This is a genomic window from Kushneria indalinina DSM 14324 (assembly GCF_003385845.1).
Lineage (GTDB): Bacteria > Pseudomonadota > Gammaproteobacteria > Pseudomonadales > Halomonadaceae > Kushneria > Kushneria indalinina.
This window is the reverse complement of the sequence record NZ_QRDJ01000007.1, coordinates 779,562-837,232: the sequence shown is the minus strand read 5'-3', so window position 1 is coordinate 837,232 and position 57,671 is coordinate 779,562. Positions and strand designations below refer to the sequence as shown.

The following is a 57,671-nucleotide window of genomic DNA, read 5'->3' as shown; positions in this document are numbered from 1 at the left end:
CCGCCACCATATCGACAGCGAGCGGCGCTACGCCCTGAGCGCCGCTCTGCGCGAAGGTGACAACACGCGCTATCTGACGCTGGAACCCCTGCCGGTATTGACCGACGGTGCCCCCTCACAGCACGTGCGTGTCCCGCTGGCGCCAATCAGCCAGTAGCGCCCGGCGAAGCTTGAGCGTCTGACAGCCCGGCCAGCAGGGCAGTCAGGCTCTCGTCGATGGACGTCTCAAACTTGAGCGTGTACAGCGCATCGGCCCGGGTGTGTCCGCGGTTGATGCAGGCAATCGGGATCCCTCGGGCCGCAGCGTGTCGGGCGAAGCGAAAGCCCGAAAACACCATCAGGGACGAGCCCACCACCAGCAGCGCCTGGCTGTCGTCGAGCATCGACATGGCCCGGCCCAGCCGCCAGCGCGGCACGTTATCACCAAAAAACACCACATCAGGCTTTAAAATGCCGTGGCCGCAGCGCGGACAGTCCGGCAGGCTGAAGGTAGAGAAGTCCACATTCTCGAGATAAGCGTCGCCATCCGGGGCGATCTCGGCGTCCATACCCACCCAGTCCGGGTTGAGCTCGGCCAGATGCTCATGCAGCACGTGACGACGCACCAGCAGATTACACTGCATGCAGCGCACCAGATCGGCGCGGCCGTGCAGGTCCACCACGCGCTTACTGCCCGCCTTTTGATGCAGGCGATCGACATTTTGCGTGATGACCCCTTCGATAAAGCCCTGCGCCTCCAGTGCGGCCAGCGTGTGGTGCGATCGCCCCGGCGAGGCACCCGCCAACAGGCGAAAGCCCACCAGGCTGCGCGCCCAGTAGCGCTGGCGGCCGAGATGACTTTTCATGTAGGCCTGATGAGTCATGGGCGGTGAACGTTTCCACTCGCCCTTTTCATCCCGATAATCGGGAATGCCGCTGTCGGTGCTGACCCCGGCGCCTGTCAAAACGCACAGCCGCGGGTGGCGCCGTACAAGGTCGATCAGTGCCTGCTCGCTGGCACCCGGTACGCTACTCATGCCCACTCCTCATGACCTGCTGGCCGAACAATGGATTCGGCTGCAAAATAGCTGCCGGGCATGGATGCCGACCCGACAGAACGCTAGACTAAACCTCAACCTACCGGGATGACGTCATGCGCTGGCTGGAATATCTGCTTCCCCTGATTTTTCTGACCCCCCTGTTTGCCACGGCCGTAGTGGTGATCGGGCTGCGCCATCTGTTCCAGGACAAGCCCGGCTTCTCCCCGTCCGGCCATCGACTGCGCCAGTCCGGCAACCGCTTTCGCGAGCGACTGGCCGAAGCGCGCGTCAAACTTTTTCTGGCCGGCGCCCTGGGGCCTGTCATTGCGATCACGCCCCTGATCTATGGTATGGGCCGCATGCTGTTCTCGTCGCATCAGGACTGGCTCGAATGGAGCATCTACGGACTGATTACCACGATCGCGGCACTGATCGTGGGGGCTTTCATGATGGCACTTTCCTACCGGATTTCGAATCTGCGTCTGCGTCTGGCCGGTGCCATGAACGTGGCGCACGACCTGCAAAACCTTTTGCGCACGCAGCATCAGGGACTTTACATCTTCCATGATGTCCCGGCCGACGGCTTCACCATCGACCATGTGGTGATCACCGAACACGGCATCTTTTCCCTGCTGGTCCGCACCCGACAGGCCGGCCCGGAAATCGCTCAAAACGGCGCACACACGCTCAGACTCGAGGGCGAGCGCCTCCACTTCCCCGACCGGGAAGAGACACGCCCGGTGCGTGAAGCGCAGCGCGCCCGACGCTGGCTGCAGGAACGTCTGAGTCGCGACTGCAAACGGGAAGTGCCTGTCAAGGCCGTGCTGGTGCTGCCGGGCTGGCGCATCGAGCGGGTCAGGGACAATGACGATGTTCAAGTGCTCGGTGATAAAGAGCTGTCGGACTTCATGCAGCACAGCGAACGTCCGGCGCTGCCACAACCGTTGCATGACGATGTTCTCAGGGCGCTGGTGCGCCTGACCGATGATCAGCAGACCCACCATGGACTCTCCCCGACGCCTCGCTAGAGCGCGAGCGCCGGGGGCTGTCGAGCGTTTTGACGGCTGCTGATTCGACGTTTGATTCGATCCTGAAACCGCTGACGATGAACGGTGTGCCCTCCCTGACGGAGGCCGCGGGTGCACCGCGTTTTAGTTTTACAAGGAGCCCTTCATGAATGACCCCGCCCACGAGAGCGTTGCCGCCGCGCGCGCACCTGCCAGCCGTGCTGCCATTGCCTGGTTTTTTGCCCTCTCGGGGCTTTCCTTCTCCAACTGGGCGGTGCGCATTCCCGACATCAGTGCCCGACTTGATCTGTCCCAGTCCCAGCTCGGCGCCCTGCTGCTGTGCCCGGTCATCGGGTCGCTGGGCCTGACGCTGTTATCGAACTATCTCAATACCCGCTTTGGCAGCCGGCGCATTACGCGCGTGGCGGCCTGTGCCATCGTGGCCTCGCTGGTATTGATCGGGCTTGCCGTCTCGCCGCTGACGCTGGGCCCGGCGCTGGCGCTCTTCGGCGCCGGGATGGGGCTGCTCAATATTGCCATGAACGACCAGGCCGCCACGCTCGAGCGACGCTACCGACGCTCCATCATGTCCTCCTTTCACGGCGTGTTCAGCCTGGGCGGCATGGCCGGGTCCCTGATCGGCGGCGGGCTGGCCACGCTGGGACTGACACCGCGCTGGCACCTGCTGCTGGTCGCCGGCGTTTTGATGGCAGGCATCCTGATCAGCCATCGTCATCTGCTGGCACCGCCGCCGCGCGCCGAACGCCCGGTCGGCGCGCTGTTCGTGCGCCCGAAGGGGCGGGTCTGGTTACTGGGCATCATTGCAGCCGCGGTGGTCTTCATCGAGGGCTCGATGGCCGACTGGTCGGCGCTCTTTCTCACCGAGCTTGGCGCCTCGCGCGGACATGCAGCACTGGGGCTGGCCGTCTTCACCGGCACCATGGCCGTCGGCCGGCTGCTGGGTGATCGTTGGCTGGACCGGGTTGGCGCCGTGCGGTCGCTGGAGATCGGCAGCGCGCTGGCCCTTGCCGGGCTGGCCTTCGCCATCGGCGCGGCCGATCCCAACGCTGCCCTGCTTGGTTTTGCACTGACCGGCATTGGCATGTCGACCCTGTTTCCGTGCCTTCTGAGCCTGGCCGGGCGCAACCGATCCATGTCGCCGTCGGGCGCCATCGCCTCGGTGGCCATGCTGGGCTATCTGAGCATGCTCGGCGGCCCGCCGATGCTGGGCTTTCTGGCCGAGGCCGTCACGCTGCACTACGCCTTTATTGCGCTGGCCGTGGCCGCTCTACTGGCCATCGTGCTGGCACGTCCGGCGGCCAGGGCCTGACCGGCGGCGGCGAAACTCGAGCAGGCCGACCAGGGTCTCATCAGCACCATAAAAAAGGGCCCGACCATAACGGTCGGGCCCTTTGCATGGCGAACAGACGCACCTAGACCGGCGGCTGCTCGGGGCTGTCCGGCATGTTGATGCTGCCGGGTTCCATGCGATTGAGATGCAGAAACTGCAGGTGGCGCTCGTACTGATCGAGAATGTCGTCGATCACCTGCTGCTCGGTGTAGCCCATCAGGTCATAGCCCTGGCTGCCCTCCAGCAGATGCACCTCGAGGCGATAGTAGTTTTCCGACGCCTTTTTGGTGCGCATGGCAAAGGCCGGTGTGGCAAAGGCACGCGTCCAGACCTGATAGGTAAAGTTCTGCTCGTTACCGAAATCGACGTTGAGCGAGAGATAGTCATGCTCGTTCTGCTCGCCGCCACAGACGTACACGCCGACCTCCTGCCTGTCGAGCCTTTCCTTGATGGCCGTCATGGCCGGGTGTACCCGCTCCTGGAGAAAGCGCTGCGCCTCGCCTCGATCCGGGAAGTTCATCGCCCGGTCCAGACGCTGCTCCCAGTTGCCCTGCCCGCCACGGCTGCTGCCCATGCGACCGGACAGCGACCCGGCCAGACTCAGCCGATAGCTCTCCTCCTTGAAGGCCTCGACCTTGAGCGCCTTGTAGAGCCCGGCCATCATCAAAAAGAGCACCACCGAGAACGGCAGCCCCGTGATCACCACGGCACTTTGCAGCGTGGACAGTCCGCCGGCCAGCAGCAGCGCCAGGGTCAGAATCCCGATCACCGCCGACCAGAGAATCCGCATCCAGATCGGGGCATCACTGCTGACATCCTTGAGAATCGAGGTGAAATTCGACAGTACCAGCGCCCCGGAGTCCCCCGAGGTTACAAAGAAGATGATCGCCAGAATGCTGACGGCAATGGTGGTGACCACCGGGAAGGGGTACTGCTCTAAAAAGAGATAGATGCCCGACGGCGGATTATCCATCACCTGCTGACCGAACTCGGTGGCGCCGTTGATCGCCATGTCGATGGCGCTGTTTCCCAGCAGCGACATCCAGATCATCATGAAGGCGATCGGCAGCGTCAGGGTGCCGGCCACAAAGGTGCGGATGGTGCGCCCGCGCGAGATGCGCGCCAGAAACAGGCCGACAAACGGCCCCCAGGCGATCCACCAGGCCCAGAAGAACAGCGTCCAGGCGTTGAGCCAGTCCATCGGCCGGTCAAAGGCGTAGGTATAAAACGACATCTCCACAAACGAGGAGAGATAGTCGCCGACGTTCATCACCAGCGCATTGAGCAGAAAGATGGTATCGCCGGCGAACAGCACGAACAGCAGCAGCGCCACCGCCAGCAGGATGTTGAACTCGGAGAGCCTGCGAATACCCCGCTCAACCCCGGTCACCGCCGAGATGGTGGCAAACAACACAATCAGCAGTACCAGTGCGGTCTGGGTCCAGGCGCTCTCGGCGATGCCGAACATGAAGTTCAGCCCGTAGTTGAGCTGGATCACCCCGATCCCGAGACTGGCCGCAATGCCGAACACGGTGCCCAGCACCGCGGCGATATCCACCGCATGACCGATGGGGCCGTAGATTTTCTTGCCGATAATGGGATAGAGCGCGCTTGAGATGGTCAGCGGCAGATTGTGGCGGTAGCTGAAAAACGCCAGTGACATGCCCACCAGCGTATAGATGCCCCAGCCCGAAAGCCCCCAGTGCAGGAAGGTGACCTGCATGGCGTAACGCGCCGCGGCGACCTGATCCTCGGGAGCGTTTGGTGCGTTATAGAACTGGGTCAGCGGCTCGGCAAGGGCAAAGAAGATGACACCGATGCCGATCCCGGCAGAAAACAGCATCGCCGACCAGGAGAAGATATTGAAATCCGGTCGGGCATGCTCCGGACCCAGCCGGATTTTCCCGAAGCGTGACACGCCGAGAAACACCACGAAGGCGAGATAGATCACGACGGTGAGAAAGTAGTACCAGCCAAAGGTGTTGGAAATCCATCCCAGCACCGTGTTGATGACCCCGCTGGCCTGTTCGGTGGCGATCATCGCCCACAGCGAAAACGCCACGATACCGATAAACGACCCGTAGAAAACGGTCGGATTGAGTCTGTCCCCTGAAGAGGCGTTGTCTTTCGTTGTCTCACTCATGTGTCTTCCTGATTGATTATTGGAGATTGGAAGAGCGTCCCGGCCCTGTTGGATACGGCTTTTTAACGATGACGCAGGGTGACGTTACCTCAGTTTACCCCTCGTTCAAAAAAATACTTATCGAAAAACGAAAGTCTGAAAATATCAGCTTATTCGGATCTTTATGGGGTCGGTAGGGTCAGGAAGCAGTAGGACAGGTATCGCCGTGGATCAGCCAGACAGGGTGCAACACGTCGTGCTCCTGGCACTCGCCGGTCACCATGCGCGCCGCCGTGACGCCCTTGGCGTGACTGTCCTGATAGACCGTGGTGAGCGTGGGCCGACGGCGCTGGCCTTCGTCGATGCCGTCAAAGCCGGTCAACCGCAGCGCCCCGGGCACGGGCAGGCCGCGCTGTTCGGCCAGGCTCAGCGCCGTCAGTGCCAGACGGTCCGACATGCACAGCAACAGATCCGGGGAGGACTCGGCCAGCAGCGCCTCGATCACCGGAGCGGCCGCTTCAAAGGTATTGCCATCGACATTCCACAGCGGCACCCGGTCGGGATCATGGCCGGTCTCTTCGAGCGCCTGATCAAACCCGGCCAGCCGTTCGATGGCCACTGCATTGGGCTGAGACCAGTGCGTGCGCCGCTCAAGCCGCCCACCCGGGCTATCCAGCGTCATGCACAACGCCACAACCGCCGGCCGCTGCGCCCCGCCGGCCAGCGCATGACGCGCGATGGCCAGTGCTGCCGCACGATGGTCAATCTGGACCGAGGCCAGCCCCGGCAGTCGCATGTCCACGGTCACCAGCGGCTGATGCTGATGCCGCAGCAGCGCCACGGTAGCCTCCTCGGGAATCGAGCCGTAGATCAGATAGCCGTCGGCCAGGCCGTTGAGAGAAGGGGGCTGACGATCGGTACGGGCGGCGTCCGTCAGCAGCAGCAGGTGGTGGCCGGAGGCGTCCAGCACCTCGGCGATGCCGGCCAGAAAGCCGCTGGCGACGCTGTCGCCAAGGCTGTAGCCCAGCCCGTCCGAGAGCATCACGCCGATAATGTCGGTGCGCCCGGTACGCAGTGTGCGCCCCCGGCTGCTCGGGCCCTCATAGCCCAGCGCCCGGGCCGCCGCCAGAATCTCCTCGCGACGTGTCGAGGAGAGCTGGTCGGGCCGGTTGAAGGCGTTGGAAACCGTCGCCGTCGACACGCCCAGATGCGCCGCAATCGACTTGAGCGTCGCCGGGCGACGCCGGCGGCTCATGCCCCGCCACCTCTCGACCCCGACACGCCGGCACGCGCTACCGACCGGTACGCTGGCGTCATCACCGGCTCGTCAGCCAGACAGCCGCGTTGCCGGCCAGCTGACCCTCTTCAACGGCCTCCGGCACACTCTGGATGGCCACTTCGGCCTCGGGCAGCGCCACCGGCGTCTCGCCCAGGTTGAGCACCAGGGTGACGGCGCCGTTGGACAGGCTCAGAACATCGCTGCGCGAACCCTCCTGCCAGACCAGCTCACCATGGCCCAGCCCATGCTCGTGGCGCAGGGCCAGCAGGCGGCGATAGAGTTCCAGCGTCGAGTCTGCATTTTCCAGCTGGCGATCCGCAGCGTAGCGGGCATAGTTTTCAGGCTGCGGCAGCCAGCTCTCGCCGGTAGTGTTGAAACCGAAGGCCGGTGCATCGGCGTACCAGGGCAGCGGCACCCGGCAGCCATCACGGCCGATCTGTTCGCCATTGGTGCGATGGAAGGTCGGGTCCTGACGATAGTGATCCGGCATGGTGGTGTGATCCGGCAGCCCCAGCTCCTCACCCTGATAGAGATAGGCCGAGCCCGGCAGGGCCAGCGTCAGCATGATGAGCGCCCGTGCCCGGCGCAGTCCCAACGCCTCGTCGGGCTGTTCACTGTCGGCATCGATGCCGTTGGGCCGCGCCCCGGGACGTGACAGGCCCAGCCGCGAGGCGTGGCGCACGCTGTCATGGTTGGACATGACCCAGGTGGTGGGCGCCCCGACCGCACCGTAGCTCTCCAGCGAGGTATCGATGACATCCTTGAGCCTGTCCGCATCCCAGGGGGTGAGCAGATAGTCAAAGTTGAAGGCCTGCTGCATCTCATCAAAACGCACGTAGCGCGCCGTTTTGGAGGGCGGATGCACCCAGGCCTCGGCGACCATCATGCGATCATGCCCGAACTCGGTCAGCACCCGGTTCCAGCGGCGATAGATGTCGTGCACCTCGTCCTGATCCCACATTGGCCCGGGGTTGCCGCCCTCGATCATCGCCTGGCTGCCGTCCCAGTCCGGCAGCCCCGGCGCCTTGATCATGCCGTGGGCGACGTCGATGCGAAAACCGTCGACCCCGCGCTTGAGCCAGAAGCGCAAAACGTTGTCGAACTCCTCGAGCACCTCGGGGTTGTGCCAGTCGAGATCGGGCTGGCTGGTGTCAAACAGGTGCAGATACCACTCGCGCTCCCCGGGAACCTGCGTCCAGGCCGGACCGCCGAACACGCTCTGCCAGTTGTTGGGCGGCTGCTCGCCGTTTTCTCCACGCCCTTCGCGGAAGATGTAGCGCGCCCGCTCCTGGCTGCCGGAAGGCGACGCCAGGGCCTGCTGAAACCAGACATGTTCGCTGGAGGTATGGTTGGGCACGATATCGACGATGATCCTCATGCCCCGCTCATGGGCGCCTGACAGCATTGCATTAAAGTCTTCGAGGGTGCCGAACAGCGGATCGACATCGCGGTAGTCGGCCACGTCGTAGCCGGCGTCCGCCTGTGGGGAGCGATAAAAGGGCGACAGCCAGAGCGCATCGACGCCCAGGTTCGCGAGGTAGTCGAGCCGCTGTGTGACGCCGTTCAGGTCACCGATGCCGTCACCGCTGGCATCCATGAAGCTGCGCGGATAGATCTGATAGATCACGGCGTGATGCCACCACTGTGGCCGGGAATGCTGCTGAGTCATGTGGGCTTCCGTCGTGTGTGAGAGATTCAGGAAATCGTTGCCTGCGTGCTCATCTGCTCGACATCGGCCGGCGGCAGGGCCCGGCCATCGTGATCGAAAAGATGGGCCCTTTGCGGCGCAAAATCCAGGGTGACGCGCTCACCGCGTGCAAAGGGGCTGGGCGCTTCGCTACGACAGACCAGCGTATCGCTATTGGATGTTTCCAGGTAAAGATAGGCCTCACTGCCCAGATATTCGACGTTGACAATCCTGAAACCGGCCTCCCCGGCCGCGGTCGTCGGCGTGAGATGCTCCGGGCGCACGCCGAGTGTCAGGGGCGCGTCGTCACTGTCGCCTGCCAGCCGGCGCGGCAGCACCCGTTCGCCGATGCCGGGTACCTGAATCCGACAGCCCGCATCTCCCTCGGCGCGGGCATCAACGTCGAGAAAGTTCATCTTCGGCGAGCCGATAAAGCCGGCCACAAAGCGCGAGGCGGGCTGCTCGTAGAGCTCGCGCGGCGAGCCGGTCTGCTCAACGTACCCGTCATTGAGCACCACGATACGATCGGCCAGCGTCATCGCCTCGACCTGATCATGGGTCACGTAGATCATGGTCGAGCCAAGGCGTTCGTGCAGATGGGCGATTTCGTTGCGGGTCTGAACCCGCAGCGCAGCGTCCAGGTTGGAGAGTGGCTCGTCAAACAGCAGGATCTTCGGCTCGCGGGCCATCGCCCGACCGATCGCCACCCGCTGGCGCTGCCCGCCGGAAAGCGCCTTGGGCAGGCGGTCCAGCAGGCCGTCGAGCTGCAGAATTTTCGCCGTCCGGCGCACCCGCTCATCGACGGTCTGCTTCTCCGACTTCGCCAGTTTCAGGCCAAAGGCGATGTTGTCATACACACTCATGTGCGGATAAAGCGCGTAGGACTGAAACACCATGCCGATGCCACGCTCCGGCGGCGTCAGGTCGTTGACCCTCTGACCATCGATCATCAGATCGCCATGGGTAATCGACTCCAGCCCCGCAATCAGGCGCAACAGCGTCGACTTGCCACAGCCTGAGGGACCGACAAAGACCACGAATTCGCCATCCTTGATGTCGAGCGAGACCTCCTCGATCACCCGGGTCGCGCCAAAGCGCTTGTTGATCTTCTCAAGCGTCAGGGAAGCCATGTTGATCTCCTGCAGAGCGCACCGCGCACTGGCGCAGCGGCTGTTTCGATATCAGCCCTTGACGGCCCCGGCGGTCAGGCCCGAAACAATGCGGCGCTGAAAGATCACTACCAGCACCACCAGCGGCACGGTCACGATCACCGAAGCGGCCATGATCGGCCCCCAGGGCAGCTCGTACTGGCTGCCGCCGGAGATCAGCGCGATCGCCACCGGCACCGTGCGCTGGCTATCGGTGAGGGTAAAGGTCAGGGCAAACAGAAATTCGTTCCACGCCGCGATAAACGCCAGCAGCCCGGTGGTCGCCATCGCCGGCCACAAAAGCGGCATGAATACCTTCGTCAGCGTCACCCACGGCGAGGCGCCATCAACGATCGCGGCCTCTTCGAGCTCATCGGGCAGCTGGCGCATGAAGGTGGTCAGAATCCAGACCGTGAACGGCAGGGTGAAAATGGTATAGCTGAGAATCAGGCCGCCCGGCGAGTTGTAGAGATCCAGCGTACGGATCACCTCGAAAAGCCCGGAGAGCACCGCCACCTGTGGAAACATCGACACGCCCAGCACCAGCATCATCACCGTGGTACGACCGCGAAAGCGCACCCGGCCCAGTGCCCAGGCGGCGGTCAGACCCAGCAGCAGCGCAATCGCCACCACGCTGAGCGCCACGATCACCGAGTTGCGAATGGCGGCGACAAAGGTGGGCTGGGAGAGCACCGCGGCGTAATTGGATAAATCGACACTGTCGACCCAGTAGCTCACCTCGAACAGCTCGCTCGAGGGCTTCAGCGAGGTCACCACCGCGTAGTAAAACGGGAAGATGGCATAGACCATCAGCACCGCCACCAGCAGCCAGAAGCCGATCTTCAGAAGAACCGCTTTCAGCGTACGCAGACTCATTGCTCACCTCCCAGCTGGCGGCGGCCGAGGTAGAGATAGATCACCGTGACCAGCGCGATGATCATGAACAACAGCGTCGAGGCCGCGCTGCCGTAGCCCACGTCCTGAAACTCGACGAGCTGCTGGCGGGCGTAGATCGACATGGTCATGGTCGAGGCGGCGTTGGAAGTGAGCACGTAGATGACATCGAACACACGCAGCGCATCCAGCGCGCGGAAGATCACCGCCACCAGCAGCGCTGGGGTAATCAGCGGCAGCGTTACCCGGAAAAAAACCTTTGCTGGATGGATGCCGTCGACCTTCGCGGCCTCATAGCAGTCGTTGGGCAGCATCTGCAGCGCCGCCAGCACCAGCAGCGCCACAAAGGGCGTGGCCTTCCAGACGTCGACCATGATCACCGCCCACATCGAGAGACTGGCGTCCGCCGTCCAGGAGAGCGGCGCATCGATCAAGCCGATGGTCAGCAGCAGGTGGTTGATGATGCCGAACTGGTCATTGAGCATCCACGCCCAGATTTTGGCCGATACCACGGTGGGAATGGCCCAGGGGATCAGCATCGCCGCACGCACGAGCGTCCGGCCGCGAAAGTGGGCGTTGAGCACCAGCGCCACGATCACCCCCAGCACCGCCTCCAGCGAGACCGACACCAGGGTGAAGTAAAGGGTATTCCATACCGACTGCCACCACAGCGGGTCGGCGAGAATCCCGTACCAGCCGTCGTCAAAGACCAGGTAGTTGTCGAATCCGATGAACTGCGCCCCGTCGAGACTCGACAGGCTGGCATCGGTCAGACTGAACCAGAAGGTACGCACCAGCGGCCAGCCGGCCACCGCCGTCAGAACGATCAGCATGGGCGCAAGAAACAGCCACGCCGCCCGCACCCGCTGACGTCTTACCCGGGTGCCACGCCCGCGAGGCGGCGTGTCATCCGATGAGGCCTCGTGGCGCGCCTGTGCAATGCCCTGCTCATCGGTCGCCATGTCATGCCCCCTTGAGAGACTTACCAGCGACGCCGCTTGAGACGCGACAGCTCGCGATCAAGCTGCTCAAGCCCCTGCTCGGCACTCACGTTGCCCGAGAGCACCTCGTGCACGGTATTGAAAAAGGCATTGGAAACGCGGGGATAGTTGTCACCGGTCACGGCGGCCGGACGCGGCACTGCCGAGGTGAAGGTGTCATAAAGCGTGCCGAAAAACGGCACCGCGGCCAGCACCTCGTCATCCTGATAGAGCGCCGGCAGGGTCGGGTTATAGGACCCTTCGATGGCACGGCGCTTTTGCTCATCAAACGAGGTCAGAAACGCGACCAGATCGGCGGCCATGTCCGGGTGGTCGCTATAGCGCGATACCGCCAGGTTCCAGCCGCCCAGCACGCCGGCACTCTGCCCGTCCTCCCCGCCAGCGGGCAGCGGCGCGACCTCGACCCGGTCGCGAATGCCGCTCTGCTCGGACTGCACCAGATCCCAGGCATAGGGCCAGTTGCGCATGAACAGCGCATTACCGGACTGGAAGACGCCGCGCGCTTCCTCCTCGGTATAGTTGAGCACGCCCCGCGGTGAAATATTGTCGATCCAGCCGGCGGCCAGCGACAGCGCCTCGACCGCCTGCGCGTTGTTGACGGTGATGTCGCCGTCATCATCGACGATGGTGCCGCCATCGGGATAGCTTGCGATCCATTCCAGCGCGTTGACGGTCAGGCCCTCATAGGCGCGTCCCTGAAACACGTAGCCCCAGAAATCACTTCGCCCCGCCTCACGCTCACCGGCCTGTACCGTCTGTGCCGCCTCGGTAAGGCCCTCCCAGGTGGTGGGGACTTCAAGGTCATACTTGTCGAGCAGATCGCTTCGGTAATACAGCACGCCGGCATCGGTGAACCAGGGCATCGCCACCAGCCGACCGTCGACGGTGTTGTTGTCGACGATGGCCTCGAAGAAATCATCGGTTGCCCCGTCGGGCAGATGCTCGTTCAGATCGATCAGGTGCGGTGCCAGCATGCCGGGCCAGACCACGTCGATCTGGAACACATCGATGTCGCTGGAGCGGGCGTTGAGAATCTGCTGATAGAGCGACAACCGCTCGGTGGCCGAGTTGGGCGTAGAGACCACCTCGACACTGTGGCCCGTCTGCGCCTCCCAGCGCTTGACGCCAGCCTGACAGAGCTGAAGCTCGGCGCCCACGGCGCCACAGGAGAGCGTGAGGTCAGCCGCCGTGACCGGTGACACGGCACCGATGGCCGCCAGCAGACAGCCTGCAGGGATCAATCCGGATTTCATGACAGCGCCTCCAGGGCAGGAGATCAGACGATTTGGCTTAATCGTTTAAGTCAACCTGGAAAGGTACTTTTACCGACACGATCGCGACATTGGACCATGGATTGATAACCCTTTGTCATAGAGACCAATGTATGAGTGAAACCTGATCCAGCGGTCGGTAAGTTCCTTTTACGATCCAGCGCCCGGCGCGTGCATAACAAGACTGCCGATTTTTCGAGCAGCCGGATCGAAACACAATCATGAACAAGGGACTCTGCCATGCTTTCGCCTTCCCGCTTCCCGCGTCGTCCGCTGGCCGCTGCCATCGCCCTGACGCTGGCCCTGCCGACCGTTGCCATCGCCGCGGACAAGTCCATCGAGGAACGTCTCGCCGAGCTGGAAGCCCGGGTCGCCGCCTCCGAGCGCCGCGCCAGTCAGGCCGAGCAGCGCGCCGACCAGGCAGAGGCGGCTTTGGAAAGACAGCAGAGCTCGCCGCAGCTGGTACAGGGCGATAACACGTCGCAGACCGTCGGCGTAGAGGAAGACCTCTCGGCTCCCGGCATACCGTCACAGGTCCGCGACGAAACGGGCGATGACGAGGAACAAGGGCTGTCGATGAGCGTCTATGCCCGTTCGGGACTTTTGATCGGCAGTGACCGCAAGAGTGCGCCCGGCGGCCCAAGCCTGACGCCCGCCGGCCCCTCTGGCGGCTACGTGGGCCGACTGGGCAATGAGCCGGATACCTACGTCGAGACGGTCTTTGACTACAACCAGCGCTACGACAACGGCTCGCATGCGCTCTATCGCGTCATGCTGGCCGATGGCGTCACCACCAGCAACGACTGGACCGCCGATGAGTCGGATCTCAACATCCGTCAGGCCTTTGTCGAGTTCAGCGATCTACCGGGCTTTACCGGCGCGTTCGAGAACGCCTCGATCTGGGGGGGCAAGCGCTTTGATCGCGACAACTTCAACATCGAATGGATCGACAGCGATGTAGTCTTTCTGGCCGGTACCGGCGCAGGGATCTACGACATCAGCGTCACCGACGGCTGGGATACCAGTGTCTCTCTGTACGGCCGCAGCTTCAGCGACTATCCCGTCGTCACCCGTGAGCAGCCGGGGCTGGAAGGCAGCACCGACAACCTGATCCTGACCGCCAACAACCGTTTCGGCCCGTGGCAGTGGATGGTCAACGGCATGTCGGCCAACGACAACGACGAGCGCGACAATGATCCGCGTGCCGGTATAGCAGGAGATAATGTTGCCGAAAACGGCTTCCAGACCATGCTGGCCTATCACGGCGACAGCTTTTTCGGCCTGGGCGAAGGCACCTTCAAGGCGGCGCTGCTGTACGGTCACGGCCTGGGTGGTGAAGTCAAGAATATCGGTGCCGACGGCAACCTGACCGACGACGCCAACACGGCCCGTCTGGCGATCTTTGGTACCACCTACCTCTCGCCCAACTGGCGCATTGCGCCGGCGCTGCTGGCCCAGACCAGCCGCGACCGCTACGCCGACGGCGACCGCTACGACTGGGTGACTCTTAACGCGCGGCTGGCCAACGAGCTGAGCGAGAACTTCGAGATGCAGTACGAGGCGAGCTATCAATGGATGGATCTTGATCCTGCCGGGTACGCCTATGAAGACGGCGATGGTGATACCCAGGTGTTCGAGAGTGTCAACGGCGGCTATACGCGCCTGACCATCGCGCCCACCTTCAAGCCGCAGGTCGGCGGCTTCTGGCAGCGCCCGGAGATTCGCGTCTTCGCCACCTGGAGCGACTGGGACGAGGATCTCAACAGCTTCTCCAATGACGATGCGCTGGGCAGCGACGGCTTTACCGGCAGCGAGTGGACCTTCGGTACCCAGATGGAGGTGTGGTTCTAAAAAACGCCGGGTAGCTCAAAAAATAAAGCGGGACGTGGCCGGGCCGCGTCCCGCTTCCTTGGTTGGTGCGTGCCCTTCCTGCCTTACTCGCCCCGCAGCTTGCCGCCCATCTCCTGGGCCAGATCGACGGCGAAGTTGTCGGTCATGCCGCCGATGAAATCGAGCATGCGGCGGTAGCTGTCATACAGCGGCCACCGGGTCTGCGGGGTGTTCTCGCCGATGAGCGCCAGCACGCGCTGGTGCTTGAAGCTGGACTGGCCGGTAAAGTGCAGCTCGTGCGCCGCGCCGATGAAGGCTTCGAGCAGAATGCCCAGGGTGGTATAGGCGCCGATCTCGAGCTTGGCCTTGCGGGCGTTGCGAAAAATGCGGTCACGGGCGATCTGTTTCGCCTCGCTGACGCCCCAGCCCAGGTCCGGATGACACAGATCGAGCAGATCATCCTCCAGGCTGCCCTCGAGCAGCGCCTGTTCATGGGTGACAAAAGTTGCTGCCACCTCATTGACCGCCCGCTCCATCGCCGCCCCGCGCAGGGCCGCCACGCGCCGGCGCTGAGAGACGCTGTCGCGCGCCATGCGGGCGTACTCCTCGGGCTCGCCGCCGGCAATATGGGTCAGCACGCCGGCGACTTCCTCAAAGCGCAGAATGCCCATCTCGAGGCCATCCTCGAGATCGAGCAGGGCGTAACAGATGTCATCGGCGGCCTCGACCAGCCAGGCAAAGGGATGACGACACCAGGCGTGATCGCTGAGTCGCTTGAGCCCGAGCAGGCCGGCCACGCGCTCAAGCTGCTCGCTTTCCGACTGATAGGCGCCGAACTTGCCGGCCAGGCCCGCCCGTTCCACCGTCCAGGGGTACTTGAGCATCGCCCCCAGCGTCGGTGCGGTCAGGCGCATGCCGCCGTTGAACTGGTTGTATTCGATCTGGGTGACGACCCGAAACCCCTGGGCGTTGCCTTCATAGGTCAGCAGGTCTTCCCGCTGGGTCGGCGTCAGCGCTTCGAGAAAGCCGGTGCCGTCAGACTCCGCGCGCTTGAACCAGTCGCGGATGGCGTACTCGCCGGCATGGCCGAAGGGCGGGTTGCCGATGTCGTGGCTCAGACACGCCGCCTGCACGATCACCCCCATATCGGCCGGGGTAATCCAGTCCGGCAGACGATCGCTCAGGCGCTCGCCGACGATCATCCCCAGGCTTCGCCCCACGCAGCCGACTTCCAGCGAGTGGGTCAACCGGGTGTGGATATGATCGTTTTCGGTCAGTGGATGGACCTGCGTCTTGCGCCCCAGCCGGCGAAAGGAGCCTGAAAAGACGATGCGATCAAAGTCCTTGTGGAAAGGACTGCGGCCGATTTCGCGCTCCCGCTCGGTCGTCTTGTCATCCAGACGCACGGGGGCCAGCAACTGCTCCCACTGCATTTGACTCATCTCGCCTCGCCCCTTCGCCACGGTGCCGATGGCACCAACCGCTCGTTGATAATATTTGAAGCTCGCCGGCGCTTATTCGTTGACGTCCGCTTATTCGTTAACGTCCATATAGCGACGCGCCCACTCGCGGTTCTCTTCAAGCGTCGAGTAGCGCGTGGAGAGCTCCGAGGCGTTGAGGTTGCCATCGGCGATCTCGCGCTGTTCGCGCAGGCAGTCATAGGTGGCCTTGATGGCGGCAAAGTAGGCGCCGTGGCCGTTGACCACCACGCGCACGCCGGCGCGCGCGAGACGCTCGCGATCACGCAGCTCGGGGTTGTCGTAGGTGACCAGCATCAGCGGAATGCTCAGATGCTGGGCGATGCTTTCCAGATGATCAAAGTCGCGGACGCCGACCATGCAGATGCCGTCGGCGCCGGCGCGCTCGTAGGCCATGGCACGGGTCGTGGCGTCCTCGGTGCTGAGTACGCCGGCATTGGTGCGGGCAAAGATGGCCATGGCCGGATCGATACGCGCCTCGAGCGCGGCGCGAATCTTGCCCACGCCCTCCTCCAGCGGCACCAGATCGGTGGACTTGCGCCCGTACTTGGCAGGCAGCAGGGTGTCCTCGATGGTCAGCGCGGCCACACCGGCGCGTTCGAGCTCGACGATGGTACGCATGACGTTGAGCGCGTTGCCGTAGCCGTGGTCGGCATCGGCAATGATCGGCAGACGCGCCACGCGACCGATGCGGGTGGCCTGCTCGACGAACTCGCTCAACGTGATCAGGGCAAAGTCGGGCGCGGCCAGTACCTGCAGCGAGGCGACCGAGCCACCCAGAATGCCGACCTCAAAGCCCAGATCTTCCGCGATGCGCGCGGACATGGGATCAAACGTCGAGGCGGTGAAAAAGCACTCTTCGCGGGCGAGCAGCTCGCGAAACTGATTGCGCAGATCGTGCTGGGAAGGGGTAGCCATGACAACTCCTGGACATCAGAAAGCGGCGATGGGCCCCGGGGCCCATCCTTGATGGCGACCTACTTTATACGTTTGTCCCATAACGCACCAATACGGCGCGTCTGGAATATTCACCCGAGGCGCTCGATCTAGTCGGCGCTGTCGGCCAGCGCCGGCAGCAGCACCTTGAGCTTGCGGGTCAGGGTGTTTCGCCCCCAGCCCAGAAGCTCTGCCGCCTCGCCCTTGCGCCCGCCGGTGTGCTTGAGGGCGGTCTCGATCAGAATGCGCTCGAAATCCGGCACGGCCTCTTCCAGCAGATGGGTATGGCCGGCGGCCAGCGCCCGGTCGGCCCACTCGCGAAAGGCGCTGCGCCAGTCGCCGGTCCCCTCACCGGGACGCTCAAGGTCGCGCAGCTCCTGTGGCAGGTCATCGACGAGCACCTCGCGGCTGGAGGCCATGACCGTCAGCCAGCGACAGGTGTTTTCCAGCTGGCGCACGTTGCCCGGCCAGGGCAGGTGCGAAAGATGCTGCTCGGCAGCCTCGGTGAGCACCTTGGGCTCGGCGGAGAGCTCCTTCGCCGCCTCGGCCAGAAAGTGGCAGGCCAGCCGCGGGATATCCTCACGGCGCTCGGAGAGCCTGGGCAGATGCACGCGGATCACGTTGAGCCGGTGAAAGAGATCCTCGCGAAAGCGTCCCTCCTCGACCAGCCGCTCCAGGTGCTGGTGAGTGGCGGCGATGATGCGCACGTCCACCCGTACCGACACGTGACCGCCGACCCGGTAGAATTCGCCATCGGCCAGCACACGCAGCAGTCGCGTCTGGGTTTCGGAGGGCATGTCGCCGATCTCGTCGAGAAAGAGCGTGCCGCCGTCGGCCTGCTCGAAGCGACCGCGGCGCTGGGCGGTGGCACCAGTGAAGGCGCCCTTTTCGTGACCGAACAGCTCTGATTCCATCAGATCGCGCGGGATGGCCGCCATGTTCAGCGCAATAAAGGGCTGATGGCCGCGCGGGCTGTGCTGGTGCAGGGCGCGGGCGACCCGCTCCTTGCCGGTGCCCGACTCGCCGTTGATCATCACGGTAATGTGAGAATGCGACAGTCGCCCGATGGCGCGAAACACCTCCTGCATGGCCGGCGCCTCGCCGATGATCTCGGCCTGAATGCCCTCCGGCGCACGGGCCGGAATCTGGCGCTCACGGGCATGGGCCACGGCACGGCGTACCAGCGAGAGAGCATCGTCGACATCGAAGGGCTTGGGCAGGTACTCGAACGCCCCGCCCTGATAGGAGGCCACGGCGCTGTCGAGGTCCGAGTGCGCGGTCATGATGATCACCGGCATGTCGGCGTGGCGCTCGCGCACCCGCGCCATCAGATCCAGTCCGTCGACGCCCGGCATGCGAATGTCGGTGAGCAGGACATCCGGAGGCTGGCGGTTGATCGCCTCCTCGGCCTGGTCGGCCCGCTCAAAGCTCGAGACCTCGATATCGGGCTGGGCCAGCGTACGTTCGAGTACCCAGCGGATGGCGCGATCATCATCCACGATATAGACGCGGGCCGTATCACTCATGGGTGCCTCCGTTGGCATGTCGGTCGTGCTCGGGTTCGCTGAAGCCTTCCAGCGGAATCAAAAGACGAAATTCGGTATGGCCGGGGCGGCTGTCGCATTCGATCAGCCCCTGATGCTGATGCAGGATCGACTGGGCAATGGACAACCCCAGCCCACTGCCCTCGGCACGTCCGGAGATCATCGGGTAGAACAGTGACTCCGCCAGCGTCTCGGGCACGCCGGGGCCGTTGTCGATCACGCACACCTCGCACACCAGACGGTGGCGCTCGGCGCCGAGAGTGAACTGCCGCCGCGCCCGGGTGCGCAGCGTCACCGTCGGCTGCTCGGTAGCGTTTTCCTTCAGCGCCTGCACGGCGTTGCGGGTCACGTTCAACACTGCCTGAATGAGCTGATCGGCATCGCCCATGATGGCGGGCAGACTGGGGTCGTAGTCCCGCACCAGCGCAATGGTGTCGGTTTCAGCCTGCAAGAGCGCGCGCACCCGCTCGACCACCTCATGCACGTTGATGGGTTGCTGCTCCACCGGCCGATTGGGCCCCAGCATGCGATCGACCAGATCGCGCAGGCGGTCGGCCTCTTCGATGATGATGCGGGTAAATTCGGTCAGGCTTTCATCGGGCAGGTCACGCTCTAAAAGCTGCGCCGCCCCGCGAATGCCACCCAGGGGGTTTTTGACCTCGTGGGCCAGCCCCCGGGTGAGCACCTTGACCATCTCCTGGCGGGCGATCAGGGACTCTTCGCGCGAGATGCGCATGAGGCGGTCGCGCGGCTCGAACTCCAGCAACAGCTCGGTTTTCGACAGCGGCGTGGCGGTGTAATCCACCGTAATGCGCTCGCCGCCCGCCATGGCAAGCTGGGTTTCACGCTGGGTGTAGGGGTGCTGGCGATGCAGGGCGTCCGCCAGCATGGCGGCAATCTGGCCGCCCTCACCTTCCAGACACTCAAGAGAGGCCCCCTCTACCCGCGACAGGCTCAGCCCCATCAGGGCTTCTGCCGCCGGATTAAGCCAGCGGACACGCAACTGCTCATCGAGCAGCACCACGGCCGTGGTGAGATGTTCCAGCAGGCGTTGATGCATGAAGCACCTCGTTAACGTCATTTCCCTTTGATAGTGCAAAAAGCGCGCCACATGTGCCCGGTAGCGCACCACAAGGGCAAGGCCTGTCATCAGGTGAGCACGCAAGTGGCACGGCACCGACGTCGAGCAGAATATAATGCACCTTTATGGTGCAAAATGACCAGCGCTGCGAGCACTACTTGAGCGCCCCCGGAACGGGCTGTATCTCAAGCGTCATGACGGGGGAGCGCTGGCGAACGGTGCCACTACTGTCGAGCAGCTCTGCCACCAGCGCATGGCGACCGGGGGTCAGCCCCATGGCCACCAGCACACGACTGGCCAGCGGCGACTGATGGCGCCTGCCGTCAACGCGCAGCTGCACCCGATCGCCGGCACGCAGGCGCGGCGCGATCTCCAGGCGCAGGGGAATGCCCCGACGTGCCTGATCAAGGGTCACCGGTGCCGTTCGCGGCTTGAGGGTCAGGCGCTGATAGGGAACAAAGACAGCGGGCGCGGGCGGTATTGCGGCGGTCGCATCGGAGGCTTTTGAAGGCGACAGGACGCGCGGGGCGCGCACTTCGGCCCGGGTGCCGCCGGGGCGGTCGCTCCAGACGATGTTGCCCTGGGCATCCGTGTGACGATAGACCGCCGCGCGGGCCTGCGGCATGGCGGCCACCAGCAGCAGCCAGACCACAACAGTCCACAGCATCAGATAACAAAAGCGACCCGGCACGGCAGCAGTTCCGCAAAGGCAAGGGAGCGCATTATGACCGACACGCTGCAGGCACCAGACGATAAAAAGCCCCGCCAAAGCGGGGCTTTTCTTGTGCAGGCCCTAACACGGGCACCGCGCCTCAAACGCTAGAGGGCTGTCCCTTAGAGGCTGTAATACAGATCGTATTCGACGGGGCTTGGCACCATGCGAACGGCCGTCACGTCTTCCATCTTGAGCTCGATGTAGGCCTCGATCATCTCTTCGGTGAACACGCCACCTTCGGTCAGGAACGCGTGATCATCCTTGAGCGCCTGCAGGGCTTCTTCAAGGCTGGAAGCGACCGTGGGCACGTTGAGCGCTTCTTCGGCCGGCAGGTCGTACAGGTTCTTGTCCAGCGCTTCGCCCGGATGGATCTTGTTGCGGATACCGTCGATCCCGGCCATCAGCAGGGCGGAGAACGCCAGGTACGGGTTGGCCATCGGGTCGGGGAAACGCGTCTCGACACGCTTGCCCTTGGGGCTTGCGGTGTAGGGAATACGAATCGAGGCACTGCGGTTACGGGCGCTGTAGGCCAGCATGACCGGGGCTTCAAAGCCCGGGACCAGACGCTTGTAGGAGTTGGTCGACGGGTTGGTGAAGGCGTTCAGGGCACGCGCATGCTTGATCACGCCGCCGATGTAGTACAGCGCGGTTTCGGAGAGACCTGCGTACTCGTCGCCGGCGAACATGTTCTCGCCATCCTTCCAGAAGGACTGGTGGACGTGCATGCCGGAGCCGTTGTCACCGGCCATCGGCTTGGGCATGAAGGTCGCGGTCTTGCCATAGGCATGTGCCACGTTGTGGATCACATACTTCATGGTCTGCACTTCGTCGCACTTCTGCACCAGGGTGTTGAACTTCACACCGATTTCGTTCTGACCGGCGTTGGCGACTTCGTGGTGGTGCACTTCAACGGTCTGGCCCACGGCTTCAAGCGTCGAGCACATGGCGCTGCGAATGTCGTGGAAGGAGTCGACCGGCGGGACCGGGAAATAGCCGCCCTTCACACGCGGACGGTGGCCCATGTTACCGCCTTCGAACTTGCCATCGGTCTCCCAGGCACCCTCTTCGGACGAGATGCGGAAAAAGGAGTGATGCATGTCGTTCTTGAAGTGCACTTCATCAAAGATGAAAAACTCGGGCTCGGGACCGAAAAAGGCCGTATCACCCAGACCGGTGCTGCCCAGATAGGCCTCGGCGCGCTTGGCGATCGAGCGCGGATCGCGCTCGTAGCCCTGCATGGTGGCCGGCTCGATGATGTCGCAGCGCAAAACGATCGTGGGGTCTTCGGTGAAGGGATCGATGTAGCCGGAACCGTCCTGAGGCAGCAGGATCATGTCAGACTCGTTGATGCCCTTCCAGCCGGCGATGGAGGAGCCATCGAACATCTGACCGTTTTCAAAGAACTCGTCATCGACCATGCGGGCGGGAATGGTGACGTGCTGCTCCTTGCCCTTGGTATCGGTAAAGCGCAGATCGGCCCACTTGATGTCGTTCTCTTCGATCAGGGCAAGCGTTTTCTCTGACATGTGACTCCTCCAATAAAAAGGGATACTGCTTGAAAACCGTTAACAGGACGCCATCACTTCGCCACCGTTGTATCACGCGCAAGCACAGTGCATGCAAGTCCCGATGTGTTCCCAAATAATGCATGCAGCGTGCCAAAATGGCGCACAGCGGCTTATTGATATTTAAAAACGCTGTCGATACAGCATCTTAAGGACACAGACAGGTGTTATCCCCCTCTTTCATACGGCGGCACCGGGTCGTAAGCAGCGCTGCAGGGGCATCGTGCTGCACCATCACGGATCAATAAGCGCTCTTTTTGCACCAAAAAGGCGCACTACCAGGTAGCGATCTGTCGTCATGCTGTCACAAGGGGCTTGTTTCATTGCACTTCACAGCGCCTGCGCCACGATTCCAGCTATTCGACCGACGACTTAGCCTATACAATGCGGGGCCAAATTTATTGCACGCTGCTGACATGGCCGTTGATCACAACGTACGGTCATGTTCCTACCCTAGAACAGGCGCGTGTACACAAAGGTGAAAACGCGTTATGTCCGATACGCTTACTTCCGGCAATATCGAGAAGCTGAGAAATATTGCCATTATTGCCCACGTTGACCATGGCAAGACCACGCTGGTCGACAAGCTGCTGGCGCAATCCGGCACCCTGGACCGCAAGGCGGAAAACCAGGAACGCATCATGGATTCCAACGACCAGGAGAAGGAACGCGGTATCACCATCCTGGCCAAGAACACGGCCATTACCTGGCATGACTACCACATCAACATCGTCGACACCCCCGGGCACGCCGACTTTGGTGGTGAGGTCGAGCGCGTCATGTCGATGGTGGATTCCGTCCTGCTGCTGGTTGATGCCGTTGACGGCCCGATGCCGCAGACGCGTTTTGTGACCCAGAAGGCGTTTGCCCAGGGCCTCAAGCCGATCGTGGTGGTCAACAAGATTGACCGTCCGGGCGCGCGCCCGGACTGGGTCATCGACCAGATCTTCGATCTGTTCGACAACCTGGGCGCCACCGACGAACAGCTCGACTTCCCGATCATCTACTGCTCGGCGCTCAACGGCATCGCCGGCATGGACCCGGAAGACCTGTCCGAGAACATGGACCCGATGTTCCAGGCGATCGTTGACATCGTCGAGCAGCCGACCGTGGAACTTGACGGCCCCTTCCAGATGCAGATTTCGGCACTGGACTACAACAGCTACGTGGGCGTCATCGGCCTGGGCCGCGTCAAGCGCGGTCGCGTGCGTCCCAATCAGCAGGTCAGCATCATTTCCCGTCAGGGTGTGACCCGCAAGGGCAAGATCGGTCAGGTCATGACCCACCTGGGTCTTGAGCGTGTCCAGGCCGACGAAGTCAGTGCCGGCGACATCGTCTGCATCACCGGCATCGACGATCTGGCCATCTCCGATACGATCTGTGACCCGTCCAACGTCGAAGCGCTGCCGGCGCTGACCGTGGATGAGCCGACCGTCTCGATGACCTTTCAGGTCAACGACTCGCCGTTTGCCGGCCGTGACGGCAAGTACGTCACCAGCCGTAACATCAAGGACCGCCTGGATCAGGAGCTGATCCACAACGTGGCCCTGCGTGTCGAGCAGGGTGAATCGGCCGAGAAGTTCAAGGTCTCCGGTCGTGGCGAGCTGCACCTGTCGGTGCTGATCGAATCCATGCGTCGTGAAGGCTATGAGCTGGCCGTGGGCCGCCCCGAGGTCATCATTCGCGAGATTGATGGCATGAAGCAGGAGCCTTACGAAGAGGTCATCATCGACTGTGAAGAGCAGCATCAGGGCTCTGTCATGGAAGAGCTGGGCTATCGCAAGGGCGAGCTGACCAACATGAACCCGGATGGCAAGGGTCGTGTGCGTCTGGACTTCATGATTCCCTCGCGCGGTCTGATCGGTTTCCGCTCGCAGTTTCTGACCCTGACCTCCGGTACCGGCATCCTGACCAGCCGCTTTGACCACTACGGTCCGCTGAAGGAAGGCGCCGGCGTCGAGCGTCGTAACGGCGTACTGGTCTCGATGGTCGATGGCAAGGCGCTGGCCTACGCGCTCTACGCCCTGCAGGATCGTGGCAAGCTGATCATCGATCACGGCACCGAGGTCTATGAAGGCATGCTGATCGGCATCAACAACCGTTCCGACGACATGGTGGTCAACCCGACCAAGGGCAAGAAGCTCGATAACATGCGCGCCTCCGGCAACGATGAAAATATCGTGCTGACGCCGCCGATCCGGTTCACGCTGGAACAGGCCATCGAGTTTCTGGACAGCGATGAGCTGGTGGAGGTCACGCCCGGCTTCATCCGCATCCGCAAGAAGCACCTCAAGGAAACCGACCGCAAGCGCAACAAGAAGTAAGCACGCTTGAAACGGTATCGGTAGATAAAAAAACGGCCTGCAGCAATGCAGGCCGTTTTTTCATGTCCTGAAGATAACCCCGGTCAGATGGATAGCGTCGCCCTGCCTCCTGATCCGACAAACGGCGGATACACAAAGGCCGCTGCCCTTGCGGGCAGCGGCCTTTTGTCATCTACACCGATCTTCTAAAGATCAGGCAGCGTTACGGCCGGGAATGGCCGAGAAGCCGTTGGACGGCTGAGGGTTGCTGCGGGCAACAGGCTTTGAAGTGTTGGCCTGTACCGGCTGCAGCCGACGCGTTTCGCGATCCGATGCGCGCCCGGAAAGCATCATCGCACCCAGCATGAACATGACCAGCAGGGCGTAACCCAGACCGCCAATGATTAACAGTGCCATGGTCCTATCTCCTCTCAACGCGGCGTTATCGCGACGCGCTTTTTAAATGGAAGCCACTCTGCACAGCCATGTCCTGATGGTGGTCGCCTGCTCTGGGGCGCTGTGCTCCAACAAGCTGCTGATTCCCTGCCTGATCGGTATCCCTGCGTGGCAGGGGGTTAACCGGGTAAGCCGTTGAACCAGTAACCCTGTAATGCTTAATGTATCAGAAGGTAACGCAATGTGCACTGAGTAATTAGTATCATGGCTATTGAAAAGAACTATCAAATTAGGACTTCTCAACAACCCGGATGATGGAAAATCTCATCCTCTTCACTCATCGGCAACAACTACCGGCGCCGAATGGGCTGCACCTGCTGCCCATTCATCCAGCAGCACCCGCACCGTCTCGTTCTGCCAGAAGCCCGCCAGTGTGGCAGCATCCGTACTGCTCAGGCCCGGGATCTGCTGCCAGCCGGCGTTTGCCAGCGAGCGCATGAATACAATGTGATTCAAACTATCGGCTGACCGAAAGACGACTTTAGGTTGAGAGCCATAGAAGCGGGCATGGGCCGGCTCCAGCGCAACCAGCCATTGTTGCAGCGGTTGTCGGCTCGCCCTGTCAAATGCCGCGAGCCACCGCGTGGCCCGAACCTCACCCACCCCGTTCAACGAGCGCAATGTAGCGCCATCCAGATCGCGCCAATCGAGCAAGGAGGTCACCATTTCGGCGTCAATTAATCGTTTCCAGGTGCCCTCGCCGATACCGCGCATGTTCAGCCCCTGACGGCTGCCCAGATGCGTCAGGCGTGCCAGAAACTGCGAGCGACACCCGGCTGTCAGCTCAAGACAGCTCAGGGCGTTGAAGACCTCGGGGTCCGGGACGTCCAGCGCCACACGCTCGTCGTTGCGGATCACGACCTTATCCAGGCGCGGAATGGTCAGTCCGGCCAGCGAGATCATGACCTGATCCCCGGGGCGGATATCCGCTTCCTGCCAGCGTGTCAGTGAGCCGGCGCTGACGCGACGAACCGTGCGGTCATCAAGGGTGACGGGGGAAAGCTCAAGCACCGGCGTGATGCGACCGGTTCGACCGATGCGAAAATCAACGTCACGCACCTGGGCAAGTGTGGCGGCGGCGGGGTACTTCCACGCCACGCTGTCCGCGGGCGGCGTATTACGCCAGGTGTGGCCCGGCGGCTGGGCATCGCGCTTGATCACCACGCCATCGCTGGCAAAGGGCAGCTCGTGGCGATACCAGTACTGGCGCCAGCGCGCTACGTCCTCAATGGTGCTGACCGGTTGGCTCCAGCCCTGCGGGTCCATGAAGCCCCAGTCGGCCAGCTGTCGGTTGCGCTCGGTCAGCGTCTCGGGGCCATCGGGCAGCGCCCAGGCAAAGAATCCGATCTGCTCGCGCGCTTCCAGGCTCAGGTCATGGCGCTGCATCAGCCCGGCCACGCTGGAGCGCGCACCCGCACTGCCGTCACGCTGCTGTACGTGCTCGGGCCTTTTGAAATAGAGCTCGCCCTGAACCACCACCCGGGCGGGCACCTCCCCGGTCAACCGGGCGGGAATGGCATCGATGCCGGACACACGCGCCAGCCAGTCCTGCCCGGTCAGACCGTTGCCGCGGCTGGTCGCGGCCACCAGCCGACCCTCGTCGTACACCAGCGTCAGTGCCACGCCATCCACCTTGGGCTGAACCCACAGTGGCCCCGCCGGTAATGTCTCCAGCCAGTGTCTGATCGCCGCCTGATCCGCCAGCTTGTTCAGCCCGGTCTGGGCGATAACATGACGCTGTTCGCCGCCGCTGAGGGCAACGTCAGACTCTGGCTGACCCAGGCAGCGGCGCCAGTGCGACAGTCGGGCCTGCGCCTGGTCATGCACGCCGTCATCCACCAGCCGCTCGCCGCGCTGATAGTAGGCCTCGTCCCAGCGTTTGAGCTGCGCGGCCAGCGGTTCGATACGGCCCTCGATCTCATCAGGCGTCGGGCACTCCCCGGCCTGTGTCATCACCGGCATGGCCAGCGATACCAGTACGCCCACTGCCGTGCCCCACCGCCGCCATCCCATAAGCCCTCTCATGCCAAAATATTCGTCTTCCCTTATAAACTATCGACGAGGCAGCAGGATTCTGAAGGCGAATGCATACAGCGAGACAGGCGCAAACTGCTAGACTTTCCTGATTGGAAAAGGAGACAGAACATGAGCAACGCACGCGCCGTGACATGGGATCAGGAAGGCGTCGATCACGTCGCCGATCACGACGAGCTGACCCAGTTCCTGCACAAGAAGCCCAAAAAGGGCGACATCATCACGGCCCGCTACATGGAGGCCAATGTGCGCATGAAGGTGCTGGACCGGGACGGCAACGACACTTCGATTGCCGAGGTGCTGGGCATCAGCGTTGAAGATGAAAAGCGTGCTGAAGAGCACGAAGGGCTGCGCAAGGGCGAGACGGTACTGGTCCCCGACAAGGATCGGGCCTTTATCCGTTATAGCGATTGATGCTTTAGCGCTGGGTTTTTATACTCGGATGGAACCAGGTTAGGACAACTCGTTGTTTGGTTTTGCGGCCCGAAGTCGTCATTATCTGACAATGATTCATTGGCGGATCGGCCCCTGATCATGGCCCCCGCTACCGACACCCGCTTTTATTGATGGCCAAAAGGAGTGACAAATGGCGCTGCAACTTGGCGATACTGCACCGGATTTCTCTCAGGAAAGCACTGAAGGGACAATCAATTTCCACGAGTGGCTGGGCGATAGCTGGGCGATTCTCTTTTCTCACCCCAAGGACTTCACGCCGGTGTGCACCACCGAACTGGGTGAAGTGGCGCGTCTGAAATCCGAGTTCGACAAGCGCAACACCAAGGCCATCGGCCTGTCCGTCGATCCGCTGGACGACCACCACGCCTGGAAGGGTGATATCGAAGAGACCCAGGGCTGCGGGCTCAACTTCCCGCTGCTGGCCGACGCCGATCGCAGTGTCAGCGAGAAGTACGGCATGATTCACCCCAATGCCAATGACACCCTGACGGTCCGCTCGGTCTTCGTCATCGACCCCAAAAAGAAGGTCCGTCTGACCCTGACCTATCCGGCCAGCGCCGGGCGCAACTTCCAGGAAATTCTGCGCGTGCTCGACAGCCTGCAGCTGACCGACAACGAAAAGGTCGCGACGCCGGTGAACTGGCGCCAGGGCGATGACGTCATCATCGTGCCGTCGCTGAGCAACGAGGAAGCGGCCAAACTCTTCCCGCAGGGCTGGGACGAGAAAAAGCCCTATCTGCGCATGACCAAACTCAACAAGTAAGACGCTGAGTGCGCGGGCATTACGGCCCGCCTCATGCCATGCAAAACGCCCGGCCATCTGGCCGGGCGTTTTTTTGATTGCGCTTTTTCACCCTGCCTTTTACATCAGCCGGGGCGCCGGCGTTACAGCACCTGCGCGCTCAGCTTTTTGGCAAAGCCCGCCACGTACTCGCCCTGAAAGCGGGCAATTTTCAGCTCACGTTCGCTGGGCTGGCGCGAGCCGTCCCCGCCGGCCAGCGTCGAGGCGCCATAGGGCGTGCCGCCGCTGACCTCGGTAATATCAAACTGCTCCTCGATCCCGTAACCGATCGGCACGATCACCATCCCGTGGTGGGCCAGCGTCGTCCAGCTCGAGGTAATGGTCATCTCCTCGCCGCCGCCGGTCCCGGTGGAGGTAAAGACACTGGCCAGCTTGCCGCGCAGCTTGCCACTGGCCCACAGCCCGCCGGTCTGGTCCAGAAAGGTGCGCATCTGGCCGGCCATGTTGCCGTAGCGCGTCGGCGTGCCCAGGATGATCGCATCATAATCGGCAAGCTCGCCGGGCTCGGCGATCGGCGCCGACTGATCCACCTTGCCCCCGGCCTGCTTGAAGGCTTCCTCATCCATGGTTTCAGGCACCCGCTTGATGGTGACTTCGGCCCCCGAGATCGAGCGCGCGCCGTCGGCCACCGCTTCAGCCATGGTTTCGATATGGCCATACATCGAGTAATACAGCACCAGTATTCTGGACATCGCATCTGTCTCCTTGTGCAGATTCCGGCATTAACACACGCTAGTGTGTAACACGATGCAAGCCTGGTGCATCTGCGTGATCGTTGCCTGCTTTTTCCTTCCCGGGCCCTGCCTTTCCATGCTCTGTCTTAAGCGCGCTTGAACAAAGGACGTTGCGACCCGCTCGTAACCTCGTATGCTGTCAGAAGGCGGTGCCCACCTGCTGCCCCGAACGCCTTTCGTCTGCGGAAACCTGTCCATGCCCGAGTCCCACGATGCCCGTCGCCCGCTGACCTGGCTGGTCGCGCTGATCTGTGTGGCGCTGGCCCTGATCTTCTGGTGGTGGCTATCGCTTGAGCGGGCTCCGCAGGCCTCCGGCTCATCACCGCCCGTGGCCGTCGGCCGCGCCGACGTGATCGAACGGGATTTAAGCGCCACCCTCAACGCCGTGGGCGATGTTGAAGCCACCGACTCGATCGAGATCGCCTCACTGGTCACCGAGCGCATCACCGGGCTCAACTTCGACAGCGGTGACCGGGTCCAGCAGGGCGATCTGCTGATCCAGCTCGATGATCGCGCCGAACAGCAGGGCCTGCGCGCCGCGCGCGTGATCGTCGAGCAGGAACAGCGCGAGTTTGATCGCCTGCAGCCGTTGGTGCGTCAGGGCTCGATCGCCACCCAGCAGGCCGATGAACAGCGCAACCGGCTGGAGAGCGCCCGCATTGAACTCGCCCGACTCACCGCTGCGCTGGAAGACCGCACCATCACCGCCCCGGTGACCGGCGTCATGGGGCTGAGCAATTTAAGCGTCGGCGAGCAAATCAGCGCCGACACGCCGCTGGTGACGCTGGACAGCATCGACCGGGTCCAAGTCGATTTCTCGTTGCCCGAGCGCGAACTGCGCCGTATCAACAGAGGCATGAGGGTCACGGCGCGCTCGGTGGCCTGGCCCGATCGCGTCTTTCACGGCGAGATCACCACCATTGATCCGCGCCTGGACCGGGACACCCGCACGGTGATGGTCCGCGCCCGGTTTGATAATCCTGATCTGGCCCTGCGCCCGGGCATGCTGCTCGACATCGCTCTCCAGCTCCCCGAACAGCGCCGCCTGATCGTGCCGGAAACCGCCATCATGGGCGAGCGCGACAGGCAGTGGGTGTACGTGGTGGTCCAAAGAGAAGACGGCTACCGCGCCCATCGCGTCGCTGTCCGCGTGGTCGAGCGCGCTCCCGGCTGGGCGGCCGTTCATGCGACGAACAAAGACAGTCCGTTGCGCCCGGGTGCCTCGGTCGCCGTCAGCGGCCTGCGCGATATCAGCGAGGATCGCGATCTCGTCCTTGATGAGGATGCCGCGCGCGATACCGGCGCGCTTTTCCAGCAGGCTCCGTCCGAGCAGCTTCCGCCCGAGCAGGCCCGGGGCGATGATCGCGTCATGCCTTCGGAGACCACCGCCCCATGACCCTGACCGATCTGGCCGTCACCCGACCGGTTGGCACGCTGGTGCTCTCGGCGCTGCTGGTGCTGTTTGGCACACTGGGGTTTCTGGAGCTGCCCATTAGGGAGTACCCCTCCATCGAGGAGCCGGAGGTCTCGGTCGAGATCGTCTGGCCCGGCGCCTCGGCGGCGGTGGTGGAGTCGCGCGTGACCCAGACGATCGAAAACGTCGTCGCCGGCATCGAAGGGGTGGTCAGCGTCGAATCGGAAAGCAATGACGGCGAATCCGAAGTCACCCTGACCTTTGCCAGCGACATCGATCTGGACACCGCCGCCAACGACGTGCGCGACCAGGTCTCAAGAGTGGCCGACGCCCTGCCGGTGGGCGCCGAGGCGCCCGAGATCAGCAAGGATCAGGGCGGCAGCGACACCCTGATGATTCTGTCGGTCCAGACCGATCGCATGAGCGCCATGGCGCTGTCGGACTATGCCGACCGTCAGCTGCTGGATCGCTTCTCGACCATCGCCGGCGTCTCGCGGGTGCGGCTGTGGGGCTCGCAGCTGCCGGCCATGCGGGTGGATCTGGATCGCCACGCCATGACGGCGCATGACATTACCGTTGAGGACATCACCGGCGCGCTGGCCAGCGAAAACGTGGAGTATCCGGGCGGGCGAATCGAGTCCACCACCCGCGAGTTCACCGTGCGCCTGCTGCCGGGCTATGAGACGCCCGAGTCCTTTCGCCGCCTCCCGCTGCGTCGCGGCGAGGGCACGCGCACCGTGACGCTGGGCGATGTGGCCACCGTCTCGCTGGGCCCCGAGACGCGCCGCGAGAGCTTTCAGATCGACGGCGAGCCCACCGTCTCGATCGCCATCAGCCGCCAGAGTACGGCCAACACCCTCTCCATTGCCCGCGGCGTGCGCGCAACGCTCGACACCCTGCAAGACGAGCTGCCCGAGGGCATGCGCATCGATATCGTCTCTGATGACACCCTTTATATCTCGGCGGCGCTCAGGGAAGTGCTGATCACGCTGGCCATCGCGGTCGCCATGGTGGTCGCCGTGATCATCTTCTTTCTGGGCTCCTGGCGCGCCGCGCTGGTGGCGGCCACGGCCATCCCCATCTCGCTGCTGGCCTGCGGCATGATCCTGTTGGGGCTGGGCTTCAGCCTCAACATGCTGACCCTGCTGGCGCTGGTGCTGTCGGTCGGGCTGGTGGTGGATGACGCCATCGTCATGATCGAAAACATCCAGCGCCATCTGGAAGAGGGCGACGCCCCGCTGGTCGCCGCCTTTCGCGGTGCCCGCCAGGTCGCCTTTGCCATCATTGCCACCAGCCTGGTGCTGATGGCCGTGTTTCTACCCATCACGCTGATGAGCGGCCAGACCGGGCGGCTGTTTACCGAATTCGCCGTCACCATTGCCGCTACCATCGCCTTCTCCACGCTGGTGTCCCTGACGCTGACGCCGGTGATGGCCTCGTGGCTGCTCGCCGGGACCCGGAGCCGTCAGGGCTCGCCGGCGGGCCGGCTCATGGCAGGTGTGGCGCGGCGCTACCAACGCCATCTGGGCCGGATGCTGCACCGCCCGGTGCTGGTCAGCGGCGGCTTCGTGGCCATGGCGATCGTCACCGCCACCGTCATCACGACGCTGCCCACCGAATACGAGCCCTATGATGATCGCGGTGCCCTGCGCATCGGCATACAGGCCGAGGAAGGGGTCAATTTCGAGGAGATGCACCGACGCATGACGGCCATGGGTCAACATCTGGCGCCGATTCTGGGCGACAAGGCGTTGATCGATAACGCCTCGCTGCGTCTGCCCGCGCCCGGCAACAGCGAAGGTGCGGTCAACAACGGCCGCTGGATCATCAGCTTCACCCCCTGGCAGGATCGTGACGAGAGCACCCGCGAGGTGGCGGCGCGCATCAACGAGGCGCTCGAGGGCTTCTCCGAGCTCAGCGCCACCACCATGCTGCCGCGCGGGCTGAGTTCGGGCAATACCACGCCGGTGCAGTTCGTGGTCGGCGGGCCGGACTACGCCACCCTGGGCGCCTGGCGCGATCAACTGATGGCCGCCTGGCAGGACTATCCGGGCCTTGAGGCGCTCGACAGCGACCTGATCGAGACCACGCCGCAGCTGCAGGTGCGGCTGGACCGCGAACGTGCCGCCCAGCTCGGCGTCAGTGCCGAGACGGTGGGCCGTACGCTGGAGTCCTTTTTCGGCGAGCGCAGCCTGACCACCTTCGAGCGCGACGGCCAGTCCTATGACGTGATTCTGCAGGGCCTGCGCGAGCAGCGTCTGACGCCCGAGGCGCTCGAAGAGATTCGGGTACGTACCGACAGCGGCACGCTGGTGAGTCTGGCCAACCTTGTCCATCTGGAGGAGATCGCGGTCTCGCCGACGCTCAACCGCTACAACCGGATTCGCGCCGTCACCTTCTCGGCCAACGTCGCCGACGGCTACAGCCTGTCGCAGGTGCTTGATCACATGAACGACACGGTCGCGCAGACCCTGCCGGAGCGCGCCCGCATCGACTACAAGGGCGCCACCCAGGACTTTCTCGAGGCCGGGCGCGATCTGCTGCTGGTCTTTACCGTGGCAATTGCGGTGACCTGGCTGGTGCTGGCCGCGCAGTTCGAGAACTTCATCAGTCCGCTGGTGGTGATGCTGACCGTACCGCTGGGGATGCTGGGCGCCGGCATGGCGCTGTGGCTTTTGGGCGAGAGTCTCAACCTTTACGCCCAGATCGGGCTTTTGATGCTGATTGGCCTCTCGGCCAAAAACGGTATTTTGATCGTGGAGTTTGCCAACCAGCTGCGCGATGAGGGCGTGGCGCTGCGCGAGGCCATTTTGCAGGCCGCACAGACGCGACTGCGCCCGATTCTGATGACCTCGCTGTCTACCATGGCCGGCGCCCTGCCGCTGGTCATGGCCACCGGCGCCGGGGCGGCCAGCCGCTTCGGGCTGGGCATCACGCTGCTGGCCGGCTGCGCCAGCGCCACGCTGTTGACGCTGGGCGTGGTGCCGATCGCCTACTACTGGCTCGCCGGCCACCAGAAGCCGCCGGGCCATCGCCGCCAGCAGCTCAGGGCCTCGCTCGAACGTCACACCCCGGAGGCGCCGCCGGGCGACTGATCCGGCGCCGATTCGCGGCGCTTGAAGGTCAGCACCAGCAGGTCGCGCTGGCCGGGACGGGTGGCATCATCAGCCACGATCGGCGTCACGCCATGCAGCACGCGGGTGTCATCGACCAGCGCCATGTCCAGTGGCTCGGCCAAGGTAAAGGCCGCCAGCTCGCGACGGTCCAGATCGTGAATGTGCGAGATGCCCTCGCGCACGTTGTCACGCCCCATCATCACCATCGCCACGAAATCCACGCCGTCGCGGTGCAGCCCCTCCGGAGTGGGCAGGCCGGTGGCGATATCCCCGCCCACCTCGATACGAAACTGATGCATCTCGACGTGCCAGTCGGCCTCGGGCGCACAGCGGCCGAACACGCCCAGCAGGAGTTCGCAGAGGAAGTCGAAGGCGTTTGTCGCCAGCGCGCCCTCGTCTACCGGCTCGAAGTGACGCTCGATGCCGCCGTTGAGCTGATTGAAATTCGTGGTCTGAAAGTGCGCCTGATGCGGCTTTCGCACCAGCGAACGCGCCCCGGCGACCGCGCTGAACACCGCGTGACGCCGGCGCCGGTAGCGCCCGCCATCACCCATGAAGCGATCCGGGGCCAGATCGTTCCAGTAGCGGGCAAGTTCGGCGCAATCCGGCGTGCGGTGAGCGCGCCCGACGCACCAGTCACGGAAAATCGGGGCAACCTCGCCGGCCGTCGCCAGCAGATAGCCGGCGCGTGCAAGCCGATCGACCAGCGACGCCGAGAGGGTTTCAAGGGAAGCAACATCATGCGTCAGCACGTCAGTCATCAAAATCGCCGCCAAGGGTGGAGCAGGAAACTGGAGCAAGGAGGTAAAGCCAAAACAGCATGCAGGCATCGCAGGCAGGCCTGACGCACTACAGGACAGAGCGCTATTATGGCACCGACAATTACCGTCGCCCATGGCCTCGTGCTCAGGGCGCTTACCTGCCGAAGGGGCCTGTCATGTCCGCACCTACCCGCGCACCCATTGCCATCACCATGGGCGACCCGGCCGGCATCGGCCCGGAAATCATCGTTCGTCTGGCCTGCACGCCGCGCCCGGGCGAGACACCACTGCTGGTCGTTGGCGATACCCAGCGCCTGCGCGACATGGCCGACCACCTGGGGCTCGCCCTGACGCTGTTTCCCATCGAACATCCGAATGAGCTTGAGGGCCATGACGTCACCCCGGGCCGGCTGGCCGTTCTGCCGGCCGGCGAGCCGCTGCCGACCGATCTGCCCTATGGACAAGTGGATGCCCGGGCCGGTGCCGCCGCCTATGCATACGTCAGTCGCGCCATCGACTTCGCCCTCGACGGCGCGATCAGCGCCATCGTCACCGCGCCGCTCAACAAGGCCGCCATGGCCGCGGCCGGCATCCAGTATCCCGGCCACACCGAGATTCTCGCCGACCGCGCCGGCACCGATGATTTCGGCATGATGCTGGCCAACGACGAGCTGCGTGTGATGCTGGTCTCGATTCACCTGTCGCTGCGTCAGGCGATCGACGCTGTCACTCCCGAGCGCGAACTGCGCGCCATCCGCCTGGCCGCGCGCGCCTGTCACGCCTACGGCATCGAGCACCCCCGCATTGCGGTGGCTGGGCTCAATCCGCACGCCGGCGAAGGGGGGCTGTTCGGCGGTGAGGATGAGGCCATCATCGCCCCGGCCATCGCTCGTGCCCGCGAAGAAGGCATCGACGCTTCCGGCCCCTGGCCGGGCGATACGGTCTTCATGAACGCCCGCCGCGGCCACTTTGACGCGGTGGTGGCGCAGTATCACGACCAGGGCCTGATTCCGGTGAAGTATTTAGGGGTAGAGAACGGCGTCAACATCACGGTGGGGCTGCCGTTTGTGCGCACCAGCGTCGATCACGGCACCGCCTTTGATATTGCCGGCACCGGGCATGCCGACCCCTCAAGTCTTTTTTACGCGCTCAAACAGGCCGAGGCGATGGTGCGCTCAGGCGCCGGCACATGAAAACCGCCCTGACGAATGCAACACCGGCCACCAGTAGTACACTTGAGTCATATCACGTGCGTCACACACGAAAACGATGACAACGCCTCTACGGGGTCCCCCGTCCTGGCGCGCCACTCTTTTGATACGCGGAGCACAACGATGCAACTCAGGCAGAGCAATATCGAAAGACTCGCCGACGGCGCGGTCTACGACACGCTGATCATCGGCGGCGGCATCAACGGCGCAGTCTGCGCCGCGGCGCTGGCCGGGCGCGGCGTGAAGGTCGGTCTGGTGGAGCAGGGCGATTTTGCCGGCATGACTAGCATGTGGTCGTCCAACCTCATTTGGGGCGGCATCAAGTACATGGAGTCGCGGGATTTCAAGCTGGTGCGCGAACTGTGTGTCTCGCGCAACCACCTGATCAAGCACTACCCCTCCACCGTGCAAGAGATCCGCTTTCTTACCACGATCACCAAAAGCTTTCGCTGGCATCCGTTGATGCTGTGGGCGGGCACCTGGATCTACTGGCTGTTCGGCAACGGCTTTACCAGAGTGCCGCGCCTGCCGAGCCTTTCGACCATCAATCGCGAGGAGCCGGTGATCAACACCGAGCCGGCCATCGGCTGTTTCGAATACTCTGACGCCTTTTTGCACGACAACGACGCCCGCTTTGTGTGGAATTTCGTGCGCACCGCCATGAACAGCGGCTGCGTGGCGGCCAACTACGTCGAGGCCACCGGCTTCGAGCGCCAGGGGGATCTCTGGCATGTGGGGCTGAAGGACGTCATGAGCGGCCGTGAATGGACGGTCAAGACGAAGACCCTGGTCAACGCCTGCGGGCCGCTGGCCGATCGCACCAACGCCCTGGCCGACAAGCACACCGAGCACCGCCACGTGCTCTCCAAGGGCATCCACCTGATCGTCGACCAGATAACGCCCAACAAGCGCGTACTGGCGTTTTTCGACGAAGACGGCCGGCTTTTCTTCGCCATTCCCATGGGCACGCGCACCTGTATCGGCACCACCGATACCCGCACCGAAGACCCCCACGCCGCCATCACCGACGATGACGTCAAATTCGTGCTGGATAACATCAACGCGCGGTTGTCGCTTGGAAAGCCGCTGGATCGCGACGACATCATCTCTACTCGCTGCGGGGTACGGCCGCTGGCGGTGCAGAACACCAGCGGCAAGGACCGCGACTTCCTGCAGCTCTCGCGCAAGCACGAGATCGATTCCGACATCAATCAGGGCTTTATCAGCATCTTTGGCGGCAAGCTCACCGACTGCATCAACGTCGGCGAGGAGATCGTTGATCTGGTCAAGACAATGGGCATCGACATTCGCTTCCCGGACTATCGCTGGTACGGCGAGCCGGTGGACGCCGTGCGCGACGAGTTTTTCCACCAGGCCCGCCTGATGAAGCTCGACGACTACACCGATGCCAGCGCCTCCGAGCCGCTGTCGACCCGGCTGTGGCGGCGCTACGCGGCGCATGCCATCGGCATTCTGGAGTACATCCGCGAGGACCCGCGCCAGGCAGAAATTCTCATCGAGGGCACCGAATACATCCGCGCCGAGGTACGCCAGGCCGCGCGTCGCGAGATGATCACCAAACTCGAGGACTTCCTGCGCCGGCGCTCCAAGATCAGCCTTGTCTCGCGCCAGGAGACCATCCGCCAGTCGGCCGGGCTGATGGAGGCGTGCGAGATCCTGTTCGGTGACCAGGCGCAAAAGCGCTTTGACGAGTATTTCCGCGACCACCCGGTGACCAACGGCATCGCCCGCGACCCGGGCGCCGGCCCGTTGCCGGCCGATGGGGCCACCAATGACCCCGCCACCGAACATCAGGAAAAGACCGCGGCGCAACGCCAGGAGGGGGATTTCGAGACGCTGAACTGGTAGGTATTCACCGGGTGGTGCCATTTCACGACACGACCGGGCACGCGGTCGTGATATAAGCCACCGGGTTCGCCCGGTGCGTTGATCGTGGAACGCAATGTCTCCCATGGGGTCGATGAAGGATGCGCGGCCCCATCGGGGCGGCCTCAATGTTGCCCCTATTGCAGGATGTCTATCGTGTTACGGTCTTTTTTTCCCAACCCGCCTGTTTTTTTCGCAAGCGTTGTGATCTGGGCACTGATCTGTATCGGTCTCTGGCAGATGGGGGTCAGCGACTGGGGCGCGGCCATCGGGCTGCCGCCGCTGGCCGAGGGTGAGGCCCTGCCCGTCGATGTCTCGCGCTTCTGGGCGCCCTCGATGCTGTGGTTTTATCTCTACTATGCACTGTGCGTCATGGTCTTTGCCGCGGCGTGGGCCCTGATCCGCCCCCATCGCTGGCAGCGCTGGTCGATTCTTGGCAGTGCGCTGATCATCTTCATGACCTGGTTTTCGGTGCAGACCAGCGTGGCCGTCAACGCCTGGTACGGGCCGTTCTGGGACATGATCCAGCAGGCGCTGGGCGGTGACAGCGACGTGACGGTGACCGATATCTACACCGGCATGTTCAGCTTCGCCGGCATCGCCTTTGTGGCCGTCACGGTCGGCGTGCTCAACTATTTCGTGGTCAGCCACTACATCTTTCGCTGGCGCTGGGCGATGAACAACTTCTACATGCGTCACTGGTCACAGCTGCGCCACATCGAGGGTGCCGCCCAGCGCGTGCAGGAAGACACCATGCGCTTTTCCACCACGCTGGAGGGGCTGGGCGTCAATCTGCTCAAGGCGGTGATGACCCTGATCGCCTTCATGCCGCTTTTGGTCACGATGTCGGAAAACATTACCGAGCTGCCGCTGGTCGGTCACATCCCCAACGCGCTGGTGTGGTCGGCGATTGCCTGGTCGCTGTTTGGCACCGTGCTGCTGGCCGTGGTGGGCATCCGTCTGCCAGGGCTCGAGTTTCGCAATCAACGCGTCGAGGCGGCCTACCGCAAGGAGCTGGTCTACGGCGAGGACGATCAAGACCGCGCGGACCCGGTCACCGTCGCCACGCTGTTCAACCGGGTGCGGCGCAACTACTTTCGCCTCTACTGGCACTACGCCTACTTCAACATTGCCCGCATCTTCTATCTGCAGGCCGACGTGGTGTTCGGACTGATCGTACTGGCACCCTCGATCGTCGCCGGCAAGCTGACGCTGGGGCTTTTACAGCAGATCCTCAACGTCTTCGGTCAGGTACGCGAATCCTTTCAGTATCTGGTCAATTCCTGGTCGACCATCATCGAGCTGCTCTCGATCATCAAGCGTCTGCGCGCCTTTGAATCCGTGATCGACAGTGACGCCGGCGATGCCCGGACGCGCCCGGGCATCGAATCGACGCCGTAGGAACCGGGGCCGATGCCGCCACGGCATCGGCCCCGGCGCAGCGCCGGAATGGCTCAGTGAGCGTTGCCATTATCGGGCTCGGCATCGGGCACGTGGAGCGTAATCACCGTACAGTGGGCCACATGGGAGACCTTGTGCGACACGCTGCCCACGACCAGTCCCTTCATGTCACTCAGGCCGCGGCTGCCCATCACGATGGCGTCCACGTCCAGCTCCCGGGCCAGCGCCACGATCGTTTTTTCCGGCCGGCCCGGCGGGTTGTCCTCGACATGGAAGTGGACCTCGGCCGCGGGGTCACCGACTTCCGACCATGTCGCCTTCAACAGCGCCTCGCCATCCTCGTGTCCCTTCGTCGGGGTGTAATCCACCGGCGTCGAACCGGTCTGCGCGCCCATGTGGTCGGTGGCCGGAGGCGGCTCGACAATGTGGAGAAGATGCAGGGTAGCGCCGGCGGCCTGCTGCATCAGACACGCGTGCTCAAGGGCCCTGCGCCCACTGCGGGAGCCATCAAGGGGTATCAGAATGTTCTGCGTCATGATTCATCTCCTTCCTTTGGCGGATGACGGTGCCCTGTCCACGACAGGGGGATCCGCCAGCCAGCACAACGAGTGATGCAGCAGGGTCCGTCGCATGAACGATCCGGCCCACATGCCATTACATTAGCACCCATTCAACGGGCATTGTGTTTCGATGGTCGTACGTGCCCGCCGAATATTCAGCGCGGGCAGCCCCTCGCCGCTCTACCCTGACCATGACCATGACCCGCCGCGATAAGGTAGCGGGACCGATACCACCCCGACCCTGGGAGATTCCTGCCATGCCGATTCATCTGCTGGTCGTGACCCGCCTGTCACGCCATCACCAGTCCTGCATCGAAGCCACCGGCGTTCACCTGCATATGGCCGAGGACGCCGAGACCCGACGCGAGGTTCTAAGCCATCATCGCGACGACATCCGCGCGGTCATGACCATCGGCACCATCGGCTTCAGCGCGCAGGAGATGGACGAACTGCCGAATCTGGGGCTGATCTGCGCCCAGGGGGTGGGCTTTGAAGGCATCGACGTGTCGGCCGCCCGCGAACGCGACATCGAGGTCGTCCACGGCCCCGGCACCAATGCCGAGACGGTCGCTGACCACGCCCTCGGGCTGATACTCGCCTGTTTGCGCCGTATTCCGCAGGGCGATGCCGGCCTGCGAAAGGATCAATGGAAGGAAATCCGCCGTGGCGCCCCGGTGCTGCACGGCAAGACGCTGGGACTACTGGGCATGGGTAACGTGGCGCGCGCCATCGCCCGTCGCGCCCATTACGGCTTTGACATGCCGATTGTCTACTTCAGCCGTCAGCCGAAGGAAGATCTCGACTGGCAGCACGAGTCGGACCCCAAACGTGTCGCCGAACAGGCCGACGTGCTGGTCAGCGCCCTGCCCGGCGGCGACGACACTCACCACCTGATCGATGACGCCCTGCTGGGTGTCATGAAGATTGAGAGCATCGTGGTCAACATCGGCCGCGGCAGCGTGGTGGACAGCGACGCCCTGGCCCGTGCGGTGAGCGAAAAGCGCCTCGCCGGCGCCGCGCTGGACGTCTTCGAGCATGAACCCGAGGTGCCTCAGGCCTTCAAGGACGACCCGCGCATCATCATGACGCCGCATACCGCCGGCCTCTCACCCGAGGCGCTGGATGCCACCGTGGATCTAGTGATTGAAAACCTCGAGGCCTTCCGTGACGGCAAACCGCTGGTCACGCCGGTGCCTGATGCCTAATAGGCGAGACGTCAAAAGCTGACATATGATCAGGGCGTGGCATGGGTAAATATCGATGGCACAGACCTCAGGAGCCTCTCATGGGCGATGACCACGCAGCAGATGCCCGTTCACAAAAGCAGAAGATGCTCGCCGGCGAGCTCTACATCGCCGATGACCCGGAACTTGCCCGGGACGCCGACATCGCCAAACGCGCCATGGCCGAGTTCGCCCGGCGCTACGAGCACGACGTTGGCGCGGCGCATGCCGTATTGAAGGGGCTTTTCAGGGAACTGGGCGACACTGCCCATATCCGCGCGCCGCTGTATGTCGACTACGGCTTCAACATCAGTGTCGGCGAGGGGGTTTTCGCCAACTTCGGCCTGATGGCACTCGACGTGGCCCCCATCACCATCGGCCGGGACGTGCAAATCGGCCCCAACGTGCAGCTTTTAACACCTACCCACCCTATCGATGCCCAGGCCCGCCGGGACAAGCTCGAAGCCGGCGCCCCCATTGTGCTGCACGACAATGTCTGGCTGGGCGGCGGCGTCATCGTGCTGGCCGGCGTCACCATTGGCGAGGACAGCGTCATCGGCGCCGGCGCCGTGGTCACCCGGGATATTCCCGCCAACGTCGTGGCCGTCGGCAACCCCGCCCGCGTGATTCGGCAGCTGCCGTGAGACTGTCGATAGCGCGTTGAGGCTGGATATCAGCGTGACACGCTTTTATCACCTGATATATGATCCATATATCTACTGGAGCGCTGTCATGGTTACGACCTTTACCGAATATCATCCTCCGAAAGCATCAACAGGTGGTTTCTGGCAGCAGATTGGCCTGCCTGCCAGGGGGCGTAGGTTGCATGAACTGCTGCATGAGGGCGTGGAATACCGGGTCTATCCGAACCTGGCAAAAGTGTCTGGCATCGAACAGAAGGCGCTGGCGCGCTACGTGGATATTCCTTCGGCCACGTTGAGCCGCCGGGCCAGATCGGGCCGCTTCAAGATGGCAGAGAGTGATCGTCTGTACCGGTTTGCCGAGCTTTTCAAGGCAGCGCTGGATCTGTTTGAAGGCGATGCCGAAGGCGCCCGGGCCTGGCTGCTTAAGCCCAACATCGGTCTGGGAGGTCGCAAGCCGATCGAGATGAGCGTCACCTCGGCCGAGTATCAGACGGTGCTGAACCTGATCGGTCGGCTGGAGCACGGGGTCTGTGCGTGAGTAAGGTCAACGCCTATCGACTGGTCAAGCACCGGTATCTGGACAGCGCCTTTGATGGAGAAGGCGCACGCCTTTTCGGTGGACGCTGGAACAGCCCGGGGCGTGCCTGTGTCTACGTCGCAAGCTCAGAGTCGCTGGCGCTGCTGGAAGTCATGGTGCATCTGGAGAGCTACCGGCTGCTTGATGCCTATGCTCTGCTGCGCCTGACGCTCCCCGCTGACAGCATTTTGCGCGTTGGCGCAGAAAGTCTGCCCGATAACTGGCAGGAAGCGCCGGCCCCGGCCGAGACCGCCGAACTCGGCGACGGCTGGTTGGCCTCCGGCCAGAGTCTGGCCCTGGCGCTGCCCAGCGTGGTCGTCCCCAGAGAGTTCAACTACATGCTCAACCCGGAACATCCGCTGTTTGATCAGGCCGTGGCAAGCGCCGAGCCTCTAACCTTCCAGCCCGACTCGAGACTTTGAAGCGCGCGCCGTTGCCCGCAGGGTCATCATGCGGCGTTACACGCTTGCCCGGATGCTGCCTGTTTGCAGCCCCTCGTCTCTGATCCTTGCAGCCAGCGCGGCACTTTCAGTCAGCCCACCGGTTGTATAAAAACACCCGCCAGCGCTGTCGCCCTGCTTGAGCCCGGGGTCCGCCAGCACGGCTTCCAGCCGCCGGGCGACGGCATCACCCGAATCGATCAAGCTCACGTGATCACCCAACTGCGCGGCAATCGCCTCACGCAGCAGCGGATAGTGGGTGCAGCCCAATACCAGCTGATCAAGTGAGCACCACTCGGGTGCACGCAGCGGAGCCAGCTCACGAGTCAGCGCCTCGCGGTCGAGGGTGCCCTTCAACCAGTACTGTTCGGCCAGCGCGGCAAGGTTCGGGGCGCCGATTTTCAATATCCGGCAGTGGTCGGCAAAGCGCTCGATCAGGGTAGCGACATGCGCGCTTCTCACCGTCCCGGGTGTGGCCAGCACCCCGATGACACCGCTGGCGCTTGCCGCGGCGGCCGGTCGAATCGCCGGCACCACGCCTACCACCGGGATCGACAGCCGTTCCCTGAGCGCCGGCAGCACCACGGTCGAGGCGGTATTGCAGGCGATTACCACGGCATCGACCGGCTGGGCCGACAAGACGCGACTCATCAGGTCACACACCCGCTCAACCAGCGCATCACCGGACAGATCGCCGTAGGGAAAGGCCGCATGGTCGGCAATGTAGTGCTGCGTCAGTCCCGGCAGGCGGTGTCGAATGGCGCGGGCAATCGTTAGCCCGCCGATGCTGGAATCCAGTAGCCATATGGCCTGTCTCTCCTGCTGCATTACTGTCTTGCCCGCCTCCGGTCACCGATATTGGGCCGTCATCTGCCCGTCAAACAATCCCGCCATGATGAAAACATTGTCATCAGAGAGGAAGGACTCATGACCCTCTACGCGCCCGGAACCCCGTCATGCTGATTGCCCAGATTACCGACCTGCACCTGCGCATGCCGGGGCAGAAGGCCTACCGCGTGGTGGCAACCGACCGCCACCTGACGCCGGCCATTGCCGCACTCAACGCGCTCGACCCGCGGCCTGACGTGGTACTGATCACCGGCGACCTGACCGATTTCGGCCGGCCTGATGAGTACGCCGCCCTGCGTGAACAGCTCAAGGCGCTGGCGCTGCCCTGGTACGTCATTCCAGGCAACCACGATGCGCGCGGCGCGCTTCGCGAGGCCTTTCCCGACCACACGTATCTGGGCCGGACAGGGTTTATGCACTACACCCTGGAGGATCACCCGGTGCGCCTAATCGGGCTGGACACACTGGTCCCCGGCGAGGGCCGCGGCGAGCTGTGCCGCGAGCGCCTGGACTGGCTAAAAGCGCGCCTTGCCGAGCAGCCCGAGCGGCCCACGTTGCTGTTCATGCACCACCCGCCCTTTGCCACCGGCATCGGCCACATGGATGCCCAGGGGCTGACGGGCGCCCGTGAACTGGAAGCGCTGGTGCGCGACTACCCCAACGTTGAGCGCATCATCTGCGGCCATGTGCACCGCAGCATCTTTCGCCGCTTCGGCGGCACCATTGCCAGCTGCTGCCCGATCGCTGGATCTGCGCGCGCCCGGTGACGCCGCCTTCGTGATGGAGCCGCCGGGCTACCAGCTGCACCTCTGGCGTGACGGAAGCCTCATCACTCACACCGGCGTGATCGGCGAGCATGAGGGGCCGTATCCATTTCACGACGCGCGCGGGCTGATTGATGAGTAACGGCGCTTCCCCTCGGACGCGGTGATCAGCTACTCGAACCGTACACGGCCAATCAGCATTTCAAACAGGGCACTAATGCTGGCAGTCCGTCGAATATCCGGATGGGTCAGCAGCCACACCCCGGTCTCCAGCTCAGGGACAGGATCGCCGACACGCACCAGACCTTCCATTGTCTCGGCGAGATAGCAGGGCAATACGCCCTGCCCCAGACCTGCCTGCACAGCCATGGTCATGCCGAGGGTCGAGTCCGCCCGGAAGCCGACCTGCTCATCGACACCCCGGGCTTTAATCCATTTCTCAAGCGAACGATAGGCCATCGACGCATCCGGCCCCACCCAGAGGATTGATTCATCCGTCCCATTGTCGATCGAGACATAAACGGCCTGACGCAGCTGCCCCAGCTCTCTACCCGTCAGTGTCTCGGGTGGGTGGTCAGTGGGGCGTAATGCGACGTCGGCATCGCGCCGGGTGAGGTTATGCAACTCGGCCGAGGTCGTCGTCTCGATCATGAGGCCAGGGTGAGCGTGACGAAATTCGGCCAGCACTGGCATCAATACATGGGCCAGCAGGGCATCCGTGGTGGTAATACGCAACGTGCCGGTCAGAGCGGTGTCGCTGTCCATCAGCGCACGCTCGGCGCCGGCCACGGCAAGATGCATCTGCCGGGCCGTCGCTGCGATCATTTCGCCGATGGGGGTCGCCACGTACCCACTGCCGTGGCGCTCGAAGCATTGGGTGCCCGCACGCGCTTCAAGGGCACCTAGACGCCGAAAGATCGTGGCGTGGTTGACTCCCAGCCGACGCGCGGCCCCAGAGAGCGATCCCGATTCGGCAATGGCAAGCGCCAAGCGATAATCGTCCCATTTAAGCATCGAGTTCACTAACCACCCTGTGCGTTCTTGCAAACCTGGCTTGCGGTTTTTGGGAATTTCCCCTGGTTTCTGCACAACCTACTGTAGCGATTCCTGCCACGTTACGGACGCTCTCCATGAAAGTTCTGATTGTTCACTGCCATCCCGAACCAAAATCCTTTAACGCCGCGCTGACAGATACCGCGATAGAGACGCTGGAACACGCTGGTCATGAAGTTCTTGTCAGTGATCTCTACGCCGAGGAATTTGAGCCCGTCGAAGGCCCCGGTCGCTACGCCACCCGCCGCGAACCGTCATATTTTCAGGCGCTGGACGAGCAGCGCTGGCACTACGAGGGCGATGCCCTCGCAGCCGATGTCAGCCGAGAAATCGCGCGTCTGAAATGGGCGCAGACGGTGATCTTTCAGTTTCCACTGTGGTGGCACGGGGTACCGGCGATGCTCAAGGGCTGGTTTGATCGCGTCTTCGTGTATGGCGGTCTCTACACTGGCAGCCGCCGATTCGATCGCGGCCCGCTCAGCGGCCGGCGCGCGCTCTGCTCGGTGACCACCGGTGCACCAGAAGCGACTTTCGGCCCGTTGGGTCGCAGCGGCGATATCGCCACCCTCATGTGGCCGCTGCACTGCTCGCTCTACTACGTCGGACTATCGGTGCTGGTGCCTCAGCTGACGTACGGCGTTCAGGGCGGCGGGTTGAGCTATCAACAGGAAGCGGGATTTCGTGCCCATCTCGAGAAGGAGAAAATGCGCTGGGCAACGCGCGTTCAAACGCTGAGCGAAGAACGACCCATTCCCATGAGCGGCTGGGCGGATTGGAACGAGGCCGGTGTTTTGAAAAACGACCACCCACTTCGCTGGCGAATATAAGATAACGCGCCTCGCCAACCGCACCGGCGCGAACCATACTGCACAGGACGACCTGTCCGGATTCGCGTCAGGCGCGTGTCTCTCCCCGCCGCTTCTTTTTTCGGCCCACGCGCTTTCCCTGACGCGACGCCTCTCACCTCGTTCACCATGCCGCTTGCCGGCTGCACTGTTCTCGACAGTGCGGCCGGCCGGTGACGGCGTGGTGAGGCTCTGGCCGAGCACGCAGCGCGCAACCCGCGTCCGTGCCGGCCGTATTCTCGTCTAGTGACGAGAAGGAGAACGACGATGGATCGATGTTTTCCTGTCCCCTGTGCTCACCGCTCGTGTTGCCCCCTGTCGGTGGCTCAATGAACCTCTGGCAGCGGTTCACACGCCAGCGCGCGCCGTCCGATCCGCCCTGGGACAGCCTGGAGCCGGTACGCGAGGAGCTGTTCGGGCCGGAGCGGCTCGAGCAGCACGCCGAGAGTCTGGCGGCGGCGCAGCCGATTACCGCGCGCCCGCCAGCAGCGGTGCCGCTCTATCAGCGCCTTGCCGACAACATCACCGCGCTGGGCGCGACCCATCATCGTCTGAGCGTCGACGCCGCCCATCGCCGCGACACCGTACCCGCCGCCGAGTGGCTGCTGGATCACTATAACCACGTCGAAAAGCACGTCAGCGACATTCGCCGCGACCTGCCGCCGGGCTACTACCGCCAGCTGCCCAAACTTGCCGACGGCCCGTTTGCCGGCTATCCGCGGGTCTTCGGGCTGACCTGGGCCTACATCGCCCACACCGACAGCCGCTTCGATGCCCCGACATTGATTCGCTTTCTCGAGGCCTATCAGCGCGTTGAAGTGCTGACCCTGGGGGAACTGTGGGCAGTGGCGATCTCGCTGCGGCTGGTACTGGTGGAAAACATCCGTCGTCTGGCCGAGCAGATCGTGGGCGCGCGCGATGCCCGCAACGCCGCCGACGCGCTGTGCGAGCGGATACTCAGCCCCGACATCGACAGCAGCCGGGCGCTGACCGAGGTCGACCTGCACGCGCTGGGCAATTTTACCGAGCACTTTTACGCCCAGCTGGCCAAGCGCCTGCGCGATCAGGACCCGGGACGCTCCCCGGCGCTCTACTGGCTGGAACAGCAGATGACGCGGCTGGAGACCACCACCGCCACCGTCATCCAGCGCGCCCATCACCGTCAGGGGGCGTCCAACATCAGCGTGCGCAACGCCATCACCAGCCTGCGCCACATTGCCGACTTTGACTGGGCCGCCCTGGTGGAGCAGACAAGCCTGGTGGATCGCTGCCTGCGCGATCACAGCCGTTTCGGCGAGATGGATTTCGCCACCCGTGACCGCTACCGCAACGCCATCGAACAGCTCGCCCGCGGGGCCGGCTGCGACGAAATCACGGTCGCCCGCCGCGCCCTGGAGGCCGCCGGGACGCCCCCTGCGTCCGACACGCTCGATACCCGGGCGATCCGCCGCGCCGACCCCGGTTACTACCTGATCGATGACGGTCGACCCGAGCTTGAGCGCGCGCTGGGCTTTCGCGCCCCGCCGCCTCTGCGGCTTCGCCGGCTGGTGCTTGGAATGGGCCTTGCCGGCTACGCCGGGGCCTGCTGGCTGCTCACCGCGGCGATCCTGCTGCTGGCGTGGTGGGGGCTCATGTCGGCCGGGCTGGTCTCGGGCTGGGCCTGGGTGTGGCTGGCACTGATGGTGCTGCCCGCCAACGATATCGCCATGTCACTGGTGAATCGCATGCTGGGCATGGGGGTGGGTGGGGAGGCGCTGCCGGGGCTGGCGCTGGAGCACGGCGTACCTGCCTCGCTCAGAACAATGGTGGTGATCCCCGCCATGCTCGGCAGTGACGACGAGATTGCCGAGCTGGTCGAGCGTCTGGAGGTGCACTATCTCTCCGGCAACGGCGGGGCGCTGACCTTTACGCTGCTGCTTGACGGGCTCGATGCCGACAGCGCCGAGACGCCTGAAGATGCTCGCCGCCTGCAACTGGCGGGGGACGCCGTGGCCGCGCTCAATCGCCGTCACGGGCCCGGGCCGGACGGGCCGCGCTTCGTGCTGCTCTACCGGTGGCGTCAGTACAATCCGGGCGAAGGCAAATTCATGGGCTGGGAGCGCAAGCGCGGCAAGCTTGCCGAGCTCAGCCGGTTGCTGCGCGGTGCCACCGATACCTCCTTCGCGGCCGTGGGGGGCCGGGCCCCCTGGGTTCCGGCAGGGGTCCGTTATGTGGTCACGCTCGACAGCGACACCCGTCTGCCGCGGGACACCATCGCCCGACTGGTCGGCAAGATGGCGCATCCGCTCAGCCAGCCGGTGCTCGATAACACCGGCCGTGTGACCCACGGCCACGCCATCCTGCAGCCGCGCGTCACCCCGTCACTGCCCATCGGCCGGCAGGGGTCGCGCTATCAGCGCCTGTTCTCCGCCCCTGGCGGTCTCGACGTCTACAGTGCTGCGGTGTCGGATCTCTATCAGGATCTCTTCGGAGAGGGGTCTTTCGCGGGCAAGGGCATCTACGCTGTGGACGCGTTTGAAACGGCGCTTGCCGGGCGTATTCCGGACAACAGCCTGCTCAGCCATGACCTGCTCGAGGGGATCTTCGCCCGCGCCGGCCTGGCCTCGGATGTCGAGGTGGTCGAGGCGGAGCCGGAACGCTACGACGTGGCCGCCCGCCGCCAGCATCGCTGGGTGCGCGGCGACTGGCAGCTGCTGCCCTGGGTGGTGGGCAGGGGCGCCGACCGGCGCGCGCTCGGCGCGGTAGGCTGCTGGAAGATCGTCGACAATCTGCGCCGCTCGCTGCTGGCGCCGAGCCTGTTTGCCGCCTTCGCGGTCTGTGCGGCGTTTCAGGCGCCGGTCGCCCTGGTCGCTCTATTGCTGACCTTGGCCGCGCTGGTCATCCCGGCGCTGTTGCCGATCACCTTTGCACTCAAGCCCCGCCACTACGATGGCGACTGGCGCCATCACCGGCGCACGATTGCCCGCGATCTGGCGCTGGAAACCGGGCGCTGTCTGTTGACGGTGGTCCTGCTGGCCAATCAGGCCTGGCAGATGATGGATGCCATCGCGCGCACGCTCTATCGCGTCTACGTCTCCCGGCGACATTTGCTCGAGTGGACCACTGCCGCCGCCCTCATCCGGGACCGCCACCCGGGCGTTGCGGGGTTTGCCCGCGCGATGGCCGGCGGCATGCTGCTGGCCTTCGGCGTGGTGCTGGTTCTGGCGCTGTTCGAGACGCCCGGCTGGCCGCTATTGCTGCCGCTGCTGGCGGCCTGGCTGGCCGCTCCGCTGGTGGCACTGTGGACCAGCCGTGCCCCCGGGGACACCACCGATAATCTCAGACTCGACGCGGCTCAGTCGCGCACGCTGCGCCACATCGCCCGCCGCACCTGGCAGTTTTTTGAAACCTTTGTCACACCCGCCTCGAACGCGCTGCCGCCCGACAACTTTCAGCTCGACCCCGAGCCGGTCATCGCCGAGCGCACCTCACCCACCAATATCGGGCTCTACCTGCTCGCCTGCGTGGCGGCGCGGGATTTCGCCTGGATCGGAACTCGCGGTGCCGTCGAGCGGCTGGAGGCGACCTTTGACACGCTGGATTCGCTCGAGCGCTGCCGGGGCCATCTCTACAACTGGTACGACACCGCAACGCTTGTTCCGCTGGAGCCGCGTTACGTCTCGGCGGTGGACAGCGGCAACCTTGCCGGCCACCTGATCGCGATGGCCAACGCCTGCGAGGCGTGGATCGACGAGCCTTGTGTCGCCCACCCGCGTGACGGTTTGATCGATACGCTGCATCTTTTTTACGAAGACACCGAGCTTGACCGGACGCTGCCCGGGGCGACAAAAACCCGACTGCTTGCCGAGCTCGAGGCCCTGATCGCGCGCCTTGAGGGCGAATCGACCCGGCGCGACAGCACCGCTGACGTTCGCTGCTCGCTGGCAAGCTGGCGTGTGCTGCTGGCAAGCCAGAGCGCCCCGGCGCCTCATGCCCCGGCCGCCGCCTCGACAGACATTCCGACACAGGACGATGACCCGGGCGTGGCGCTCGAGCCCGAGGCACCGGAAGGCAACGACGTCGATGACCTGACCCGACGCGCGACCCCGGCGTACTGGCTGCCCTGTCTGGAACGCTGCCTTGCTGAACACGAGGCCGACATCGAGACCGCGCTGCGTCTGGAAACGCGCCTGCGCGAGCTGGCCCGGCGCGCCCGCACCCTGACCCACGAGATGGACTTTGCCTTTTTGCTGGTCGCCGAGCGCAAGCTGATGTCGATCGGCTACGCCCCGCGCGAGGATCGCCTTGATGAGGGCTGCTACGACCTGCTGGCCTCGGAGGCGCGACTGGCAAGCCTGATCGGCATCGCCAAGGGCGATCTGCCGACCCGTCACTGGTTCCGGCTGGGGCGTGCGGTCAGCCCGCAGCCCGACGGCGTGGTGCTGATGTCGTGGTCGGGCTCGATGTTTGAGTACCTGATGCCGTCACTGGTGATGCGCGCCCCGCGCGACAGCCTGCTGGAGCAGACCAACCGGCTGGTGGTGGCGTGCCAGCGGGACTACGCCAGACAGCGCGGCGAGCCCTGGGGCATTTCGGAGTCGGCCTACAACGCGCGCGATCTTGAGGCCAACTATCAGTATTCCAACTTCGGCGTGCCCTCGCTCGGGCTCAAGCGCGGGCTGGCCGAGAGCTTCGTGCTCGCCCCCTACGCCACGGCGCTGGCGGCGATGGTCGCCCCGCGTGCGGCGATCGATAATTTCGCGCGCCTGCGCGAACTGGGCGCCGAGGGTCGCTACGGCTTTTTCGATGCCATCGACTTCACCCCCACCCGCCTGCCGATGGATCGGCGCTTTGTGGTAGTGCGCAACGTCATGGCCCACCACCAGGGCATGACCGTGGTCGCCATCGCCAATGCCCTGCTGGGCGGACGGCTTCGCACCCACTTCCACGCCGAGCCGATGATTCAGGCCAGCGAGCTGCTGCTCCACGAGCGCCTGCCGCGGGAAGTCGCCACGCTGCCCTCCCCCAACGACACCGACCCGGTCATCACCGTCGATGAGCCGCCGATCGAGGCCGCGGTGCGCCGTCTGACCGGCAGGCCGTCCGCCCCGCCGGTGACGCATCTGCTCTCCAACGGCCGCTACACGGTGATGCTTACCGACGCCGGGGCCGGCTTCAGCCGCTGGGGGAAACTGGCGATCACGCGCTGGCGCGAGGACCCGACCACGGATGACTGGGGCAGCTTCATTGCCCTTCGTGACCGCGAGACCGGACGGCGCTGGTTCGCCGGCGGCCCCCGCACGATTGCCAATGATAACGGCGAGCTTGATAGCGCCACGCATGAGGTCGAGTTCGCCGAGGATCACGCCCGCTTCGTGCGGCATGACGCGGCGTTTACCACCACGCTCGAGGTGCGGGTTTCCGGTGAGGACAACGCCGAGATCAGACGGGTGAGCGTCACCAACAACGGCGAGCACGAGGCCACCATCGAGCTGACCTCCTGGGCCGAGCTGGTACTGACCACGCCGGCCACTGACGACGCCCATCCGGCGTTTGCCAAAATGTTCGTCGAGACCGATACCCTCCCCGAGTATCAGGCGCTGACGGCCACCCGCCGCCACCGCGACCCCAACGAGGCGCCGATCTGGGTGGGGCACTTTATCCGGATCGACGACACCAGCCGCGAGACGCCACACGAGGCCGGACAGGCCGGCGATGACGCCCCACCCACGCCGCGACGGTTTCGCTTCGAGACGGATCGCGCCCGATTCCTGGGCCGTGGCCGCACGCTGTCCACGGCGGCCGCCCTGTGTGACGCACCGTTTGACGGCGCCGAGCCGATGCATGACGGGCGCACCGGGGCGGTGCTCGACCCGATCTTCTCCCTGCGCCATGTGGTCTCCATCGCGCCGGGGCACGTCGCCCACGTCGACTTCTGGACCGTGGCCGCCGACAGCCGCGACAGTCTGGTCGCGCTGATCGACCGCCACCACGACGCCGGCGCGTTTGAGCGCGCCAGAACGATGGCCTGGACGCAGGCGCAGGTGCAGCTGCGCCATCTGGGCATCGCCCTAGACGAGGCCGCCGACTTCCAGCGCCTGGCCGCGCCGATTCTCTATCACGACGCGCGCTTTCGCGCTCCGGAGCCGACGCTTCTGCGCGGGCTCTCGAAACAGTCCGATCTCTGGTCGATGGGCATCTCGGGCGATCTGCCGATCGTGGTACTGCATCTGGCCGACACCGAGGAGATCGGCTGGGTGGAGACCCTGCTGCGCGCCCGCGAATACTGGATGGCCAAGGGCCTCGGGGTTGATCTGGTGATTCTCAACGAGCGTTCCCACTCCTATCTCCAGGAGCTTCAGGACGCCATCGACACCGCCGTGCGCACCCACTGCTCGCCGCCGCACGACGGCCACGACCCGGCGCTGGGCAATGTCATCTCTCTTCGCGGACATCAGCTGAGCCCGTCTGCGCGGGATCTGGTGCTGGCCGTGGCCCGCGTGGTGCTGCGCGCCCACAAGGGGCCGCTGCATCGCCAGCTCGCCACGCTGCTGGCAGGCGACGAGCCGCTGGTCATCGAGCAGGCGCCGACGGATGCCACACCGGTGGATGCCACACCGAGCGAATACGCCCCGGTCGAGCGCGCCCCGACTCATCCCGAACGGGAGAGCCTCGACAGGCTTGATAAAGAGACGCTCGAGTTTTTCAACGGCACCGGCGGTTTTGCCAGCGAGGGGCGCGAGTACGTCTGCGTCCTTGATGACGGCGCCACCACGCCGCAGCCCTGGATCAACGTCATCGCCAACCCGGGCTTTGGCTTTCAGGTCTCGGCCGAGGGCAGCAGCTACGTCTGGGCGGACAACAGCCGCGACAACCAGCTCACGCCCTGGTCCAACGATGCGGTCAGCGACCCCTCCGGCGAGGTGATCTATATCCAGGACGCCGACAGCGGCGCCATCGACACCGTCACCGCCGCGCCGTATCGCCCCGGCCGCGAGCACTCGCGCTTTGTGGCCCGCCACGGCTTCGGCGTCAGCCGCTTTGAGCACGACACCCAGGCACTTGCGATGACGCTGGTGCAGTTCGTGCCGCTGGAAGACCCGGTCAAAATCTCGCAGCTCACCCTGACCAATCGCACCGCGACCCCTCGACGGCTGATGCTCACTTATTACGCCAGCTGGGTGATGGGCAACGCCCGCGCCAAAAACGCGCCCTTTCTGATCTCCGAGCACGACGCCGAGACCGGGGCACTTTTCATGCGCAACCCGTGGAACATGGCCTTCCCCGACCGGATCGGCTTTGTTGATCTGGACGCGCGACAGCGTGCCTTCACCGCCGATCGCGGCGAGTTCCTCGGCGCCGGGACGCTGGCAGAGCCCGAGGCGCTCTCCGGGCGCCAGCAACTCAGTGGCCGGGCCGGCGCCGGGATGGATCCCTGCACGGTGCTGCAGTGCACACTGACACTGGAACCCGGCGAGACCGTCACCCTGGCCGCCCTGCTGGGTCTGGCCGGTGATGCGGATACCGCGCGCACACTGATTGCGCGCTACCGCCAGGCGGATCTGGCCGCCGAGCTGACGGCTGTTGAAGACTACTGGCGCATGCTACACGGCGCGCTTCAGATCAAAACGCCGGACCGGGCGATGGATGTGATGGTCAACGGCTGGCTGACCTATCAGACGCTGGCCTGTCGCGTGGTGGCCCGTTCGGCGTTTTATCAGGCCAGTGGCGCCTACGGCTTTCGCGACCAGCTTCAGGACGGCATGGCGCTCACCTTTGCCCAGCCCGAACTGGCGCGTCACCACCTGCTGCGCGCCGCCGGGCGTCAGTTCATCGAAGGCGATGTGCAGCACTGGTGGCTGCCACACTCCGGCCAGGGCGTGCGCACCCGCATCGCCGATGACCGGGTGTGGCTGGCGTTTGCTACCGCAAGCTATGTGCAAAGCGCGGGCGACCCCGCCGTGCTTGATGAATCGGTCGGCTTTCTGGAAGCCCCGCCGCTGGTGGCCGGCGCCCATGACGACTTCTCCCAGCCGGCGACGGCTGCCGAGACCGCACCATTGTTTGAACACTGTGTGCGGGCACTGGAGCAGGCGCTCGAGCAGTTCGGCGAGCACGGACTGCCGCTGATCGGCACCGGCGACTGGAACGACGGCTTCAACCGGGTCGGCGAAGGTGGCCAGGGCGAGAGCGTCTGGCTGGGCTGGATGCTGCTGCGAACGCTGGCCCTGTTTGACCCGCTCATTACGCCTCGCGACCCTGAGCGTGCTGCCCGCTGGCGTGACCGCGGCGAGACGCTTCGCACCGCGCTGGAGACTCATGCCTGGGACGGCGCCTGGTATCGCCGCGCCACCTTTGATGACGGCGAGTGGATGGGCGCCAAAGAGAGCCTCGAGTGCCGGATCGACTCGATCGCCCAGTCCTGGGCGGTGCTCTCCGGCGGTGCCGACCCGACGCGGGCCGAGCAGGCGATGGCCTCGGTCTCGGAGCATCTGATCGATGAGGACAACGGCCTGGCACTGCTGTTCACCCCGCCGTTTAACAAAAGCGCTCAGGAGCCCGGCTATATCAAGGGCTACCCGCCGGGGCTGCGTGAAAACGGCGGGCAGTATACCCACGCCGCCACCTGGTCGATTCTCGCCTTTGCCCGGCTGGGTCAGGCCGACCGGGCGCATCGGCTGTTCTCGCTGATCAACCCGATCAACCACGCGCTGACCGATGAGGCGGTCGAGCGCTACCGCGTCGAGCCCTACGTGATCGCCGCGGATGTCTACTCCGAACCGCCGCATACGGGCCACGGCGGCTGGACCTGGTACACCGGCTCCGCCGGCTGGTTCTATCAGGCCGGCGTGAACGGCATTCTCGGTATTCGCCGCGAAGGGCACGAGCTGATCGTCGCCCCCGCCATTCCCGACCATTGGCCGGGCTATTCAGCCACCGTCGAGCTGGAAGGCAGCCGCGTGACGATTCGCGTTGAGCGGGTTGAGGCCGGCGAGACGGCGGGTATTACGCTTGATGGGAAAAGGCTTGAAGACACCGGCGAGGCGCGCATCGCGCTGGATGGCCAGGCGCACGAGCTGGTGATACGGCTGGAGAAGATAAGCGATGTGTCCTGACGCTCATGGCCGACATTGGTGTAAGCCGATGGCGGCCATGGGCTTGATTGTCGTGATAAATGGCATTTGCAGACCATGAAATAAAGATTCAAATGGTCAGGAGATATTTAAAGTGCGAATCCACTTCTGCATGTCCTTTTGATCAATATTGCCGCCACAGACGACAAGTCCGACCACTGCATCAGGAGGGAGCTTCGGTGCCACTTTTAATGCCCCTGCGACCAACGAACCAGCAGCGGGTTCAACCCATTGCTTCCCGTCTTCACCGAACGACATCATTCCTCTAATGGCGTCGCTATCTGATACCACGACAATGCCTTCCAAATATGCCTGAGCATGATGAAGCATAATGTCGCTTATAACCGGAACACCGAGCGTCGAGACGATGGAGCTCACTTCTATCTCTACCGGCTTGCCGCTTCGCAGAGCCCTATCCATCGAATTTGCACCCTCGGTTTCAACTCCCCATATCCGGATATCCGGTTTGGCTGCCTTCAATACGGTGGCAACACCAGCCAGCATTGCACCACTCCCCACCGCAACGAAAACGTCAGTCAGTTCCTTGCAATCCGCCATGAACTCCAGCGCGAGCGTACCATGCCCCTCGGCAATTGCAGTATCGGCACAATCGTCAAGAACAACATAACCCTGTTGCTTCAGCACTGTGGCGTGCGCGAATGCTTCCTGAACGCTTTCGGCCACAACCACAGAAATATTCAGGGCTCGAATTCTATTGATCGACGACGCGGGAGCAGTTTGCGGCATAACGACTGTCACATCGGCTTTCAGCCTTGCTGCCGCCTCAGCAACTGCTATGCCGAAATTCCCGCCACTGACGGCCACAAAGCGTTGGGTAGCCAATTCTTCCTGAATGCATGCGAACTTGTTTAAAACACCGCGTGCCTTGAATGATCCCCCTATCTGAGTGTTCTCCAGCTTGAGATACGTTGGCCGTTTTATAAGAGCTGACAGGCCGGGACTCATGATCGTTGCTGTACGAACGATATCAGTGGATAGACGGGTTGAAGCGTCGTGTATGGTGCTCAAATCAATCAGAGAATTCATTTAGACCCTCTTGGCTGGATAATCATGAAATTACCTCACGCACTGCGCCAGTTCATCGCAATTCGGCAGTTATGGTTATCAGTCTCAGGCTGGTACGACGTTGATGTTTACTTGTTTGAATCGAGCCTCATGAGATAAGGCACTCGACAAGATACTAAACGATTTTGGGCACCTTCAGACGGAAGACGCAGACTGCCCTAGCGCCATGAATGTCTGTATATCGAGCCAATATGACATTGCCAGCCTGTTTTTAATCAGGGCCAGACAAGCCATTATCGCGTCACCACCAGCAAACCGATCAGCAAGACAACCCGGCCCGCCAGAAAATTGATTTTCAAAGGCCAGGCCTACCTGCCAACACAGCGACATATCGCCGCGCTTTCCCATTCCCCCCGAGTCGTTGATACTGACAGGCCTCGTGACGCACACGAGCCCCATACAACAGGCGCCGGCCGGTCATGACCTGCCATTAGCCAAACAACACGATGGGAACACTGTCATGAATGCTGCCAACCGGGCGTCACCGCTCGATCTGCTACGTCTGCATGTACTGGTCGTCATCCTTTCGCTGATTGCGGAGTGGATCGGCATCATCAAAATTCCGCTGGGCGTCGGGACACTGTTACTGCTGCCCCTGTTTTATGCCTTTTTGCTGGCGATTGCGCTCAACCCGCACCTTTCCAGACGGGTGCATCCGCTGGTGCCGCCGCGCCTGAGTACGGCGGCCTCGCCGATCATTCTGATTGCGATCATGCCGTTTATCGCCCGCTTTGGCTCCACCATCGGGCCGTCGATCGATCAGATCATTAGCGCCGGGCCGGCCCTGATCCTTCAGGAGCTGGGCAATCTGGGGACGATGCTGATCGCGCTGCCCTTTGCCGTGCTGGTGCTGAAAATGGGCCGCGAATCGATCGGGGCGACCTATTCGATCGCGCGCGAGCCCAATATTGCGATCATCTCGGACCGCTACGGCCTCAAGGGGCCGGAGGGCATCGGCGTGATGGGCGTCTATGTGGTCGGCACCATGTTCGGCACCCTCTGGTTTGCGCTGATGGCGGGCTTTCTCGGCTCGGCGGGCTGGTTTGACCCGAGGGCGCTGGCGATGGCCTGCGGGGTGGGCAGTGGCAGCATGGTGGCGGCCTGTTCGGGCGCGCTTGCCGAAGCGGTGCCCGCCATGCGCGAGGAACTGCTGGCCTTTGCCGGCGCCAGTAACCTTTTGACCTATGCCACCGGGCTGTATGTGTCACTGTTTATCGCCCTGCCGGTCGCGGAGTGGCTCTACAAGCGTCTGAGCGTCAGAAAAGGGGCCGGGGCCGGCGTGGATGTTGAAGCACCCGATACCGCCAGTGTCGCTGATACCGCAGCCGAGCCACGCCCCGAGCAGCAGCTGGGCCATACCGCCGCGATGCTGGCCGCCGTGTGCGCGGTGGGCTGGATCACCAACGTGGTCAGCTCGGGCACGCTGTGGGGTGCCCTGCCCGGCATGATCATTCTCTATGTCATGAGCCTGATCGGGCTGGTGATTACCCGAATCGTGCCCTTTTACCTGCCGGCGATCGCCTGGATTTCGCTGGTCAGCATCCTCATGACCCTGCCGTTTTTCCCCGGCAGTGCCTGGCTGGTGGAGCAGCTTTCACAGGTCAATTTCCTGGCCATCGTCACGCCTGTGCTGGCCTACGCCGGTTTTGCCCTGTCACAGCAGGAGTTCAGCATGTTCCGCCGTACCGGCTGGAAGCTGGTGCTGGTCTCGCTGCTGGTGTTTACCGGCACCTATCTCGGCTCAGCGGTGGTCGCCCAGCTGCTGCTCTGATCCGCGACGGTGTGGCCCCCTCCTGACTCGGAGCGCCACACCGACGTTTACACCTGTCGCATCACGGAGAAACGCATGTCCATGAAGATCGTCGTCATTGGCCTGGGGCAGATGGGAGGCAACATGGCGCTCACGCTCAAACGTGCCGGCTTTTATGTCACCGGTATCGACCCCGATGAGCAGACTCGCCAGCGCCTGAGTGATCAGGGGCTGACCGTTGCCAGTGACGCTGCGCTGCCCTCC

General features: G+C 63.7%; 44 protein-coding genes (2 of these 44 cut by a window edge). 22 read left to right on the top strand and 22 right to left on the bottom strand.

The window, feature by feature from the left end; genetic code table 11:
* On the top strand, positions 1–157 hold the end of the coding sequence (locus tag C8D72_RS10470) for a YbaY family lipoprotein (RefSeq protein ID WP_115854340.1). The gene continues 263 nt to the left of window position 1, outside the view; 157 of the gene's 420 nt are visible here — the last part of the coding sequence; its start codon lies beyond the left edge, outside the window; its stop codon occupies positions 155–157.
* Here C8D72_RS10470 and C8D72_RS10465 read toward each other — a convergent pair.
* Positions 147–1,016, bottom strand: a complete 870-nt coding sequence (locus C8D72_RS10465) for an NAD-dependent protein deacetylase (protein ID WP_115854339.1) — start codon at positions 1,014–1,016, stop codon at positions 147–149. The two genes, C8D72_RS10470 and C8D72_RS10465, sit on opposite strands and share 11 nt — an antisense overlap.
* Positions 1,017–1,132: 116 nt before the next feature.
* On the opposite strand from C8D72_RS10465, the gene C8D72_RS10460 reads away from it, so the two are divergent.
* Positions 1,133–2,047, top strand: coding sequence for a nuclease-related domain-containing protein (locus tag C8D72_RS10460; protein WP_115854338.1), 915 nt, complete (start codon positions 1,133–1,135; stop codon positions 2,045–2,047).
* 145 nt (positions 2,048–2,192) lie between these two features.
* Positions 2,193–3,356, top strand: a complete 1,164-nt coding sequence (locus C8D72_RS10455; protein WP_115854337.1) for an MFS transporter — start codon at positions 2,193–2,195, stop codon at positions 3,354–3,356.
* A gap of 103 nt (positions 3,357–3,459) precedes the next feature.
* On the opposite strand, the gene betT is transcribed toward C8D72_RS10455, so the two are convergent.
* The 7 genes from betT to C8D72_RS10420 all read right to left on the bottom strand — a co-directional run bounded on the left by betT (position 3,460) and on the right by C8D72_RS10420 (position 12,761).
* Complete coding sequence (gene betT / locus C8D72_RS10450; RefSeq protein ID WP_115854336.1) at positions 3,460–5,520, bottom strand: choline BCCT transporter BetT; 2,061 nt, start codon at positions 5,518–5,520, stop codon at positions 3,460–3,462.
* Positions 5,521–5,698: 178 nt separating this feature from the next.
* A complete protein-coding gene (locus C8D72_RS10445) occupies positions 5,699–6,754 on the bottom strand; it encodes a LacI family DNA-binding transcriptional regulator (RefSeq protein ID WP_115854335.1) in 1,056 nt (351 codons plus the stop codon).
* A 61-nt stretch (positions 6,755–6,815) separates the two neighbouring features.
* Positions 6,816–8,447, bottom strand: a complete 1,632-nt coding sequence (locus tag C8D72_RS10440) for a glycoside hydrolase family 13 protein (protein ID WP_115854334.1) — start codon at positions 8,445–8,447, stop codon at positions 6,816–6,818.
* Positions 8,448–8,473: 26 nt separating this feature from the next.
* Positions 8,474–9,595, bottom strand: a complete 1,122-nt coding sequence (locus tag C8D72_RS10435; RefSeq protein ID WP_115854333.1) for an ABC transporter ATP-binding protein — start codon at positions 9,593–9,595, stop codon at positions 8,474–8,476.
* Between the two features lie 51 nt (positions 9,596–9,646).
* Positions 9,647–10,489 carry a carbohydrate ABC transporter permease gene (locus tag C8D72_RS10430; protein WP_115854332.1) on the bottom strand — a complete coding sequence of 281 codons (843 nt, stop codon included), beginning with the start codon at positions 10,487–10,489 and terminating at the stop codon, positions 9,647–9,649.
* A complete protein-coding gene (locus C8D72_RS10425; protein WP_245955223.1) occupies positions 10,486–11,469 on the bottom strand; it encodes a carbohydrate ABC transporter permease in 984 nt (327 codons plus the stop codon). Before C8D72_RS10425 ends, C8D72_RS10430 begins: the two co-directional genes overlap by 4 nt.
* A gap of 20 nt (positions 11,470–11,489) precedes the next feature.
* Positions 11,490–12,761, bottom strand: a complete 1,272-nt coding sequence (locus C8D72_RS10420) for an ABC transporter substrate-binding protein (RefSeq protein ID WP_115854331.1) — start codon at positions 12,759–12,761, stop codon at positions 11,490–11,492.
* 258 nt (positions 12,762–13,019) lie between these two features.
* Between C8D72_RS10420 and C8D72_RS10415 the strand changes: the two genes are divergently transcribed.
* Positions 13,020–14,630, top strand: coding sequence for a carbohydrate porin (locus C8D72_RS10415; RefSeq protein WP_115854330.1), 1,611 nt, complete (start codon positions 13,020–13,022; stop codon positions 14,628–14,630).
* Positions 14,631–14,713: 83 nt separating this feature from the next.
* Here C8D72_RS10415 and C8D72_RS10410 read toward each other — a convergent pair whose 3' ends face one another.
* From C8D72_RS10410 to glnA, 6 genes are all read right to left on the bottom strand, one after another.
* Complete coding sequence (locus tag C8D72_RS10410) at positions 14,714–16,051, bottom strand: deoxyguanosinetriphosphate triphosphohydrolase (protein ID WP_115854329.1); 1,338 nt, start codon at positions 16,049–16,051, stop codon at positions 14,714–14,716.
* A 90-nt stretch (positions 16,052–16,141) separates the two neighbouring features.
* Positions 16,142–17,005, bottom strand: coding sequence for an isocitrate lyase/PEP mutase family protein (locus C8D72_RS10405; protein ID WP_115854328.1), 864 nt, complete (start codon positions 17,003–17,005; stop codon positions 16,142–16,144).
* A gap of 128 nt (positions 17,006–17,133) precedes the next feature.
* Positions 17,134–18,549 (bottom strand): nitrogen regulation protein NR(I), encoded by a 1,416-nt coding sequence (gene glnG, locus C8D72_RS10400; RefSeq protein WP_115854327.1) that lies wholly within the window; start codon positions 18,547–18,549, stop codon positions 17,134–17,136.
* Entirely contained in the window at positions 18,542–19,627 is a 1,086-nt protein-coding gene (gene glnL, locus C8D72_RS10395; protein ID WP_115854326.1) for a nitrogen regulation protein NR(II), read from the bottom strand. Before glnL ends, glnG begins: the two co-directional genes overlap by 8 nt.
* Before the next feature lie 175 nt (positions 19,628–19,802).
* The gene (locus C8D72_RS10390; protein WP_115854325.1) at positions 19,803–20,339 is read right to left on the bottom strand and encodes a DUF4124 domain-containing protein; all 537 of its coding nucleotides are present in this window, start codon (positions 20,337–20,339) and stop codon (positions 19,803–19,805) included.
* Between the two features lie 143 nt (positions 20,340–20,482).
* On the bottom strand, positions 20,483–21,889 hold the full coding sequence (gene glnA / locus C8D72_RS10385; protein WP_115854324.1) for a glutamate--ammonia ligase: 1,407 nt from the start codon (positions 21,887–21,889) through the stop codon (positions 20,483–20,485).
* Positions 21,890–22,419: 530 nt separating this feature from the next.
* On the opposite strand from glnA, the gene typA reads away from it, so the two are divergent.
* A complete protein-coding gene (gene typA / locus C8D72_RS10380; protein ID WP_115854323.1) occupies positions 22,420–24,252 on the top strand; it encodes a translational GTPase TypA in 1,833 nt (610 codons plus the stop codon).
* Between the two features lie 192 nt (positions 24,253–24,444).
* On the opposite strand, the gene C8D72_RS10375 is transcribed toward typA, so the two are convergent.
* Complete coding sequence (locus C8D72_RS10375; protein WP_115854322.1) at positions 24,445–24,648, bottom strand: hypothetical protein; 204 nt, start codon at positions 24,646–24,648, stop codon at positions 24,445–24,447.
* Positions 24,649–24,694: 46 nt separating this feature from the next.
* Between C8D72_RS10375 and C8D72_RS17760 the strand changes: the two genes are divergently transcribed.
* The gene (locus C8D72_RS17760; RefSeq protein WP_281271618.1) at positions 24,695–24,826 is read left to right on the top strand and encodes a hypothetical protein; all 132 of its coding nucleotides are present in this window, start codon (positions 24,695–24,697) and stop codon (positions 24,824–24,826) included.
* A gap of 134 nt (positions 24,827–24,960) precedes the next feature.
* Here C8D72_RS17760 and ligB read toward each other — a convergent pair whose 3' ends face one another.
* A complete protein-coding gene (gene ligB, locus C8D72_RS10370) occupies positions 24,961–26,700 on the bottom strand; it encodes an NAD-dependent DNA ligase LigB (RefSeq protein ID WP_170140567.1) in 1,740 nt (579 codons plus the stop codon).
* Positions 26,701–26,832: 132 nt separating this feature from the next.
* Here ligB and C8D72_RS10365 point away from each other — a divergent pair, with 132 nt between their 5' ends.
* Together C8D72_RS10365 and C8D72_RS10360 are read left to right on the top strand one after the other, a co-directional pair.
* Positions 26,833–27,135, top strand: coding sequence for a hypothetical protein (locus C8D72_RS10365; protein ID WP_115854320.1), 303 nt, complete (start codon positions 26,833–26,835; stop codon positions 27,133–27,135).
* Between the two features lie 172 nt (positions 27,136–27,307).
* On the top strand, positions 27,308–27,940 hold the full coding sequence (locus C8D72_RS10360; RefSeq protein ID WP_115854319.1) for a peroxiredoxin: 633 nt from the start codon (positions 27,308–27,310) through the stop codon (positions 27,938–27,940).
* A gap of 122 nt (positions 27,941–28,062) precedes the next feature.
* Here C8D72_RS10360 and wrbA read toward each other — a convergent pair whose 3' ends face one another.
* Entirely contained in the window at positions 28,063–28,671 is a 609-nt protein-coding gene (gene wrbA / locus C8D72_RS10355; RefSeq protein WP_115854318.1) for an NAD(P)H:quinone oxidoreductase, read from the bottom strand.
* A 238-nt stretch (positions 28,672–28,909) separates the two neighbouring features.
* Here wrbA and C8D72_RS10350 point away from each other — a divergent pair, with 238 nt between their 5' ends.
* Entirely contained in the window at positions 28,910–30,109 is a 1,200-nt protein-coding gene (locus C8D72_RS10350) for an efflux RND transporter periplasmic adaptor subunit (RefSeq protein ID WP_170140566.1), read from the top strand.
* The gene (locus tag C8D72_RS10345; protein ID WP_115854316.1) at positions 30,106–33,222 is read left to right on the top strand and encodes an efflux RND transporter permease subunit; all 3,117 of its coding nucleotides are present in this window, start codon (positions 30,106–30,108) and stop codon (positions 33,220–33,222) included. The genes C8D72_RS10350 and C8D72_RS10345 overlap by 4 nt, the downstream gene beginning before the upstream one ends.
* Here C8D72_RS10345 and C8D72_RS10340 read toward each other — a convergent pair.
* Entirely contained in the window at positions 33,192–34,004 is an 813-nt protein-coding gene (locus C8D72_RS10340; protein WP_115854315.1) for a 2OG-Fe dioxygenase family protein, read from the bottom strand. The two genes, C8D72_RS10345 and C8D72_RS10340, sit on opposite strands and share 31 nt — an antisense overlap.
* A gap of 176 nt (positions 34,005–34,180) precedes the next feature.
* Between C8D72_RS10340 and pdxA the strand changes: the two genes are divergently transcribed.
* The 3 genes from pdxA to sbmA all read left to right on the top strand — a co-directional run bounded on the left by pdxA (position 34,181) and on the right by sbmA (position 38,503).
* Positions 34,181–35,197 carry a 4-hydroxythreonine-4-phosphate dehydrogenase PdxA gene (gene pdxA, locus C8D72_RS10335; protein WP_115854314.1) on the top strand — a complete coding sequence of 339 codons (1,017 nt, stop codon included), beginning with the start codon at positions 34,181–34,183 and terminating at the stop codon, positions 35,195–35,197.
* Between the two features lie 141 nt (positions 35,198–35,338).
* On the top strand, positions 35,339–37,084 hold the full coding sequence (locus C8D72_RS10330) for a glycerol-3-phosphate dehydrogenase/oxidase (protein WP_115854313.1): 1,746 nt from the start codon (positions 35,339–35,341) through the stop codon (positions 37,082–37,084).
* 174 nt (positions 37,085–37,258) lie between these two features.
* Positions 37,259–38,503 carry a peptide antibiotic transporter SbmA gene (gene sbmA, locus C8D72_RS10325; protein WP_115854312.1) on the top strand — a complete coding sequence of 415 codons (1,245 nt, stop codon included), beginning with the start codon at positions 37,259–37,261 and terminating at the stop codon, positions 38,501–38,503.
* A gap of 53 nt (positions 38,504–38,556) precedes the next feature.
* Here sbmA and C8D72_RS10320 read toward each other — a convergent pair whose 3' ends face one another.
* Positions 38,557–39,039 carry a universal stress protein gene (locus C8D72_RS10320; protein ID WP_115854311.1) on the bottom strand — a complete coding sequence of 161 codons (483 nt, stop codon included), beginning with the start codon at positions 39,037–39,039 and terminating at the stop codon, positions 38,557–38,559.
* 281 nt (positions 39,040–39,320) lie between these two features.
* Between C8D72_RS10320 and C8D72_RS10315 the strand changes: the two genes are divergently transcribed.
* From C8D72_RS10315 to C8D72_RS10300, 4 genes are all read left to right on the top strand, one after another.
* Positions 39,321–40,268, top strand: coding sequence for an NAD(P)-dependent oxidoreductase (locus tag C8D72_RS10315; RefSeq protein WP_170140565.1), 948 nt, complete (start codon positions 39,321–39,323; stop codon positions 40,266–40,268).
* A gap of 80 nt (positions 40,269–40,348) precedes the next feature.
* On the top strand, positions 40,349–40,930 hold the full coding sequence (locus C8D72_RS17755) for a sugar O-acetyltransferase (RefSeq protein ID WP_115854309.1): 582 nt from the start codon (positions 40,349–40,351) through the stop codon (positions 40,928–40,930).
* A gap of 178 nt (positions 40,931–41,108) precedes the next feature.
* Entirely contained in the window at positions 41,109–41,468 is a 360-nt protein-coding gene (gene parS, locus C8D72_RS10305; RefSeq protein WP_245955222.1) for a type II RES/Xre toxin-antitoxin system antitoxin, read from the top strand.
* Entirely contained in the window at positions 41,465–41,929 is a 465-nt protein-coding gene (locus C8D72_RS10300) for an RES family NAD+ phosphorylase (RefSeq protein WP_115854307.1), read from the top strand. The genes parS and C8D72_RS10300 overlap by 4 nt, the downstream gene beginning before the upstream one ends.
* Before the next feature lie 36 nt (positions 41,930–41,965).
* Here the strand turns inward: C8D72_RS10300 and murI are convergent, their stop codons facing one another.
* Positions 41,966–42,775: a glutamate racemase gene (gene murI, locus C8D72_RS10295; RefSeq protein WP_115854306.1), complete on the bottom strand. Its 810-nt coding sequence runs from the start codon at positions 42,773–42,775 to the stop codon at positions 41,966–41,968.
* Positions 42,776–42,903: 128 nt separating this feature from the next.
* Here murI and C8D72_RS10290 point away from each other — a divergent pair, with 128 nt between their 5' ends.
* Positions 42,904–43,563 carry a phosphodiesterase gene (locus C8D72_RS10290; protein ID WP_245955221.1) on the top strand — a complete coding sequence of 220 codons (660 nt, stop codon included), beginning with the start codon at positions 42,904–42,906 and terminating at the stop codon, positions 43,561–43,563.
* A 168-nt stretch (positions 43,564–43,731) separates the two neighbouring features.
* On the opposite strand, the gene C8D72_RS10285 is transcribed toward C8D72_RS10290, so the two are convergent.
* Positions 43,732–44,574, bottom strand: a complete 843-nt coding sequence (locus C8D72_RS10285; RefSeq protein ID WP_115854305.1) for a LysR family transcriptional regulator — start codon at positions 44,572–44,574, stop codon at positions 43,732–43,734.
* Positions 44,575–44,690: 116 nt separating this feature from the next.
* On the opposite strand from C8D72_RS10285, the gene C8D72_RS10280 reads away from it, so the two are divergent.
* Complete coding sequence (locus C8D72_RS10280) at positions 44,691–45,440, top strand: NAD(P)H-dependent oxidoreductase (protein WP_115854304.1); 750 nt, start codon at positions 44,691–44,693, stop codon at positions 45,438–45,440.
* Between the two features lie 347 nt (positions 45,441–45,787).
* Positions 45,788–54,553 (top strand): GH36-type glycosyl hydrolase domain-containing protein, encoded by an 8,766-nt coding sequence (locus C8D72_RS10275; RefSeq protein ID WP_115854498.1) that lies wholly within the window; start codon positions 45,788–45,790, stop codon positions 54,551–54,553.
* 96 nt (positions 54,554–54,649) lie between these two features.
* On the opposite strand, the gene C8D72_RS10270 is transcribed toward C8D72_RS10275, so the two are convergent.
* Positions 54,650–55,618, bottom strand: a complete 969-nt coding sequence (locus C8D72_RS10270; protein WP_115854303.1) for a threonine ammonia-lyase — start codon at positions 55,616–55,618, stop codon at positions 54,650–54,652.
* 499 nt (positions 55,619–56,117) lie between these two features.
* Between C8D72_RS10270 and C8D72_RS10260 the strand changes: the two genes are divergently transcribed.
* Positions 56,118–57,428: a DUF3100 domain-containing protein gene (locus C8D72_RS10260; protein ID WP_115854301.1), complete on the top strand. Its 1,311-nt coding sequence runs from the start codon at positions 56,118–56,120 to the stop codon at positions 57,426–57,428.
* Positions 57,429–57,503: 75 nt separating this feature from the next.
* Positions 57,504–57,671 carry the start of an NAD(P)-dependent oxidoreductase gene (locus C8D72_RS10255; RefSeq protein ID WP_245955220.1) on the top strand. Its footprint extends 705 nt past the window's final position, so only the first 168 of its 873 coding nucleotides appear in the window; it begins with the start codon at positions 57,504–57,506; its stop codon lies beyond the right edge, outside the window.

Bases quoted from the DNA above. Each gene is read 5' to 3' on its own strand.
- C8D72_RS10315 (WP_170140565.1), top strand. From the start codon at position 39,321: ATGCCGATTCATCTGCTGGTCGTGACCCGCCTGTCACGCCATCACCAG.
- C8D72_RS10270 (WP_115854303.1), bottom strand. From the start codon at position 55,618: ATGAATTCTCTGATTGATTTGAGCACCATACACGACGCTTCAACCCGT.
- C8D72_RS10445 (WP_115854335.1), bottom strand. From the start codon at position 6,754: ATGAGCCGCCGGCGTCGCCCGGCGACGCTCAAGTCGATTGCGGCGCAT.
- typA (WP_115854323.1), top strand. From the start codon at position 22,420: ATGTCCGATACGCTTACTTCCGGCAATATCGAGAAGCTGAGAAATATT.
- C8D72_RS10460 (WP_115854338.1), top strand. From the start codon at position 1,133: ATGCGCTGGCTGGAATATCTGCTTCCCCTGATTTTTCTGACCCCCCTG.
- murI (WP_115854306.1), bottom strand. From the start codon at position 42,775: ATGCAGCAGGAGAGACAGGCCATATGGCTACTGGATTCCAGCATCGGC.
- C8D72_RS10415 (WP_115854330.1), top strand. From the start codon at position 13,020: ATGCTTTCGCCTTCCCGCTTCCCGCGTCGTCCGCTGGCCGCTGCCATC.
- glnG (WP_115854327.1), bottom strand. From the start codon at position 18,549: ATGAGTGATACGGCCCGCGTCTATATCGTGGATGATGATCGCGCCATC.
- C8D72_RS10340 (WP_115854315.1), bottom strand. From the start codon at position 34,004: ATGACTGACGTGCTGACGCATGATGTTGCTTCCCTTGAAACCCTCTCG.
- C8D72_RS10405 (WP_115854328.1), bottom strand. From the start codon at position 17,005: ATGGCTACCCCTTCCCAGCACGATCTGCGCAATCAGTTTCGCGAGCTG.
- ligB (WP_170140567.1), bottom strand. From the start codon at position 26,700: ATGGGATGGCGGCGGTGGGGCACGGCAGTGGGCGTACTGGTATCGCTG.
- C8D72_RS10440 (WP_115854334.1), bottom strand. From the start codon at position 8,447: ATGACTCAGCAGCATTCCCGGCCACAGTGGTGGCATCACGCCGTGATC.
- C8D72_RS10410 (WP_115854329.1), bottom strand. From the start codon at position 16,051: ATGAGTCAAATGCAGTGGGAGCAGTTGCTGGCCCCCGTGCGTCTGGAT.
- C8D72_RS10290 (WP_245955221.1), top strand. From the start codon at position 42,904: ATGCTGATTGCCCAGATTACCGACCTGCACCTGCGCATGCCGGGGCAG.
- C8D72_RS10420 (WP_115854331.1), bottom strand. From the start codon at position 12,761: ATGAAATCCGGATTGATCCCTGCAGGCTGTCTGCTGGCGGCCATCGGT.
- C8D72_RS10365 (WP_115854320.1), top strand. From the start codon at position 26,833: ATGAGCAACGCACGCGCCGTGACATGGGATCAGGAAGGCGTCGATCAC.
- C8D72_RS10320 (WP_115854311.1), bottom strand. From the start codon at position 39,039: ATGACGCAGAACATTCTGATACCCCTTGATGGCTCCCGCAGTGGGCGC.
- C8D72_RS10350 (WP_170140566.1), top strand. From the start codon at position 28,910: ATGCCCGAGTCCCACGATGCCCGTCGCCCGCTGACCTGGCTGGTCGCG.
- C8D72_RS17755 (WP_115854309.1), top strand. From the start codon at position 40,349: ATGGGCGATGACCACGCAGCAGATGCCCGTTCACAAAAGCAGAAGATG.
- C8D72_RS10280 (WP_115854304.1), top strand. From the start codon at position 44,691: ATGAAAGTTCTGATTGTTCACTGCCATCCCGAACCAAAATCCTTTAAC.
- C8D72_RS10275 (WP_115854498.1), top strand. From the start codon at position 45,788: ATGAACCTCTGGCAGCGGTTCACACGCCAGCGCGCGCCGTCCGATCCG.
- C8D72_RS17760 (WP_281271618.1), top strand. From the start codon at position 24,695: ATGGAAGCCACTCTGCACAGCCATGTCCTGATGGTGGTCGCCTGCTCT.
- C8D72_RS10455 (WP_115854337.1), top strand. From the start codon at position 2,193: ATGAATGACCCCGCCCACGAGAGCGTTGCCGCCGCGCGCGCACCTGCC.
- C8D72_RS10465 (WP_115854339.1), bottom strand. From the start codon at position 1,016: ATGAGTAGCGTACCGGGTGCCAGCGAGCAGGCACTGATCGACCTTGTA.
- glnA (WP_115854324.1), bottom strand. From the start codon at position 21,889: ATGTCAGAGAAAACGCTTGCCCTGATCGAAGAGAACGACATCAAGTGG.
- C8D72_RS10435 (WP_115854333.1), bottom strand. From the start codon at position 9,595: ATGGCTTCCCTGACGCTTGAGAAGATCAACAAGCGCTTTGGCGCGACC.
- C8D72_RS10425 (WP_245955223.1), bottom strand. From the start codon at position 11,469: ATGGCGACCGATGAGCAGGGCATTGCACAGGCGCGCCACGAGGCCTCA.
- C8D72_RS10330 (WP_115854313.1), top strand. From the start codon at position 35,339: ATGCAACTCAGGCAGAGCAATATCGAAAGACTCGCCGACGGCGCGGTC.
- glnL (WP_115854326.1), bottom strand. From the start codon at position 19,627: ATGCATCAACGCCTGCTGGAACATCTCACCACGGCCGTGGTGCTGCTC.
- C8D72_RS10345 (WP_115854316.1), top strand. From the start codon at position 30,106: ATGACCCTGACCGATCTGGCCGTCACCCGACCGGTTGGCACGCTGGTG.
- pdxA (WP_115854314.1), top strand. From the start codon at position 34,181: ATGTCCGCACCTACCCGCGCACCCATTGCCATCACCATGGGCGACCCG.
- C8D72_RS10375 (WP_115854322.1), bottom strand. From the start codon at position 24,648: ATGGCACTGTTAATCATTGGCGGTCTGGGTTACGCCCTGCTGGTCATG.
- wrbA (WP_115854318.1), bottom strand. From the start codon at position 28,671: ATGTCCAGAATACTGGTGCTGTATTACTCGATGTATGGCCATATCGAA.
- C8D72_RS10360 (WP_115854319.1), top strand. From the start codon at position 27,308: ATGGCGCTGCAACTTGGCGATACTGCACCGGATTTCTCTCAGGAAAGC.
- C8D72_RS10430 (WP_115854332.1), bottom strand. From the start codon at position 10,489: ATGAGTCTGCGTACGCTGAAAGCGGTTCTTCTGAAGATCGGCTTCTGG.
- C8D72_RS10285 (WP_115854305.1), bottom strand. From the start codon at position 44,574: ATGCTTAAATGGGACGATTATCGCTTGGCGCTTGCCATTGCCGAATCG.
- C8D72_RS10260 (WP_115854301.1), top strand. From the start codon at position 56,118: ATGAATGCTGCCAACCGGGCGTCACCGCTCGATCTGCTACGTCTGCAT.
- betT (WP_115854336.1), bottom strand. From the start codon at position 5,520: ATGAGTGAGACAACGAAAGACAACGCCTCTTCAGGGGACAGACTCAAT.